We start from the raw sequence: 57,671 nt of genomic DNA, 5'->3' as shown, positions 1-57,671 counted from the left end.
GGCGACGCCGATGACCGCGTCCTGGGCGAAGCCGGCAGCAGGGCCGTCTACGCCAACGGTCTCCGTGCGGGTGGAGCAACCAGAGAGTGCCATCAAGGCCACTGCTGCGATCGCAGTTGTCGCAAGAATCTTTCGCATTGTCGATTACTTTCTGTTCGTTGTGGTTTGGTGAAGGGGAAATCTGGGCTAATTGGGGCGCGTGGCCTGCGGCCGCGCGCTCTCCGGGGTGCCCGTGTCGGGCACGACCAGGGGCGGCTCCGCCGGGAATTCGGCGGTCTTCTTCTTGCGGGTCAGGAGGCCGATGATCGAGGGACGACCCTGGCTTTTGTTCCACACGTCGACACCCACGGCCACCAGGAGCACCATGCCCTTGATGATCTGAACCCAGTCGGAGCCGACGCCCAGCAGCTGCAGGCCGTTGTTCAGCACCGCCATGACGAGCCCACCGATGATGGAGCCGACGACGGTTCCGATTCCGCCGGACACGGCCGCGCCACCGATGAACACGGCGGCGATCGCGTCGAGCTCCCAGCTGAGGCCGTCCTGCGGGCCGGAGGCCACCGAGCGGGCGACGAAAATCATGCCGGCCAGGGCCGAGAGGATCGACATGTTCATCATGACGAGGAAGTTCACCCGACGGGACTTGACCCCCGAGAGTTCGGCGGCGAGCTTGTTGCCGCCGACCGCGTAGACGTGACGGCCGAAAATCGTGTTACGAGTGACGAACGCGTAGAAGAGAACGAGCACTCCGAGGATGATTCCGGAGACCGGGAAGCTTGTGCCGACGCGGCCACCGGCGAAGAGGACGGATGCGTAGACGATGACGGCACAGAGGAGGACGACCTTCACAATGCTCACCCACAGCGGTGCGGGCGTCGAACCCATGATCTTCTGAACCCGGCGGGCACGCCATTCGGAGTAGACGACCGCGACCACGATGATGAGTCCCAGAAGCAGGGTCAGGTTGTTGTAGCCCGTGTTCGGGCCGACCTCAGGAAGGTAGCCGGAGCCGATGATCGTGAAGCCGTCAGGAACGGGGACCGTGTTGGCGTTACCGATGACCTGGTTGCCGCCGCGGAAGATGAGCATGCCGGCCAGGGTGACGATGAAGGCGGGAACCCCGACGTAGGCAACCCACGCGCCTTGCCAGGCGCCGATCAGCATTCCCACGAACAGCCCGAGCAGGATGGCCAGCGGCCACGGGAAGTTCCAGTCCCGCATCGCGGTGGCCACCACGATGCCGACGAAAGCGGCAACGGATCCGACCGACAGGTCGATGTGGCCGGCGATGATCACCATGACCATGCCGATGGCGAGGATGAGGATATAGGAGTACTGGCTGACCAGGTTGATCAGGTTGCCGGACGACAGCGTCAGTCCGTCGGTCAGGTACTGGAAGAGCAGAATGATGGCGATCAGGCTGAAGAGGATGCCGAACTGCCGCAGGTTCGAGCTGCCGCTGCCGAAGATCTTCTTCAGATCACCAAGAGCGCCTTTGCGGGTACTCGTGTCTTCACTCATATGCTCTGAACCTTCTTCCGTGCGGAGGTCATACTTTTCATCAGGGTTTCGGGATCGGCGGACTCCGCCGGGATGCAGTCGGTGATCGCACCCTCGAAGACCGTGTAGATCCGGTCGGCGAGGCCGAGGAGCTCCGGGAGCTCAGAAGAGATCAGGATGACTCCCTTGCCCTGTTCGGCGAGCTGCTGGATGATGCCGTAAATCTCGTATTTCGCGCCGACGTCGATGCCACGGGTCGGCTCGTCCAGGATCAGCAGGTCAGGGTCCGTGAACATCCACTTGGCCAGAACGACTTTCTGCTGGTTGCCGCCGGAGAGTTTGGAGACGCCCGCATTGACGCTGGGTGTCTTGATCCGCAGGCTTTTGCGGTATTCCTCGGCGATTCCGAATTCTTTGGAGTCGTTCACGACCTGCCCGGCCGAGATCTTCGAGAGCTTGGCCGAGACGACGGAACGCTTGATGTCGTCGAGCAGGTTCAGGCCGAGTGCCTTGCGGTCCTCGCTCACATAGGCGAGGCCGTGGTCGATCGCGTCGGCCACGCTTTTCAGGACGATTTCCTTTCCGTCCTTGTAGAGGTGGCCGGAAAGGAAGTTGCCGTAGGAGCGCCCGAAGATGCTCATCGCCAGTTCGGTGCGCCCGGCGCCCATCAGGCCGGCGATGCCCACGATCTCACCCTTGCGCACGTTCAGGCTGGAACCCTTCACGACCATGCGCTCGGCGACCTGCGGGTGCTGCACGGTCCAGTCACGCACCTCGAAGAAGACCTCGCCGATGTGCGGTGTGCGGTCCGGGAAACGGCTCTCCAGGCTGCGCCCGACCATGCCCCGGATGATCCGGTCTTCGTTGACTCCGTCGGCCACGACATTCAGGGTTTCGATCGTCTTGCCGTCGCGGATGATCGTGATCGAGTCTGCGACCTGTTCGATCTCGTTGAGCTTGTGGGAGATCATGATCGAGCTGATTCCCTTGCCCTTCAGCCCGCGGATCAGGTCCAGCAGATGCATGGAGTCCGATTCGTTCAGGGCCGCGGTCGGCTCATCGAGGATGAGCACCTTGACCGACTTGTTGAGGGCCTTGGCGATCTCGACCAGCTGCTGCTTGCCGACGCCGATGTTCTTGATCAGGGTGTCGGGGTCGTCCCGCAGCCCGACGCGCGCCAGCAACTCGAGCGCCGTCTTCTTGGCGGTGATCCAGTCGATTGCACCCCACTTGGTCGGCTCGTTGCCGAGGAAGATGTTCTCGGTGATGGAGAGTTCCGGAATGAGCGCAAGTTCCTGGTGGATGATGACGATGCCCGCTTCTTCGCTCGAGCGGATGTCCTTGAAGTGCACGTTCTGACCCTGGTAGATGATGTCGCCCGTGTATGTGCCGGAGGGGTAGACCCCGGAGAGCACTTTCATCAGGGTGGACTTGCCGGCACCGTTCTCGCCGCAGATCGCGTGGATCTCGCCGCGATTCACCGTGATGGAGACGTCCGACAGGGCCTTGACCCCGGGAAACTCCTTGGTGATGGACCGCATCTCAAGGATTACGTGGTCAGTGGACATCGTTGGACTCCTCACGGCCGGGGGCCGCTGCTGGTATCCCATACCGACAACGGAATGGACGCGCGAAGGATCATTCCGCTCCCGCTCAGCAGGGCGGCAGCAGACCTGCCGGGCAGGTGGAAAAGTGTGCTCACAAGCTTGACCTCAATGTCATGCGTTTGGAAAAAAGTGCTGAAAATCGAGTCCATGTGACCGATCACATTGACACTATAGACCCGGTGACAGTCCCGGTGTCAAGTTTCGTTTTGTCACGCTTGCGTAACAGGCTGTTGCTCCCCTGAGCGGGGTCGGAGGTCAGGACATTCCGGCGAGCCCAGCCGGCTCGCGGACGGTACCGGCGGGCGGCTTACCACTTCTGTAATGCTGTGCGGAAACGGGGAACTGCTCGACAATGCACTCAAGGAACTCCGGAGAGAGTCGCGGGGGAGAGCGAACCCTTCACCGGGTGATCGAGGCGAGGTCGCGCATGTGCCGAACTCAGAACGCGGGCGGTGCGGTCGAGCCGCGCACGATGAGCTCGGGAATGATCGGGTCGCTCCGCTCGATCGGTACCCCGCCGCTGAGGTTGCTGAGCAGAAGGGCGATGCACCGCCGCCCGAGTTCGGCGAAGTCCTGGCGCACTGTCGTGAGCGGTGGCCAGAAGTGTGCCGCTTCGGGAATATCGTCGTAGCCGACGATACTCATGTCGCGCGGCAGGTCGAGGCCCGCCTCCCGGCAGGCGTGCATGAACCCGAGCGCCATCAGATCATTCGACGCGAAGATGGCCGTGAAGTCCCGCCTCCGGAGCAGTTCTCGTCCGGCACGGTATCCGAAATCGGCGGTCCAGTCGCCCAGAATCGGCGCCATGGTCGGCACATCCATTTCCCACATCTCGTCGAGGAAGCCGCGCATTCGAGCCTCGGCCTCGATCCAGTCCTGGGGTCCGGCAAGGTGGTAGATGCTCCGATGGCCGAGGTCGATCAGGTGCCGCGTGGCCTGTCTGGCACCGGTCATCTGGTCGACGGACAGGGAATTGTCGAGGCGGCCGGTGGACTGCAGGGTGACGAACGGCACGTCGATGGACAGCTGTTCCAGAGCGTCGAAGACCCGCACCTGCGGCGCGATCACGACGATGCCCTCCACGGACTGGTTCATTAGGTGCTCCAGCGCCGCCTCGATCGACTCCGTGTCGACGGATGTGAGGTTCGCGGTGTTGACGTAATAGCCGGCTTCCTGGGCGGCGTCCTGGATGGCGGCGATGCTGCTCGCCGGCCCGTAGGCACTCTCCGCCGAGAGCAGGCCGATGGTGCGCGAACGCCCGCGCGACAGTGCGCGGGCCGCCCGGTTCGGCCGGTACTGCAGGTCTTCCATGACCTGCAACACCTTCGCCTTGGTGGAATCACGGATGCTGGGGTGGTCGTTGAGCACGCGCGAAACGGTCTGATGCGAGACCCCCGCGAGGCGCGCCACATCACGGATGCTCGGGGCACGCCCCTTGGGCAGATCGATAGTCACAGGAAGACCTTGTTGGCATGTGCACGGTCACAATTGTGAACGCAAATCAAGTATGCACTCCGATAAGGCTGCGCGAAGCACCTCACTGCGGACTCCTGCCGTGCCCCCTGCGAGGGGGTGACCGGGCAAACGCAGCGGATCCACGACGAATGCCGCCGCAGGCATGATGAGCCGGGCTTGATTCATCTAACAGAATATGATGCCCTGCGCGCCGACTCTCAACGCTCTACCAACCGCACGGCCACCGCCACCGTCACATTCACACCCACACCCACACCCTGCGTCGGGCCCGCCGCACCCGGTATCAAACCAATTCGACGGAGATTTTCGCGTGTAACCGCTCTCTTGGCCCATTCAGTGCCGATTTGGGCAAAATCTCCGTCGAATTCGTTCGAAGCGGAGGTGCTCTCCCTGAGCCGCGACGCCTCATCAGCCACGGCAGCCACGGCCGCCGCGGCTGTACGGACCTGTCCGCCTAGACGGCCGCGAGCGCCCGGTCGATGTCGTCGATGAGGTCGGCGACGCCTTCGATGCCCACGGACAGACGGATGATGTTGTCCGCCACTTCGAGTTCGGTGCCGCGAACCGATGCGTGGGTCATCTCGGAGGGGTAGTTGACCAGCGATTCCACGCCGCCGAGCGATTCGGCCAGCTGGAACAGCTGCGTGGCCTCGGCGAAGGAACGCGCCGCGGCCGCGCCGCCCACGAAGGAGATCGACAGCATGCCGCCGAAGCCGCTCATCTGCTTCTTCGCCAGCTCGTGGCCCGGGTGCGTCGGCAGGCCGGGGTAGTAGACCCGGTCGATCGCCGGGTGGCCCTGCAGGTGCTCGGCGATCGCCTGGGCGTTGCTGCAGTGGCGGTCCATCCGCACCGAGAGGGTCTTGATTCCGCGCACGGTGAGCCAGGCATCCATCGGGGCCGAGACGGGGCCGGCGGCGAACTGCAGGAACTGGGCCTTCTCGGCGAGCTCGTCGTCGTTGATGATCAGGGCGCCGCCGAGCACGTCGGAGTGGCCACCGAGGTACTTCGTGGTGGAATGCACGACGACGTCGGCCCCCAAGGCCAGCGGCTGCTGCAGCGCGGGCGAGGCGAACGTGTTGTCCACGATCACGGTCACGCCGAAGCGGTGGCCGATCCGGGCCAGAGCGGCGATGTCGCAGACCTTCATCAGCGGATTGCTGGGCGTCTCCACCCAGAGGATCTTCGTCTCGCCCGGGATGATGGCCTGTTCGACGGCGGCGAGGTCGCTCATCTCCACGGTGGAGTTGAGGATGCCCCAGGCACCGTGCACCCGGTTGATCAGCCGGTGCGTGCCGCCATAGACGTCGTTGCCGAGCACGATGTGGTCGCCCGGTGCGAGCAGCGCGCGCAGGATGGTGTCCTCCGCGGCGAGCCCGCTGGCGAAGGAGAGGCCGTGCTTTCCGCCCTCCAGCGCGGCCAGCAGGGTCTCAAGCACGGTGCGGGTCGGGTTGCCGCCGCGGCTGTACTCGTAGCCGCCGCGCAGGTGGCCGATGCTCTCCTGCACATACGTGGACGTCTGGTAGATGGGCGGGATCACGGCGCCGGTCGTCGGGTCGAATTCCTGCCCCGCGTGGATGGCGATGGTGTCGAAGTTTCGTGTGCGAGCCATTGATTCGTCCTTAGTCATGCTGTTCAGGCGCTCAGGTAGGTGAGCAGGTCGTGGCGGGTGATGACGCCGAGGGGTTTTCCGCCGTCTGTGACGAGGAGCGCATCGTGGCCGGCGAAGGCGGCGCGCGCGGCCGCGACGGGCTCGTTCACCCCGATCAGCGGGAGGGAGTCGCCGACGAACTCGCCGACGCGGTCGGCCAGTTTCGCTTCGCCGGAGAAGACGAGTTCCATCAGCCGGCGTTCGTCGACCGCGCCGACGACCTCGCCCATCACCACCGGGGGCTTTTCGGTGAGCACCAGCACCTGGGAGACGCTGGCCTCGGTCATGACTCCGATGGCGTCGTGCACCGTGGCGCTGGGGTGCACGTAGACGAACGGCGGCAGGGCGCCGGTCTTGGACGAGAGCAGGTCGCCGACCGTGTGCCCGGTGGGCGCGTTACTGAAACCGTAGCTGCGCATCCAGCCGTCATTGAAGATCTTGCCCAGGTAGCCGCGCCCGCCGTCGGGCAGCAGCACGACGATGGTGTTGTCGGCGCCGAGGGTTCTCGCCGCGCGCAGGGCTGCGACGACGGCCATGCCGCTCGAACCGCCGACCAGAATGCCCTCTTCGAGGGCGAGCCGGCGGGTCATCGCGAAGGAGTCGGCGTCGGAGACGGCGATCACCTCGTGCACGACCTCCGGGTCGTAGGCGCCCGGCCAGAAGTCCTCGCCCACGCCCTCGACCAGATACGGCCGGCCGGTGCCACCGGAGTACACCGAGCCCTCCGGATCGGCGCCGATGATGCGCACGCTCTCTCCCGAGACCTCGCGCAGGTACCGTCCGGTACCGGTGATGGTGCCGCCGGTGCCGACGCCCGCGACGAAGTGGGTGACCGTGCCGTCGGTGTCGCGCCAAATCTCGGGCCCGGTCGTCTCGTAGTGGCTGAGCGGGCCGTTCGGGTTGAAGTACTGGTTGGGCTTGAAAGCCCCCGGGATCTCCCGGGCCAGCCGGTCGGACACGCTGTAATAGGAGTCAGGGTGGTCGGGAGCGACGGATGTCGGGGTCACCACAATCTCCGCGCCGTAGGCCGTGAGCACGTTGCGCTTGTCTTCGCCCACCTTGTCCGGTAGCACGAACACGCACTTGTAGCCGCGTTGCTGGGCAACGAGAGCGAGGCCGACGCCCGTGTTGCCCGAGGTCGGCTCGACGATGGTGCCGCCGGGAAGCAGGAGGCCGTCCCGTTCGGCGGCATCGATGATACGCACCGCAATGCGGTCCTTCGCGGAGCCGCCCGGGTTCAGGTACTCCAGCTTGACCAGCACTGTGGCGCTGACGTCAGCCGTCACCTTGTGCAGCCTGACCAGGGGGGTGTCACCGATGAGGTCGAGAACGGTGTCGGCAATTTTCATCGAGAGTCCTTCATCGAGGGTTCTTCGTCACGGATTCGAGCCGGGTCAACTCTATCGGCGTGAGCGGAGTGGGTGCCGTGGGCGTCGGCGACGTGACCTGCTCCGAGTACAGCCGCGCGTAGACGCCATCGTCGGCGAGCAGTTCGGCGTGGGTGCCCCTCTCTACGATCCGGCCGGCGTCGACGACGAAGATGACGTCGGCGGACACGATGGTCGACAGCCGGTGCGCGATGGCGATGGTCGTACGCCCGCGGGAAGCGGTGTCCAGGGCCGCCTGAACGACGCGCTCGGAGATGGCGTCTAGGGCGCTGGTGGCCTCGTCGAGGATCAGCACCTCGGGGTCCTTGAGCAGCACCCGCGCGATGGCGATGCGCTGCTTCTCGCCGCCGGAGAGCCGGTAGCCGCGCTCCCCCACCAGGGTGTCGTAGCCGGCGGGGAAGGATGCGATCGTGTCGTGGATACTCGCCGACCGGGCCGCGGCCTCGAGCTCGGCATCCGTCGCCTCCGGTTTCGCGTAACGGAGGTTCTCGGCGATGGTCGCGTGGAAGAGGTAGGTCTCCTGGCTGACGATGCCGATGTGGGAGACGAGGGACTGCTGCTGGAGGCCCTGCACCTCGACGCCGGAGAAGAGTACCCGCCCGGCCGAGGCCTCGTAGAAGCGCGGGATCAGATAGGACACGGTGGTCTTGCCTGCCCCGGACGGGCCGACGAAGGCCGCGAACTGGCCGGGCTCGATCGTGAAGGAGACGTCGTCCAGGGTGGGACGCGATTCCGCGCCGGCATCCGGGTAGGCGAAGGTGACCCCGTCGAAGGCGACCCGGCCGACGGCCTCGCCGCGGGCCGGCACCGGAGCGGCGTCGGGGGCGTCGCGGATCGCGGGCCGAAGGTCGAGGTACTGGAAGATGCGGGCGAACAGGGCGCTCGAGGTCTGCAGGTCGAGGGCGACGCGCATCAGGCCGAGCAGCGGGAACAGCAGCCGTGACTGCACGGTCGTGAAGGCCACGATCGTGCCCGCCGTGATGTCGGTCGTTCCGCTGCCCATCAGCAGACCGGCCACGAGGTAGACGATCGCCGGGATACTGGACAGAAAGATGCTCACCGTGGCGAAGAACCATTGGCCGCTCATCTGCTGGCTGATCTGCAACTTGACCTGGTTGGCGTTCTCGTCGGCATACCGATGGATCTCGGTCTTCTGACGGGTGAAGCTTTTCGAGAGCAGGATGCCGGACACGCTCAGCGTCTCCTGCGTGATCGCCGTCATATCCGAAAGCGACTCCTGCGTCCTGGACGCGATGCGGGCCCGCACCTGGCCGACCCGGCGCTGGGCAAAGACGAGCACGGGCATCAGGATGATGGCGACGATCGCCAGCTGCCAGCTCAGCAGGAGCATCGCGACGAGCGCCGCGATCACGGTCACGGCGTTGCCGAGCAGACTGGAGATGGTGTTGGTGAGCACGCTCGCGACGCCGCCGACATCGTTCTGCAGCCTGGATTGGATGACGCCCGTCTTCGTTCGCGTGAAGAAGCTCAGTTCCATCGCCTGCAAGTGGGTGAACAGGCGCACCCGGAGGGCACCCATCACCGAGTTGCCGACCGTGGCGGTGAGCCAGGTCTGCCAGACGCCGAGCAACTGCGTCCCCAGGTAGATGGCGATCATCACCCCCACGAGCACGGCGAGACGCTGCACGTCCGGGCTGCCGCCGGGCGGGAAGAGCCCCTCGTCGAAGGCCCGCTGCACGAGCAGGGGCGGCACGACGGAGAGCGCCGCGCTGATGAATACGAGAACCACGGTGACCGTGAGCTTCGCGCGGTGCGGCGCGAACAGGCCGATGATCCGGCGAAGCAGATTCGGGATGCGCGGGGCCTCGGCGTTCTCGGCCCGCTGCGCCACGACATCCGCGCCGCTGACCCGCCCCCGTCGACCGCCGCCGCCACCGTGCATTCCACTCATGAATTCACTCTAAACTCCCGCGCGGCACACAAATGTGCCCGTTCCGGACACCGGCGGCCCGGGTGGGCGCCAGCGGCGGTACGGGCACAGTCGCTGATGCGGCTAGCCCTTCGTCGAACCGGCCAGCAGGCCGCGCACGAAGTAGCGCTGCAGGGAGAAGAACACGATCAGCGGAACCAGGATCGAGATGAACGCGCCGGCAGTGAGCAGGTGCCAGTCCTGGCCTCGGGTACCGGTGATCTCGGCCAGTAGCTTGGTCATCGGGGCCACCGCACCGTCCGCGAAGATCAGCGCCACGAGCAGGTCGTTCCAGACCCATAGGAACTGGAAGATGGCGAAGGATGCGATCGCCGGCATGGTCAGCGGCAGCACGATGCGGAAGAAGATCTGCCCGTGACCGGCGCCGTCGACCCGCGCCGCCTCGATGACGTCGGCGGGAATCTCCGACACGAAGTTGTGCAGCAGGTAGATGGCGAGCGGCAGGGCGAACATCGTGTGCGCGATCCACACCTGCGAGTAGCCGCCGGCGTCGCTGATCGAGGAGACCACCGGGAAGCCGAAGACCTCACCCAGCGAGAAGAACTGCAGGAGCGGCACGAGGGCCATCTGCAGCGGAACGATCTGCAGCGCGAATACCGCGATGAACAGCACGTTCTTGCCGCGGAAGTCGATCCAGGCGAATGCGTAGGCCGCGAGGCTGGCGATGATCAGCGGCAGCAGTGTGGCCGGCAGGGTGATCGCGATCGAGTTGATGAACGCACCGGCCAGATTCAGCTGACTGTTGCCGGCCTGGAGCACATCGCTGTAGTTATCGATGGTCAGACCCCAGTTCGAGAAGAGCGTCCACCAGCCGGTGGTGCGTACCTCCTGCGCCGGGCGGAAGGAGGAGACGAAGAGCCCGAAGGTCGGAACGGTCCAGAGCACGGCGATCACGAGCGCCGCGATCGTGGCGCCTCGGCTGGTCAACCGCTTCTTGGTGCGCTTGGCCGCCGCGAACTCCTGACGGCGCTCGCCTCGGCGAGTTTGGCTCTTGGTGTTTTTGTCGACGGGGAGCTCAACCGGAAGAATCGCGCTCATCGGATTTCCCTCTGCTTCTGAATCTGGCGGGCGTTGTAGACGACGATCGGGAGCACGAGCAGGAACAGGATCACGGCGAAGGCGGCGGACCGGCCCTGCTCGAAGTTCTTGAACTGCGTGTACATCTCGTTCGCGATGACGCTGGTGTCGTTGGCGCCTGCGGTCATGGTCCGGACGATGTCGAAGACCTTGAGGGAGGCGATAGAGATCGTCGTCAACACGACGACGAGGGCGCCGCGGATGCCAGGCACCGTGACGTTGGTGAACTTCTGCCAGGCGTTGGTGCCGTCGAGTTCGGCGGCCTCCATCTGCTCGGCAGGCACGCCCTTGATGGCGGCGGAGAGCACGACCATGGCGAATCCGGTCTGCACCCAGATCAGCACGACGATCAGGAAGACCGTGTTCCAGGGTGCGTTGGCGAGGAAGTCGACGGGCTGGCCGCCGAACCACACCACAACCTGGTTGAGCAGGCCGATCTGGTTCTGGTCGGCCGGCCGGGCCGTGTAGACGAAGCGCCAGATGATGGACGCCCCGACGAAAGAGATGGCCATGGGCATGAAGACCATGATCTTGAAGTACTTCTCGCCGCGGCTCTTGTCGATGAAGACCGCGTAGGCCAGGCCGGCGATCGTAGACACGAGCGGAGTGATGAGCACCCAGACGATCGTGTTGAGCACCGTGCGGATGGCCTCCGGCTGGGTGAACACCCAGACGAAGTTGTCGAGGCCGATGAACTCGGTTCCGCGGGAGTTCATGAACGCCTGCACCGTGGTCTGGATGGTCGGGATGATGAGTCCGACGATGAGGAGCAAGATGGCCGGAGCGAGGAAGCCGAAGAGCTGGAAGAGGTAGCCGGCGCCGGAGCGTGAGCGGTAGTCGACGATGAAGAAGACTCCGCCGAGAACGGCGGCCGCGGCGATGGCCCACCAGTACGATCCCGCGGCGAGCAGGATGAGCAGCGGGGCGGCGACGCAGACGGCGAGACGGATGACGGTGTAGCCGGTGCCCTTGCGCGGGGCTATCTCGACGAAGAACAGGATCGCGGCCACCAGGGCGACGAACGCGAGGATGATGATGGGGACTTGGACCAGGGGCGGCAAGTCAGCCAGCCAGGCAAGGAACGCCGACATATGAAACCTCTCGAGTACGACTGCGGGCTCACAGTTTGCTGGTGGGGCGGAAAACTACCGCCACGGTACACCAGCAGGGGAGTGCGGGTCGCCCCTTTTCAGGAGGACGACCCGCACGGTTGTGGTGCTGTTAGATGAGCTGGTTCCGAATTGAACTAGCTGGAGGGCCAGCCGGCTTCGATGCTGGTGAGAACCTCGTCGGTCGGGGCTCCGTTGATCCAGTTGACCATTCCCTTCCAGAAGGTGCCGGCGCCCACGGAGCCGGGCATCAGGTCGGAGGCGTCAAAGCGGAAGGTGGTCTCCGGGTCCTGAAGGATCTTGATGGCTTCCTGCAGGATGGGGCTCTTCGCGTTGGCCGGGTCAAGACCCGAGTTGGCGCTGATGACTCCACCGAGGCTCACCCGGCTATTCGCCCAGTCGTCGCTGGAGAGGTACGTCTGAACGGCCTGGGTGTCGGCGTCATCCGCGAATGCGGCGACGATCTCGCCACCACCGGTCACGGCTTGGCTGCCGGCCTCTTCGGCCGGGGTGATGAAGGCCCAGACGTCACCGTCGGGACCGACCTCTCCGCCGGCATCCGTGATGAAGCCGTCGAAGAAGGATGCCTGGTGGTGCAGCGCGCAGGTTCCTGCGGCGAGCGGCGTGGCCACGTCACCGAACGGGGTGCTGTTGATCGAGCGGACATCACCGAACGTGGCGTTGACGTTGGCAGGGTTCAGCAGGATCTCTCCGACGGAGTCGAAGGCGGCCTTGATTGCGGGGTCCGTGAACGGGATCTCGTTGGCAACCCACTTGTCGTAGGTCTCCGCTCCGGCCTGACGCAGGACGAGGTCTTCGACCCAGTCCGTGCCCGGCCAGCCGGTGGCGTCGCCCGAGCCGAATCCGGCGCACCACGGGGCGCTGCCGGTCTTCTCCTGGATAGTCTTCGTCACGGCGAGGAGTTCGTCCCAGGTCTCGGGAACTTCGACACCCCACTCGGTGAACTTAGCCGGGGAGTACCAGATGAAGCCCTTGACGCTGGCCATCAGTGGCGCGCCGTAGAACGTGTCCCCGACGGTGCCGTAGGCCTTCCAGTCCTTGGACCAGAACTCGTCGACGTTGTCTTCGACGGCCTTCGGGGCAGGCTTGAGGAAGTCGCGGCTGGCAAGGTCGGCCATCAGTCCGGGCTGCGGGAAGATCGCGATGTCGGGAGCACTGCCACCCTGGGCGCGGATGGCGATCTGAGCCTCGAACTCCTTCGACGCCTCGTACTGGATGTCGATGTTGTTCTCTTCTTCCCAGGCAGCCCAGGACTTCTCGAGGAGCTTGGCCTCGGTGTCACCGATGGTGCCGTAGACGGAGACGACGCCGTCGCCTTCAGCTCCGGAGTCGGTGTTCGTGCTGCCGGGGCCACCGGAACAGCCGGCCAAGGTCAGACCGGCGATCGCCGCAATGGCGATGGGTGCTGTGATTCGGCGGTGGAATGACCGCATTTTTCCTCCTCGTTGAGTTTGATGAAGATGCGCCGGGGATATCCCCGGACAAACACCCAGGTGCTGCAGGAACAGCTTGTGTGCCGAAAACGATCAGATAAGGAACCGGTTCCACACCACAAGTTACGGTACGCGGGGCCGAATCGCAAGACCAGATTTGTCACGGAATGGCAAAGATCGCACTCCCGCCACGACACCTTCGAAAGTTCGTTCCGCGGGACGTGTCGCATTCCGGCGGATATAGTGGAACCGGTTCCAGCGGGCCTGCCAGAGCTGTACAGTGTTGGAAACGGGTCCAAGGGCGGAGGCTGGAATGAGCGCAATTGCGGATGTCGCACGCCTCGCCGGCGTCGCGAAGGCCACAGCCTCCCGTGCCCTGAGCGGTCGTGGCTATGTGTCGGAGCAGACCCGGATCAAGGTCATCGCCGCAGCCAGGGAGATCGGTTACGTCGCTTCACCCAACGCGGCCAGCCTCGTCACCGGCCGAACCAAGAGCATCGGCGTGATCATCCCGTTCATCAGCCGCTGGTTTTTCTCCGAGGTTCTGGAAAGCATGGAACAGGCGCTGCTGGACGCGGGATATGACATGACCCTCTACAACCTGCCGGCACCCTCACCCGAACGGGAGCGGGTCTTCGAGTACTTCCTCGCGCGCAAACGCTTCGACGGAGTGATCTCAGTCGGTGTGGCGCTCAGCGATGAGGAGGTCACCCTGCTGCACCGTCTGGGCCGCCCGCTGGTCGGAATCGGCGGACCCATCCGCGGCGTGGACACGATCGCCATCGACGACGTTGCCGCGGCCCGGCTCGCCACCGAGCACCTGCTCAGCCTGGGGCACACGGACATCGTGCACATCGGCGGCAGCAAAGAAGACGAGATGGACTTCCAGGTGCACAGCAACCGGCTCACCGGTTTCTACGCCGCCATGAGCGCCGCCGGCCTGCCCACCGAACGCTCGGGCCTGTTCTACGCCTGCGAGTTCACGATGCCGGGCGGCTACGAGGTGGGCCTCGCCGTGTTCGGCGACCCGCGCACCCGCCCCACCGCGGTCTTCGCCGCGAGCGACGAGATCGCGATCGGTTTGATCGTCGCCGCCAGGGAACTGGGCATCCAGGTGCCGGCCGACCTGTCCGTGATCGGCATCGACGGACATCCGTATGCCGATATGTTCCGTCTGACCACTCTCGAGCAGCACCCGCGCACACAGGGCCGGCTCGCGGTGCAGGCCCTCCTGACGGAATTGGAGAACCCCACTCAGCACGGCGACGAGGATCACCTGACCCGGCTGCCCACGAACCTGGTCATCCGCTCGAGCACCAGCGGCCCACGGCTCACCCACGGGGGCTGACACCGTGCGTCGGGCCTGACGGAACGGGCATAACGACAGAAGGCGCCGCATCCGATGGATGCGACGCCTTCTCTGTGTGGACGGCTTGCGCCGTCACGCCTCGAAGTAGAGAACCCCTCGCGGGGCCCCGACTACTTGAGGACGGCGGTGGCGCCGGCAGCTTCGAGAGCAGCCTTGCCCTTTTCAGCGGCTTCCTTGGAAACGCCTTCGAGGACGGCCTTCGGCGCGCCATCGACGACGGCCTTGGCCTCGCCGAGGCCCAGGCTGGTGAGCTCGCGCACAACCTTGATGACCTGGATCTTCTTGTCGCCGACAGCCTCGAGGATGACGTCGAAAGCGGACTGCTCTTCGACCTCTTCAACGGGGGCGGCGGGACCGGCAGCGCCGGCAGCGGCGACCGGTGCAGCGGCGGTGACCTCGAAGGTCTCCTCGAACGCCTTGACGAACTCGGAGAGTTCGATGAGGGTGAGGCCCTTGAACTGTTCGAGCAATTCCTCGGTGGAAAGCTTTGCCATGATTTTTCTCCCTATAGTTTCTTAGTTACTCACCGCGATGCCAGGCAGATGCCTAGTTCGCGGACTCCTGCTTCTCACGCAGCGCGTCGATGGTGCGAACAGCCTTCGACAGCGGTGCGTTGAACAGATATGCGGCTCCGAACAGCGAGGCCTTGAATGCGCCGGCCAGCTTGGCCAGCAGCACTTCGCGGGACTCGAGGTCGGCGAGCTTGCCTACCTCTGCGGCGGTGAGCGGGTTACCGTCGAAGTAACCACCCTTCACTACCAGGAGAGGGTTTGCCTTGGTGAAGGCACGCAGGGTCTTCGCAACGGCGACAGGGTCTCCGTGAACGAATGCGATTGCGGACGGACCGACAAGCTCGTCGTCAAACGACGTGATGCCGGCGTTGTTCGCCGCAATCTTGGTCAGCGTGTTCTTCACCACGGCGTACGTGGCGTCCGCACTGATGGAAACGCGCAGCGACTTGAGCTGCGCAACAGTGAGACCGCGGTACTCGGTGAGCAGAACGGCGGTCGAGCTCTGGAATTTCTCCGTAAGCTCGGCGACCGTTGCTTCCTTGTTCGCCATGGCGCTCCTCTTGGTTTCATGTGCCGGTAGCCCGGGGAGCAGACATGAAAAAAGCTCCGGCGCAGGCGCCGGAGCTGGGAACGCATTCCGGAAGAATGCAATCTGACTTCGAATCCTGCGCGGGCCGTTCACGTGAATGAACCTTCGATTGCCAGTGCATTTCTACACGGCAATAACCGGCGGTCTTTGGCTTTCGCCCACGATACGGGACGGAGGAGGCCGGTGCAAATCGGCATCCATTCACTGCATTCCCGAACCCGCCTCCCGCTGCCCGCTGCCCGCCTCCGACTCCGACTCCTGAACCCGACCCTGAACCAATTCGACGGAGATTTTGCCCGAAATGGCCGGTTTCGGGTTCAAAACCTTGTTCTGGAGCAAAATCTCCGTCGAATTCGCATGGCGGACCGGGCAGACCACGCACCGGCGCGGGACGGGGTCAGGTGAGCGCGACGGGGAGGGAGACGCGGAAGCACGTGAAACCGGGGCGGCTCTCGACCTCGATCTCGCCCTGGTGCGCGGCCACGACCGCGTGGGCGATGGCCAGGCCGAGGCCCGTGCTGCCCGTTCCCCGGTAGCGCGTGCTGTCGCCGCGGGTGAAACGCTCGAACAGTGTGGCCCGGAGGTTCTCGGGAATGCCGGGGCCGTCATCCGTCACTGTCACGATGACGCGGTCGTTCTGGCGAGCGAGGGCCACGTCGACCGTGGTCTCGGGGGGCGTGTGGATACGCGCGTTGGCGAGCAGGTTGGCGAACACCTGGTGCAGCCGCGCGGCATCACCGACGATTTCCACCGGCTCGTCGGGCAGCTCCAGGCCCAGCATCCGTCCCGGGCCGGCGGCGTGGGCGTCGCTGACGACGTCCACGATCAGGCTGGTCAGGTTGACCGGGCCGCTGACCAGCTCCCGGCCTTCGTCGAGACGGGCGAGGAGCAGCAGGTCTTCGACCAGGCCGGTCATCCGTACCGATTCCGACTCGATCCGCCCCAGGGAATGCAGCGCGTCCGGCGGCAGTTCCTGGTCGGAGCGGCGGGTGAGTTCGGCGTAGCCGCGGATCGACGCCAGCGGCGTGCGCAGCTCGTGGCTGGCGTCGGCGACGAACTGGCGCACCTTGCGCTCACTGGCCTGACGTGTTTCGAGCGCCACGTCCACGTGGTCGAGCATGCGGTTCAGCGCCGATCCCACCCGGCCGACCTCGGTGCGGGGGTCGGTGTCGGCGGCCGGTACCCGGTCGACGAGCGAGACCTCCCCACGGTCCAGGGGGAGCTCGGACACCCGCGCCGCCGTCTCGGTCACGCGCACCAACGGGCGCAGGGCGAGCCGCACGATCCAGGTGGCCAGAATCGCGACGATGAGGATGCCGACCAGGGAGACCACCGCAATGATGATGCCCAGCTGGGTGACCGTGTTCTGCACCCCGGAGAGCGGCAGGCCCACCAGGTAAAGGGTGCCGTTGCGGGTCGTGTCGGCCCTGACCCGGTAGCTGCCGGCGTCTTCGCCGAGATGCACCGTCACCGCGGTCGATTCCCGCATCTGTTCGGCCAGCAACTGCACCTGCTCACCGGTCAGCTTGGCGATCTCGCCGCTCTCCTCCTCCGTGAAGCCGGCCGTGACGGTCGAGCCGTCGTAGACCAGGGCCAGCGTTCCAGGCTGCTGGGCCGGACCGGACAGGATCATCTGCGCCGTCGGTGTGAAGAATGCCCCGTTGCCGCCCTCGTCGTCCGCATCCCGGCGCACGTCGATCACGGCGCCTGACCGGTCCGACGCGCTTTGCAGCTGCTGGTCGAGGCCGTCGATCAGGGAGGCACGGAGAATGGCGACGCTGACCATCCCGATACCGATGCTGACCAGGGCGAGGAGGCCGACGACGGCGAGAACCAGCCGCCGGCGCAGGGTCCACGGCGCGCGTCGCCGGCGAGCGCCCGGCTCGCGGGGAGAATTCGGGGTCACGAAGCGGTCTTCAACATATAGCCGGCGCCGCGCACCGTGTGGATCATCGGCACGCGGCCGGCGTCGACCTTCTTGCGCAGATAGGAGATGTAGATCTCGACGACGGAGGACTTGCCGCCGAAGTCATAGCTCCACACCCGGTCGAGGATCTGGGCCTTGCTGAGCACCCGCCGGGGGTTGCGCATCAGGAAGCGCAACAGTTCGAATTCGGTGGCGGTCAGCTCGATCGCGTCTCCCCCGCGGAACACCTCGTAGCTGTCCTCGTCAAGGGTGAGGTCGCCGACCGAAATGCGGGGATCCAGGGAGTCGGCCACGGTGAGGGTGGACCGACGGATGAGCCCGCGGAGCCGGGCGACGACCTCTTCAAGGCTGAACGGTTTGGTGACGTAGTCGTCGCCGCCAGCCGTCAGCCCCTTGAGCCGGTCGTCGAGGGAGTCCTTGGCCGTGAGGAAGAGCACGGGCGTCTCGTGGCCGTCCGACCGCACGCGTTGCAACACCTGCAGGCCGTCGATGTCGGGCAGCATGATGTCGAGCACGATCGCATCCGGCCGGAATTCGCGGGCGATCGTGAGCGCCTGACGCCCCCCGCCGGCCGTGCGCACCTCCCAGCCCTCATAGCGCAGCGCCATCTGGAGCAGATCGGTCAGCGTGGGTTCGTCGTCGACCACGAGCACCCGGATGGCGCTGCCGTCCGCCCTGGTCAGGCGCGGTGCGCGGACCGCTCGCTCATTCTCGCTAGTGCTCATGATTACCAGTATCCGAGTGTTGGCTATGAATCGGCTATGCGCAGTCTTGGTCTCTGCTGTGACGCGAAACCGTCATCCGTCCGCCGTCGCCCCGCAGCCATAGCGCGACGGCTGATGCCGCCCGGCGTGGGCAGGCCCGGCGAACAGGCACAATGGAACAGTGACGAACCAGCTGCTCTCCCTGTTCGATGAGGAGGTGCATCCGTCGCCCGTCGACGCCCGGCCGGTGGCGCCCCTGGTCGCCGCGGCGCACCTCCGGCGCATCGTTGCCGATTCCACCGACCGGGTGACCTGGCTGCGGGCCCGCGCCCAGGGGATCACGGCCACGGATGTCGCCAAGCTCGCCACCCCGAAATCGCTGCACACCGCCGTCTACGAAAAGCTCAACGGCAGCAGCTTCAACGGCAACAGCTTCACGGACCACGGGCGCGCCCGGGAGCCCGAGATCGCGGCCTGGGTGCTCGGCCGCTACGGCATCGAGCCCAGCACGGCCCTGTTCCACGCGGCCCACCACCGGCGGCACCTGGCCACCCCCGACGGCGTCGGCACCGGTTCAGGCCAGGGTGCCGGCGGCCTTGAACTGGCCGAGATCAAGACGACGAGCAAGGCCTGGCGCAGCATCCCGCGCTCGTACCTGCGTCAGGTGTGGTGGCAGCAGTACGTGCTCGGCGCCGAACGCACCCTGCTCGTCTGGGAACAGCACCAGGACTTCGTCCCCGTGAATGCCGAGCCCGAGTGCCGGTGGATCGACCGTGACGAAGACCAGATCGCGATCCTGGTGGGGTACGCCAACAACCTGATCGCCTTGCTCAACCAGCAGACCACCTCGGGTCCACCGCCCGCGCAGGCCTGACCGGTCGTCCACGGGTCGTCCACCGGTGTCGCAGCGCGCGGATGCCCGCGGGAAAGCCGCTTGCCGGGTGTCGCAGGCGGCTTTCCCCTCGGCGTCACGCCACTACTGATCGAGCAAGTTCGCGCCGCTTCGGGTGCGGTACGACTTTTTCAGATGAGCCGGGCGGAGTGCTGAGTACTGGCTCGGTGGGGGGATGAACCGAACCCAAGAGAGACCGGATGCGGGAAACCAGGGACTCTTCCACACACCGGGGTCGGTCCCCCTTTATGTGGACAGACTATGCGCCTGGCCCCCCTTCCAGCCAGACCTCGCCGCCACCAGATTCGGCCTCTTGCACCCCCAATTCGAGGCACACCGGGATGTGCCGGTTTGTCCCGGTTGTGCCCCGGCGACGCGCAACCCACGAGAGAATGGGCAGATGGGAAACGCCACGAATCACTCACCGACCATGCGCGCCCTCGTGATCGACCGCCCCGGCCCGGCCGACGAGCTGCACCTGGCCGAGGTGGACGCCCCGATCGCGATTTTCGATGAACTCCTGGTGCGGGTCGTCGCCGCCGGAGTCAACCCGATCGATGCCAAAACCAGGGCCGGCAGCGGCGTCACGAAGGCCATCCCCGCCTACCCGGCCGTGCTCGGACTCGATTTCAGCGGCGTCGTGGTCAGCGCGCCCTACGAGGCGTTCCCGCTGCAGCCCGGCGACGCGGTCTTCGGCATCGCCCGCGTGCCCCGCACCCCCGGCAGCTACGCCGAGCTGGTGACCGTCTCCAGCCTGAACGTCACCCGCAAGCCCGTGCGACTCAGCCACGTCGAGGCGGCCGCCGTACCGGTGGCGGCACTCACCGCGTGGGGCATGGTCGTGGACCTGGCCGCGGCGGCTCCCGGGCAACGGATGCTCATCCACGCCGGCAGCGGCGGGGTCGGCCATTTCGCCGTTCAGTTTGCCAAGGCCTTCGGCGCCCACGTGACCGCGACCGGGTCGACCCGCAACCTTGATTTCCTACGAGAGCTCGGCGCCGACGCCGTCATCGACCACACCCAGACCCGGTTCGACGAGGTGCTCTCCGGGCTGGACGCGGTGATCGACCTGGTCGGCAATGTTCACGACAACACCGGCACTCGGTCGCTCGGCGTGCTGCGCCCCGGCGGAATCCTGGTGAACGCGCCGACCGGAAGCTGGCCGACCATGGCGGAGGAGGCCGCGGCCGCGGGCATCCGTGCCACCGGATTCAAGGTGGCGCCCTCCGGGCACACCCTCGACGTCATCACCGAACTCATCGACGACGGCGCCGTTCGGGTGCACGTGGACCGGGTGTTCCCCCTCGCAGACGGCGCGGCGGCGCACCGCCTGATCGAGGAGGGACACACACGCGGCAAGATCGTGCTGCGGGTGACGGATGACCCGACCGGCTCCTCTGCGGACTCCGCCTCTGCCTCTGCCTTTGCCTCTGCCTCTGCCTCGACCGCTGCCGACTCCGACTCTGCCGGGCCTCGCTCGTGAGCGGCGACGGCCCGTCCCTCGTCTGGTTCCGCGACGACCTGCGCCTCGCGGACAACCCGGCCCTGCAGGCCGCCCTCGAACGCGGCAAGCCGATCGTGGCCGTGTACGTGCTGGACGAGGAGTCCCCTGCGGTCCGGCCACTCGGTGGCGCGGCCCGGTGGTGGCTTCACGGGAGCGTGACAGCGCTGGCCGACTCGCTGGAACGCCTGGGCGGCCGGTTGACGCTGCGCCGGGGGCCGGCCGAGGACATGATCATGGCGCTCGCGGCATCCGTCGGTGCCGACGCCGTATTCTGGAACCGTCGCTACGGCGCCGCCGAGCGCGAGGTGGACACCCGGATCAAGTCGGGCCTCACCGCGGCCGGAACGGAGGCCCGCAGCTTTGCCGGAGCGCTCCTGTTCGAGCCGTGGACGATCCAGACCGGCCAGGGGGGCACCTACTCGGTGTTCACCCCCTTCTGGCGGGCGTGCACGGCCGGCCCGCCGCCGCGCGCACCCTACCCCGCACCCGAGTCGATCCCCGGCTTCCCCGGAGAGATCCCCTCCGACGCGCTCGACGACTGGGGCCTCCTGCCGACCCGGCCCGACTGGGCGGCCGGGCTGCGGGGCGCCTGGCAGCCCGGCGAGGACTCCGCCCACCGCCTGCTCGAGACCTTCTTGAGCGAGTCCCTCACCCGGTACGGCGACGAGCGCGACGAGCCGGCCCAGGCGGTCACCTCGCGTCTGTCGCCGCACCTGCGCTGGGGCGAGATCAGTCCATTCCAGATCTGGCATGCAACCGAGCGGGCCCGGATCGGCCTCACCGGGCCCGCCCAGGCCAGTGCGACCCGATTCCTCACCGAGATCGGCTGGCGGGAGTTCAGCTACCACGTGCTGTTCACCAACCCCACCCTCGCCACCGTCAACCTGCGGCCCGAATTCGACGCTTTCCCCTGGCCGAAACTTGACCAGCGCGTGCTCGAAGCCTGGCAGCGCGGCCGCACCGGGATCTCGCTCGTCGACGCCGGCATGCGCGAACTCTGGCGCACCGGCAGCATGCACAACCGAGTGCGCATGGTGACGGCATCGTTCCTGATCAAGAACCTGCTGATCGACTGGCGGCTCGGAGAGCAGTGGTTCTGGGATACCCTCGTCGACGCCGACGCCGCGAGCAACCCGTTCGGCTGGCAGTGGGTGGCCGGGTCCGGCGCCGACGCCGCCCCCTTCTTCCGGGTCTTCAACCCGGAGCTGCAGGCGAAGAAGTTCGATCCAAACGCGGAGTACATCCGTCAGAACGTGCCGGAATACGGCACGGATGCCTACCCGGCCCCGATCGTCGACCTCGGCGAGACGAGACGGGCGGCCCTCGCCGCCTACGAACAGATCAAGGGGATGAAGGAGCAGTCGATCGCGGCCCGCGCGGCCGGGGCGGAGGGCACCGGTTAGAGCGCCCGCTCCAGCACGAAGTCGTCCTCGTACCGTTCGCCCACCAGGAAGCGCTTCTCGCCGACCGTGACGAACCCGTTCTTCTCGTAGAAGCGAATGGCCCGCGCGTTCTCCTGGTTCACGCCCAGCCAGCTGCCGGCCGCGCCCCGCGCCCGGGCGGCGTCCAGGGTCGCGTTCATCAAGGCCGCCGCCACCCCGCGGCCGTGCGTCTCGACGCGCAGGTAGCACTTGCTCAGTTCCGCCGTGGGTCGGATCGTGGCCGCCGCCCGCGCATCGTCATCTGCCGGCTCGGCGAATACGAGCATCGTGTAGCCGAGCATGACCCCGGCCTCCCCGGCCACTTCGGCCACCTCGGCCACTTCGGCATCCACGTCCTCCTCGGCCACTTCGGCCACGAGAATCAGCCGGTCCGGGTCGGCCAGGTAGGCGTCGAAGTTGCCCTCCGCGAGCACGTCACGCAGGAACGCGGCGATGGCCTCGGCCGAGGTGTGTGGCGGGCAGGCGAGCGCGAAGGTGGCGACGGCCAGCTCGGCCAGCGCCGCGGCATCCGTCGCCGTCGCCGTGCGAATCTCGATCACTGATCCAGCTTATCGACGCCCCCACCAGCCCACCACTGCACGCGAGAGCGCGCACGATGCCCCATCAGTAGTGCTGAACGGGCTGAGTGCGCGCTTTCGCGGCCAGGGGCTACAGGTAACGGGCGTACGCTCCCACGGTCAGGAACGTCGGGAACTCGGGCTCGAGCGCGCATGCCCGGAACACCTCGAGCGCGTCGTCGAACCGGTCTCCGGGCGTGCGCTCGAGTGCCTCGTACACGTCGACGAGCTGTTCCTCGACCCAGGTTCCGTCGATCCGGATGCCCTCGGCGGTGATCGAGCCCAGGTGGATCCACTGCCAGATCTGTGAGCGGGAGATTTCCGCGGTCGCGGCGTCCTCCATCAGGTTGTCGATGGCCGCCGCGCCGACGCCGCGCAGCCAGGACTCGATGTAGCGCAACCCGATCGTGAGGTTGTCGTGAACGCCGGCCTCGGTGATCTGCCCGCCGACGGACTCCACGTCGAGCAGCTGGGCGGCCGTGACGCTCACCTCGGCGCGGGTGCGGTGCAGCTGGTTCGGCTGGTCGCCGAGCACGCGGTCGAACTCGGCCTGGGCCGTCGGGATGAGGTCCGGGTGCGCCACCCAGGTGCCGTCGAAGCCGTCGGTGGCCTCGCGCTTCTTATCGGCGGCCACCGCCTCGAGGGCACGCCGGGTCACCTCCGGGTCGCGCCGGTTCGGGATGAACGCGCTCATTCCGCCGACGGCATACGCACCGCGCCGGTGGCAGGTCGACACCAGCAGCTCGGTGTAGGCGCGCATGAAGGGCACGGTCATCGTGATCTGCTTGCGGTCGGGGAAGACGAACCGGCTCCCGCGGGTGCGGAACGTCTTGATGATGCTGAAGATGTAGTCCCAACGTCCGGCGTTCAGGCCTGCGCAATGGTCACGCAGCTCGTAGAGGATCTCCTCCATCTCGAAGGCGGCCTGGATCGTCTCGATCAGCACGGTGGCACGGATGGTGCCGTACTCGATGCCGAGGCGGTCCTCCGAGTGACTGAAGATATCGTCCCAGAGACGGGCCTCGACGTGGCTCTCGAGCTTCGGCACGTAGAAGTACGGTCCGCTGCCGCCCTCGATCAGGTGCTGCGCGTTGTGGAAGAAGTACAGCCCGAAGTCGACGAGGCTGCCGGACGCGTTCGTCCGGCGGTTCGCGCGGTCGACGAACGTCAGGTTCTTCTCCACCAGCTGCCAGCCGCGCGGGCGCATCACGATGGTGGGCGTGGCGCCGGTGGCGTCGCCGGTGACGGCGTATTGCTTGCCCTCCGGGCTGGTGAAGCTCAGCTGACCGCGCACCTGGTCGAACAGGGTCAGCTGGCCCTCGACGACGTTCGCCCAGGTGGGGCTGGTGGCGTCTTCCTGGTCGGCCAGCCAGACCTTCGCGCCCGAGTTCAGCGCGTTGATGGCCATCTTGCGGTCGGTCGGCCCGGTGATCTCCACCCGGCGGTCCACCAGCCCGGGACCCGCGCCGGCAGCCGTCCAGGTAAGGTCACGACGGATGTGCGCGGTCTCGGTGAGGAATCCCGGGTCGCGCCCGTTGGAGGCATCCACGCGCTTGCGCAGTCGAGTCGCCAGCAAGTCCTGCCGCGTACCGGCGAACCGGTCGTGCAGCTCGGCCAGGAATACCAGCGCCTCCGGCGTGAGGATCTCCTCGTAGCGCGGACCGAGATCGCCGGTGATCTCGAGGTGCGGTTCGATGGTGGCAAAACTGTCGGTATTCGTGGTCAGACTGGCGGCCTGGACCTGGTCGGATGTCGCCAGGGGCGGGGTGTTCATGGGCTGAGCTCCTTCGGAAGTTGAGCGGGGAGTGCTGCGTGACTGGCGCCGCCTGGGGAGAGCGCCATTGCTTGCCTGATTCCCACTGTGGACCAGGGGACCCGGTCACGCCGTCGCCGGCATAACAGAAGAACAGCATTTTTTCTGGCTACGAGAAGTTATCCCCGGAGTATGTGAGCATGGGGCATGGTCACCGTCGATCCCGCCTTCCGCTCCTCCCTGTCCGCGGCTCCTCCCGAGGAGGCAGGGCTCGATGCGCTCACCCTGGGGCGGCGCATCCGTGAACTGCGCACGAACCGGCGCATGACTCTTGACGCCCTTGCGGCCGCCATCGACCGGGCACCCTCTCAGGTGTCGATGATCGAGAACGGCAAGCGCGAGCCGCGCCTGTCGATGCTGCGCACCATCGCGACCGCGCTCGGCACCACGGTCGACGACCTGTTGAAAACGGATGCCCCGTCCGAGCGGGCGGCGCTGGAAATAGCCGTCGAGCGCGCTCAGCGGGGCCCCGTGTTCACCGCCCTCGGACTGCCGCATATCCGCGTTGGCCGGGGAACGAGCGACGAAACATTGCAGACACTGCTCAGCCTGCACAACGAGATCCTGCGCCTGCACCGGGAGCGGGCGGCGACCCCGGAGGAGGCCCGGCGAGCGAACGTGGAGCTGCGAGCCACCATGCGGGCCCGGGACAATTACTTCCCCGAGCTCGAGGCACAGGCGCAGCGCCTGCTCGCCGCGGTCGGCCACACCGGCGGGCCGGTTTCCCACCAGGTGGTGGCCGACATGGCGACCCATCTCGGCTACTCGCTGCACTACGTGGGCGACCTTCCGAACTCGACCCGCTCGGTGACGGACAAGCGCAACCGGCGCATCTACCTGCCCACCGAGCAGTCGGCGTCCCGCGACTCCCGCTCCCCCATTCTGCAAGCGTTCGCCACCCTGCTCTGCGAACACGAGGAGCCCGGAAACTATGCGGAATTTCTGTCTCAGCGGGTGGAGACCAACTATCTGACCGCGGCCATCCTGCTGCCCGAAAAAGACACCGTGAAACTCCTCACCGAGGCGAAGAACCTGCGACGTATCTCGATGGAGGATCTGCGGGACGCCTTCGCGGTGTCCTATGAGACGGCGGCGCACCGGTTCACGAACCTCGCCACCGCGCGGCTCGACATCCCGGTGCACTTCATGAAGGTGCACGAGTCCGGCACCATGATCAAGGCGTACGAAAACGATTCGGTGCGCTTCCCGAGCGACGCGCTCGGCGCGGTCGAGGGCTCGACGGTCTGCCGCAACTGGACCGCGCGCACCGTCTTCCACGTCGCCGACCGGTTCAGCCCCTGGTACCAGTACACCGACACCCCGAGCGGTACCTTCTGGTGCACCTCGCGCATCGAGAAGGCCAAAGAGGGCGACTACTCCGTCAGTGTGGGCGTGCCGTTCACGCACGTGAAGTGGTTCCGCGGCCGCGAAACCAACAACCGGGCCGTGTCCACCTGTCCCGACGAGTCGTGCTGCCGCCGCGCGCCCGAGGAGCTCTCGGAGCGCTGGTCCGGGCAGTCCTGGCCGGCCGCGCGCACGCCCACCAGCCTGCTCGCGGCCCTGCCCACGGGCACCTTTCCCGGCGTCGACCAGACCGAGGTGTTCCAGTTCCTGGAGTCGCACGCGCCGGTGAGATGAGAGCGGGGCGGGCGCATGGCCGACGGGGACCGCGCCTGAGATGATGAACGAGTAGCAGAGCCGCGCCGAACAAAGGACGATCCGTGGGCACGACCATTTTCGAGCGGGCCAGGCCCGCCGCATCCGTCATCGCGGGCGCCCTCGCCGACACCCGCTCCGCGCCGTTCTGGCTGGACGACGTGTCTCCGCAGACCGGCTACCCGACCCTCACGGCCGACCTCGACTGTGATCTCGCCATCGTCGGCGGCGGCTACCTCGGACTCTGGACCGCCGTGCTCGCTCAGCAGGAGAACCCGGGCGCTCGCCTGGTGCTGCTCGAGGCGCGCACGATCGGCTGGGCTGCGTCGGGCCGCAACGGCGGTTTCTGCGAGGCCAGCCTGACCCACGGCGAGGAGAACGGCCGACGCCGCTGGCCGACGGAGATCGACCGGCTCACCGAACTCGGCCTCAAGAACCTCGACGAGATCGAGCGGGCCGTCACCGAGCTCGGGCTGAACTGCGACTTCGAGCGCACCGGCGCCATCGACCTGGCCGTCGAGGAGCACCAGGTCGACTGGCTGCGCGAGGAACCGACCGGAACCGACAGCGTGTTCCTGGATGCCGCGGCCCTGCGCGCCGAGGTCGGCTCGCCCACGTACCTGGCCGGCATCTGGCACAAGCGAAGCAACGCGCTCGTGCACCCGGGTAAGCTGGCCACCGAGCTCGCCCGGGTCGCCACCGAACTCGGGGTCGAGATCTTCGAACACACCCCGGTGAAGAACCTGGACACGCAGGGACTCACGCCGGCGCAGGGCACCCGGCTCCGCACCGAGTCGGGTGTGGTGCGGGCGACGAAGACCGCGCTGGCGACCAACGTGTTCCCTTCGCTGCTGGCCCGCAACCGCCTGTCCACGGTGCCGGTCTACGATTACGTGCTGATGACCGAGCCGCTGTCGCCCGATCAGCTCACCGCCATCGGCTGGCAAAAGCGGCAGGGGCTGAGCGATCTGGCCAACCAGTTCCACTACTACCGGTTGAGCGCCGACAACCGCATTCTCTTCGGCGGCTACGACGCGATCTACCACTACGGAGCCCGGGTGCGGAGCGGCTACGAGAACCGGCCGGAAAGCTTCCAACGACTGGCCGGCCACTTCTTCACCACATTTCCGCAGCTGGCCGGGCTGCGCTTCAGCCACCAGTGGGCCGGCGCCATCGACACGTCGACCCAGTTCTGCGCGTTCTATGGCACGGCCCGCGGCGGACGGATCAGCTACGCCGCCGGGTTCACCGGCCTGGGCGTGGCCGCGACGCACTTCGCGGCGAAGGTCATGCTCGACCAACTGGCGGAGCGCAGGACCGAGCGCACGCAGCTGGAGATGGTGCGCGGGCGGCCACTCCCGTTCCCACCGGAGCCCCTCGCTTCGATGGGCATCCAGACCACGCGTTGGTCACTCGACCGCGCCGACCACAACCGAGGCCGCCGCAACATCATCCTGAAGACGCTCGACGCGCTGGGCCTCGGCTTCGACTCGTAGGGCTCGATAGCGCTCGGCGCGCTCGGGGCGCTCGGCGGCCCGAACGAATTCGACGGAGATTTTGCTCAAAACGGTTTAAACCACGCTGGGAAAGCGCTCCATCCTCAAAATCTCCGTCGAATTGGTTCGACGGGCGGGGTGGGTGAGCCGCGGCATCCGTGGGCCCGAGGCAACGGATGCCGCGGCGCGGCTCAGGCCTCCCGGGTGATCTCCATCGTGACGAAGAGGTCCGAGCCGCTGGTGCCCGCGCACACGCCGCGCAGCTCACGAACTGGTCGGCCGAACTGACCGGCAGCATCCGCGCCTCGTTGTCGGACGCACCGACCTCGCCCGGGTAGCGGTAGCCGGTGACGTGGCGGTTCCGCAGCCGGTCCACGAGGCCTCCCCGGTTCAGGTCGGAACGGCGCTGATCGGGAGGTAGCGGTCGCCGATGGCCTCAGAGTCCGTGCTGGTGGCCTCCTGCACGATGTCCATCTGATTCGACAGGTCGTTCAGGATGTCCATGATCGGCCGGTATTCCAGCTGGCCGCGGATCTGACCCAGCACCCGTTGCGATCCTCGGTCACACCGACGCGGTCGGTGCGCGGTTCCATCTCGCGCAGGCATTGTTCCGCCCGCGAGATGAACAAGGCCACCGACCGCGGAAACAGCCGGCCTCGTAGGCCCCCGACGGAGCGCCGGATGGTCGTCCCCGAAGGCCCGCTGGCCTCGGTCAACGACCGGGTTGGCCAGCAACCGTGCGGTCATGTCCCCCTGCTCCAGGCTGCGGCCCAGGTTGCAGAAGTGCCACGCCTCGTCGCGGCTGACGCCGGACTCGACCGTGGGCCGCTCCTCCTGCTCGATCACGCGGGCACCGCGGCCAGCGGGACGGGCCGTGAGCGAGGTGAGCTCGGGGAACACCTCATCCCCGGCGCGGGGCGCGCCCCGTCCAGCGCGTCCAGCTGCTCAGCCCGCAAGACTGTGGTCCGCCATAGCCCTCGACGAGGTCAACCATGCTGGGCTCGTAGCGGCCCGGTGTTGCCGGAATCTTTTCCCCACAAGACACCACGGTTGTATGCAACAGTGCCCCCCCGATTCAGGGTTCAACTCAGAGGAATATGGCATACTGAGCACCGGGATTCGAGGAGATTGCATACAGTAAAACCCACTGGATCGAGTTCGGAACGGAGGGATGAGTCGTGAAGACCTTCCTCCCCTCCTGGCAATCCCCCGGCAAACCTCATTGCTCTCCCGCCCCGTCGGCCCCGGCGTCGGCCGACGATGAGCCCGTTCCCTCCGACGGATTCCGCGCCACGGCCCTGCTCGACGCGCGCGGTCTGCAGATTACCGAGAGCACCCAGACGGGTGCCCCGGTGCTGGCCACGGGCATCTCCCTCTCGGTGGCGCGGGGTGAGGTCATCGGACTGGTCGGTGTCACCGGTTCCGGGGCACGCGAGATCGCTCTGGCCATCGCGGGCCGGCTGCCCGAACCGGCGGTGGTCGCGGCCGGCTCCATCCTGATCGACGGCATCGAGCTCGTCGGGGCATCGCGGCGCGCCCTCAACCGGCTGCGCGACACGAAAATCTCTCTCATTTCCCCTGCCGCGCCGACGGGCCTGGCCCCGGACCAGGTCATCGGCCGCCAGCTCGCCCGAACCCTGCGCCGGACAGGGGGTCTGTCCCGAACGGATGCCGCCCGGCGTGCGTTGGAACTCCTCGAGAAGGTCGGGCTGCCGGATCCGCAGGCGACGTCGCTGGTGGTTCCGACCCAGCTCGAACCGACCGCGCTGCTCCAGGTGACGATCGCGGCCGCGCTCTCACAGCACCCGGACATCCTGATCCTGGACGAGCCGACGCGCGCCGTCGAGGCTGCGGGCGAGCCCTCCGCACTGGAGCTCTGCCGCGGGTTCCTCCAGGAGTTCGGACTGTCGATCATCGTGGTCTCCCGGAACCTCGGCCTGGCGGCCGCCACCTGCGACCGAGTGACGGTCGTGGAAGCGGGACGGGTCGTCGAGCAGGCTTCGGCGGCCGAGATCCTCGCTTCACCGCGGCATCCGCACACCCACAGTCTGCTCGAGGCGGCCCGCTCCGCGCGCGGCTGACCGGTTCCGGTTAGGCCGGTTCCGTCCCCGATCCGGACCGACCCGGCGACACCGCGTTGCGCGCTGCGAGGATGTGCGAGCGCATGGCGACCTCGGCCCAGAGTGCGTCTCCCGACCATAGCGCCGTGAGGATGTCGCGGTGGTGGTGGTTGCTGCCGGCCCGGAAGGCGGCGGCGTCGCGGCGGAAGAGCGAGGCCATCATCGGGGCGCGGCCGACGGACGCGGCCAGGGCCATCAGCTGAGTGACGCCCGACGCGGCCACGATGATGCGGTGGAATTCGGCGTTGAGCACGCCCAGCCGGCCGATGCCCTCGGCGTCGGTTGCGCGCACGAACTCCTCCATGGCGTCAATCAGGATGGCCAGCCGGTCGAGGTCGGCCGGCTCGATCCGCACCGCCGCGAGGCCCGCCGCCCTGCTTTCGAGAGCCGCGCGAAGAAAATACGTCTCGCAGATCTGCTCGGTGGTCCATTCCACGACCGTGGCGCCCCGGTTCGGCACGAACTCCACCAGGCCGGCCTCGTCGAGCCGGCGCAGCGCCTCGCGCACGGGGGTGCGGCTGACGCCGAGTTCCTGGGCCAGCGCCGTCTCCCGCAGCGTGGCCCTGGCGGGCAATTCCCCCGAGAGGATGCGCGCACGCAGGTTCGCGAACACGGTCTGTCCCCCCGTCACCCCCACTGTGCCCCTCCCCCATCGATCGGCCCGACGGCCAATCTGCTTGACACTATGTCACATCGCGGCCTCAGGAGAACGCGTTCAGGCCGGTCAGGGCCCGCCCGAGCACGAGCTGGTGGATTTCGTCGGTGCCCTCATAGGTGCGCACCGATTCCAGGTTCGCCAGGTGGCGCATCACCGGGAATTCGCTGGTAATGCCGTCGCCGCCGAGGATGACGCGGGCCTCGCGGGCGATCTGGATCGCCTCGCGCACGCTGTTGAGCTTGCCGATGCTGATCTGGGTGGGGGTCAGCGTGCCGCGCTCCTTGAGCCGACCGAGGTGCAGGGCCAGCAGCACCCCCTTCTCGTATTCCACGAGCATGTCGGCGAGCTTGGCCTGGATCAACTGGGTGGCCCCGATCGGTTTGCCGAACACCTCACGGGTCTTCGCGCGCAGGATGGCGGCGTCGAGGCAGCTGCGGGCGGCGCCCATGGCCCCCCAGACGATGCCGAAGCGCGCCTCGTTGAGGCAGCCGAACGGCCCGGACAGCCCAGCGGCGCCGGGCAGGATCGCATCGAATGGCACCTGCACGGCGTCCAGGTGCACATCGCACTGGATCGACGCACGCATCGAAAGCTTCTTGCCGATGGGGGTGGCGGTGAAACCGATACTGTCGGTCGGAACCAGGAAGCCGCGCACACCGGCATCCGTTTGGGCCCAGACGATCGCGACGTCGGCGATGCTGGCCAGGCCGATCCAGCGTTTGGCACCCTCGATCACCCAGCCGTCGGCGCCCCGGGTGGCGGTGGTCGCCATCGCGGCCGGGTCGCTGCCGCCGGTCGGTTCGGTCAACGCGAAGCAGCCCACGAGCTGGCCGGCGGCCATGCCCGGCAGCCAGCGCTGCTTCTGCTCCGCAGACCCATACTTGTGGATGGCCGACATCGCCAGCGAGCCCTGCACCGAGACGAAGGTGCGCCAGCCGCTGTCAGCGGCCTCCAGCTCGAGGCAGACCAGCCCGTAGCTCACCGCCCCCGCGCCGGCGCAGCCGTACCCGGTGAGGTGCATGCCGAGGAACCCGGCCACCCCGAGTTCAGGGATCAGCTCGGCCCGGAAGTGCTTCTCCTCGAAGTCGTCCTCGATGGTCGGCAGGATGCGGTTGGTCGCGAAAGCGCGCGCCGCGCGCGCCCAGACGATCTCCTCCGGCTCGAGCAGGGCATCGAGGTCGAAGACGGTGTCGACCAGCGGGCTGGGCACAAGCGGGGTGGGGCGGCCTGCGGCGGTCACGAGAGTCCTTCGGGGGTCGGCGGAACACGAGCGAGATCTGTGGCTGGTACGGGGGCTGGTACGGGGGCTCGCCCTGGGGCAGCGGTCGGGGACGGGGCGAGCCAGTCGGCGCCCTCGTGCTCGCCCAGCCGCGGCGGGGACAGGCGGTAGGCGGCCGGACGGCCGGCGAGGTGGATGGGGTTGGCAACCTGGCGGCTGGTGCGGCCGGCCGCACCCAGTTCCACCACCGGGTCGAGCCCCAGCGCGGCGGCGAAGGCGAACGCCTCGTCGAGGGTGTTGACCTGGCCGGCCGGCACACCGGCATCCGTCAGAACGCCCACCCAGTGCGCCGCGGGCTCGGGCCGGAGCCGGTCCTCAATCAACTTTTTCAGCACCGTGCGGTGCCGCACCCGGTCGGCGTTACCGCGGAACCGGTCGTCGTCGGCCAGGGCGGGAGCCCCGAGCAATCGCACCAGGGTGCGGAACTGGCGATCGTTGCCCACCGCGATCACCAGCGGCCGGTCGGCGGCGTCGAACAGCTCGTACGGCGCGATGCTCGGGTGCGCATTGCCCATCCGGGTCGGTGACTGCCCGGTCGCGAGGGTGCCCGCGGCCTGGTTGGTCAGTGCGGAGAGCAGGGTGGTCAGCAGATCCACCTCCACCCGGTGGCCGGCGGTCCCGCTCGCGTCGGTCGCGTCACGCGCACGCAGGGCGAGTAGGATGCCGCTGACCGCGTTGAGCCCGGAGAGCACGTCCACGAGGGCCACCCCCACCTTGCTCGGCTCTTCGTCTGGGCGACCGGTGACGCTCATCAGCCCGCCGACAGCCTGTACGAGCAGGTCGTAGCCGGGCAGGCGGGCGCCGGCCCCCGCGCCGAAGCCCGTGATCGAGCAGTAGACCAGGCTCGGATTGACGGCCCGCAGCTGCTCGAAGCCCAGAGCAAACCGGTCCATCACGCCGGGCCGGAAGTTCTCCACCACGACGTCGGCGGTCTCGGCGAGTCGCCGGGCCACGGCCAGTCCCGCATCGGTGCCGAGGTCGCAGATGACGCTGCGCTTGTTGCGGTTCACCGACCCGAAGTAGGTGGAGTCCCCCTGCGCGTCGACCGGCGGCAGCCACTGCCGGGTGTCGTCGCCGGCCGGGCTCTCGATCTTGATCACGTCAGCGCCGAAGTCGGCCAGCATCATGGTGGCGTAGGGGCCGGCCAGTACCCGGGAGAAATCCGCGACCCGAAGGCCCGCCAACGGCTGCCCGGTTGCGTCCTGCGGCACGACCCACCTCTGTCCCCGTCGACTCGGACCACGGGACTCCGCCAGTGGCCGCTCTGACTCCGATCCTACCGGGCCGGTCGTGACCCGGAGGCAGGAACTGCGAACGGGAACTCTCGGTGAAAGTTGGATCCATCGGTTCCGTGCGTTTGCTCGCGCACAGCACTATGGTGAGCACATTCTCGCTCTCCGGCTCGATCGGAAAGGTTCCCATGTCATCACACGCGTCATCCCAGAGGAAAGGGCTCGGCGACGCCGAGCACCTCGAGGCCCTCGGCTACGAAGACACCTTCCATCGTTCGATGTCGCTCTGGGGCAATTTCGCCCTTGGCTTCACCTACCTCTCGCCACTCGTCGGCGTCTACTCGCTGTTCGCCCTGGCCCTGAGCACGGGCGGGCCACCCTCGATCTTCTGGCTGGTGATCGTGGGCACCGGCCAGCTGCTGGTGGCACTGGTCTTCGGCGAGGTGGTGTCCCAGTACCCGATCGCGGGCGGTATCTACCCGTGGACACGTCGTCTCTGGGGCAAGAGGTACGCATGGATGACCGCCTGGGTCTACGTCTGGGCGATGCTCGTCACAATCACCGCCGTCGCGGAATTCGGCAGCGGGTTCCTCGCCAGCCTGATCAACGCGCCCGTCACCAAAGAGGTCACGCTCGGGCTCTCGGTGCTCTTTCTCGTCGTGGCCTTCGCGTTCAACTTCTCCGGCACGAAGATGCTGGCCCGCGCGGCCCGGATCGGACTCGCTGCCGAATTGATCGGCGTGATCGGTCTCGGCCTCTACCTACTCCTTTTCCAGCGCAAGCAGGAGTTCAGCGTCTTCTTCGACACCCTGGGCGTCGAGGGTGACGGCAGTTACGCCGCCGCGTTCCTCGGGGCCGCGCTTGCCGGACTGTTCCTGTTCTACGGCTTCGAAGCCTGCGGCGACGTGGCCGAGGAGGTGCCCGACCCGGCCAGAGGTATCCCCCGGGCCATGATACTCACCATCCTGGTCGGCGGCGTCTCCGCCCTGTTCTCGTTCGGCGGGTACGTCCTGGCCGCGCCGGACCTGCAGGCCGTGGTCGACGGGACAGACATCGACCCGATCCCCGCGATCCTGGACGCGACCCTCGGCACGGTCGGTGCCACGCTGTTCCTCATAGTGGCGATCACGGCCTTCCTGTCCTGCGTGCTCAGCCTGCAGGCCGCGGCCAGCCGCCTGATCTTCTCTTTCGCACGAGACGGGATGGTCCCCGGCAAGACCTGGCTGGGCCAGGTGTCCCCGCGCACGGCAGTGCCGGTCAACGCACTGATCGTCGCGTCCACGATCCCGCTGTTGCTCTGCGTTCTGATCTACCTGGGCGGCAGCACGATCCTGACCCAGATCACGGCCTTCGCGGTGCTCGGCATCTATGTCGCGTTCCAGGCCGTGGTTCTGGCCGCGCTCCGCCAGCGGTTCAAGGGGTGGCGTCCGGCCGGGCCGTTCAGCCTGGGACCTCTCGGGTTCATCGTGAACATCTTTGCCCTGGCCTACGGGATCTCCGCCATGATCCTGCTGGCGCGGCCGGGCACGACCGGGGTGTTCCTCGACGACTGGATCGTGCTGATCGGTTTGGCTGTAGTGATGGGCAGCGGCCTGCTCTACCTCTTCATCGCGAAGCCGCACACCACCTCGCACCAGCCGGAGGGCGACGCGATCGCGGTCGCCGCGATGCTTCGCGCGCACCCGCAGAACACCGATCGGGACGACCCCGCACGCAGAGACGCACGCCCCACGATGGCCAGCGAGTGAGCATCCGTTAACGAGGGAAGGGCCCAGTCTTTCGACGGGCCCTTCCTGGTGCAGCCGGGCTGCGGTGGAACTGACTAGATGCTGTTCACATCGAGAGCGATGCCGGGGCCGAACGTGGTCGAAACGGCACCCTTCATGATGTAGCGGCCCTTGGAGGAGCTGGGCTTGAGGCGAACGATCTCCTCGAGAGCGGCGCTGATATTCTCATTCAGCTGCTCGGCGGTGAAGGACACCTTGCCGACGACGAACTGCACGTTGGCGTGCTTGTCGACGCGGAACGCGATCTTTCCGCCCTTGATGTCGGACACGGCGCGCGCGACGTCAGGCGTCACGGTTCCGGTCTTCGGATTCGGCATGAGGCCGCGCGGGCCGAGAACCTTACCGAGACGACCGACCTTGCCCATGAGCTCCGGGGTCGAGACGGCGGAGTCGAACGAGGTGTAGCCGGCGGCCACCTTCTCGATGAGCTCGTCGCCACCGACCTCGTCGGCACCGGCCGCGATCGCCGCTTCGGCCGCGGGGCCCGTTGCGAAGACGATGACGCGGGCGGTGCGACCGGTGCCGTGAGGAAGAATCACGGTACCGCGAACCATCTGGTCAGCCTTGCGAGGGTCGACGCCGAGCTTGAGGGCGACCTCGACGGTCGAGTTGAAGTTCGAGGAGCCGGTCTCCCGGGCCAGGGTGACGGCCTCGGACGGGGTGTAGAGCTTGTCTGCGTCGATCTTCTCGGCCGCGGCCCGGTAGGCCTTTGACTTCTGTGCCATGTTGAATCTCCTGTAAAACGAAATTGAGAGTGTGGTGCGAGCCTGGCTGGCTCTTCCACGTACTGCTTGTGGCGGGATGCCTGGGGGAGGTGGTTAGGCCTCGACCGTGATGCCCATGGAGCGGGCGGTGCCGGCGATGATCTTCGACGCTGCGTCGAGGTCGTTCGCGTTGAGGTCAACCATCTTGGCCTCGGCGATCTCGCGGACCTGGGCCTGGGTGAGCTTCGCAACCTTGACGGTGTGCGGGGTTCCACTGCCCTTGGCGACGCCGGCCGCCTTCTTGATGAGTTCCGCCGCCGGCGGGGTCTTCAGGATGAAAGTGAATGAACGGTCGTCGTAGACGGTGATTTCCACCGGGATGACGTTGCCGCGCTGGGATTCCGTCTGAGCGTTGTACGCCTTGCAGAATTCCATGATGTTGACGCCGTGCTGACCCAGCGCCGGCCCGATGGGCGGTGCGGGGTTGGCGGCGCCGGCCTTGATCTGAAGCTTGATCAGACCGGTTACCTTCTTCTTCGGTGCCATTATTCTTCCTTACTTTGTAATGACGAGCAGCCAGGGGCCGCTCTCCCGGTGGCCCGGACGGGCCCCGGTGAACTTGAATCCGTGGGGAGGGTGTTCAGACCCTTTAGAGCTTGGTGACCTGGTCGAAGCTGAGCTCGACCGGGGTTTCGCGCTCGAAGAGGGAAACCAGCACGATGAGCTTGCCGCTTTCCGCCTTGATCTCGCTGATCGATCCGGGCAGGCCCGCGAACGAGCCTTCCTTGATCGTGATCGTCTCGCCGATCTCGTAGTCGATCTCGGCAGGGAGGGCGCGGGTCGGGACCTTGCCGCCGTGTCCGCCGGTCTTGGCGGTGGGGACGTCCTGGATCTCGACGAGGCTCTTCAGCATGCCGAAGGCTTCCTCGAAGCGAAGCGGCGTGGGGTTGTGCGCGTTGCCGACGAATCCGGTGACGCCGGGCGTGTGACGCACCACGGACCAGCTGTCTTCGTTGAGGTCCATGCGAACGAGCACGTAGCCAGGGATGCGCACGCGGGTGACCATCTTGCGCTGGCCGTTCTTGATCTCGACGACGTCTTCCATCGGAACCTCGACCTGGTAGATGAAATCTTCCATGGCCATCGACTGCTTGCGGTTCTCGATGTTCGACTTCACGCGGCGTTCGAAGCCGGCATAGGAATGAATGACGAACCACTTGCCGGGCTGGAAGCGCAGTTCCTTACGGAATTCTTCGTAGGGGTCTTCGGGGGTCTCGTCCTCGGCGGTCTCGGCATCGACATCCGTTGCCTCTTCAGCCTCGACTGCCACTTCGTCTTCGTCTTCCACGGCCTCGACGGCGGCCTCGGCCTCGACGGCGGAATCGATGTCGAGGGCCTCGTCGACGAGATCGTCGGCGTCGGGGTCAACGGGCTCGGCCAACGCGTCGAGCGCGGCGTCGAGGTTGACTTCGACGCCCATGCTCGGGTCGAACACGTGCACGGCGACCTGCTCGGCAGCCTCTACGGAGTCTTCTTCAGCGGCGAGGGTGTTGCCGTCCTGCGCCTCGTCCTCGGTGGAGGACTGCTCGGCGGCGGTGGCCCAGTCGACATCGTCGTGATTCGTGTCAGTCACTAAATTTCAATCCTTTTCTATTGCATGGGCACGAAACCGTGACCCAAACAGCGTTTGCCCTGAATTCTGCAGTGACTCTTCTTCACTGATGCGTGGCTGCGGCCGCTGGGTGCGGATGCGGCACCGGAAACTGTCTACCCGCCCGGCGTTCCGAACACGTACGTGACGGCGAGCGCGAACACCCAGTCGAAGGCGGAAACGATGGCCATCATGATGACAACGAATACCAGCACCACACCCGTGTAGCTGAGGAGTTCTTTGCGGGTGGGGGTGACGACTTTGCGGAGCTCCGCCATGACCTGCTTGATGAACAGGGACATCCGAGCGAAAGGACCGCGCTTGGAATCGAGCGCAAGTTTCGCGTTTGCGACGATTTCCTCACTGGGTTCGTCGACAACTTTTCGGGCCACCTGATTACACCTTTCATGTGCCGACGGAATGCCACCGACTTGCAGGGCGGACAGGACTCGAACCTGCAACCTGCGGTTTTGGAGACCGCTGCTCTACCAATTGAGCCACCACCCTATGGAACGAAATTCAGACTACCTCGATACACTCGGACCCCGGAATGAACCGACAAGCGGGCGCAAAAAAGCATGGCAGAATTGAATTACCTCATCGAGTCTAGGTCACCCGGGGGCCACTGTAAAGCCGAGACAGCCCCAGCAGAACGAGGCAGCCCCGTATGCTCGAAGCGTGGCCCACGAATCCAAGCGCATCTCTACCCGAATCGGCTCCATTGCGGAGTCCGCGACCCTCAAGGTGGACGGCAAGGCGAAGGCCCTGCAGGCCGCCGGCCGGCCGGTCATCAGTTTCGCCGCGGGCGAGCCTGATTTCCCCACCCCGGAGCACATCGTCGAAGCCGCCCTACTGGCAGTCCGCGACCCGAAGAACCACCGGTACACTCCGGCGGCCGGGCTGCCCGACCTGCGCGAGGCCATTGCGGCCAAAACGCTCCGTGACAGCGGCTTGGCGATTTCGCCCAGCCAGGTGGTCGTCACCAACGGCGGCAAGCAGGCCGTCTACCAGGCTTTCGCCACGCTGCTCGACCCGGGCGATGAGGTGCTCGTGCCCACGCCGTACTGGACCACCTACCCGGAGTCGATCCGGCTGGCCGGCGGCGTGCAGGTCGACGTCTTCGCCGGCAGTGACCAGAGCTACCTCGTCACCGTCGAGCAGCTCGAGGCGGCGCGCACGCCGCGCACCAAGGTGCTGCTGTTCGTGTCGCCGTCCAACCCAACCGGAGCCGTCTACTCCCCCGAGCAGACGAAGGCCATCGGCGAGTGGGCCGAGGAACACGGCCTCTGGATCGTCAGCGACGAGATCTACCAGAACCTCACGTATGACGGCGTGCGTGCGATCTCGATCGTCGAGGCCGTCCCCGCGCTGGCCGACCGCACCATCCTGGTCAACGGCGTCGCCAAGACCTACGCGATGACCGGCTGGCGGCTCGGCTGGATGGTCGGCCCGCAGGACGCGATGAAGGCCGCCGCCAACCTGCAGTCGCACCTGTCGTCGAACGTGTCGAACATCTCCCAGCGCGCCGGCATCGCCGCACTCAACGGCCCTCAGGATGCCGCGATCGCCATGCGGGATGCCTTCGACCGCCGCCGACAGGTCATCGTCGCCGAGCTGAACACGATCCCCGGCATCGTCACGCCGACGCCGCAGGGGGCGTTCTACGTCTACCCCGACGTCACCGGCCTGCTCGGACGCACCTGGGGCGGCGTCACCCCGACCACCTCCCTGGAGTTGGCCGATCTTATCCTGGACCAGGCCGAGGTGGCCGTCGTGCCCGGCGAGGCGTTCGGCCCCAGCGGCTACCTGCGCTTCTCCTACGCGCTCGGCGACGCGGCCCTGCTCGAGGGCGTGCAGCGCCTCCAGCGGCTGTTCGCCTAGCGCAGCGCGCCAAACGGCTCGCCGGTGAACCGACAGCTTTGGGGGGGGTCAGAAGCCCTCCTGCCCCCCCACTTCCTGTCGGTTCGGCCGGGGCTGTGGACAATCTCCGGCACCCTGTCCACGCTCGAGCGCCGCACCGCCATCCTGCGACGGATGCCACCCGGCGCCTTCCTCAGTCATCACACCGCCGCCCTGATCGTCGGCATTCCGCTGCCGTTCTCGCTCTCCGAGCGGGTGGAGGTGCACATCGGCGTCGAAGGTCCGCGTCATCGTCGTCACGCATGGATTACTTCGCCCCACCAGGAGGGAGCCCTGGCAGGGCGCATAGCCGCGCACCTGGGCCGTCGTGGCTGGACGGGTCAGCTTCGCCACCGAAACGCCGACGCTTCCACCGAGAGGCCGGGCATGGGACTCTTTTCTCATGAAACTTTCTCCCTCGGCCGTGTGCGTGAGCGACCTGCACAAGTCCTACGGAGGCTTTGAGGCGATTCGTGGGATCAGCTTCAATATCGAGGCCGGTGAGACCTTCGCCCTCCTCGGCCCGAACGGGGCCGGGAAAAGCACCGCGATCGAGATCCACGAGGGCTACCGCGACCGCACCGCGGGCGAGGTGAGCGCGCTCGGCGTCGACCCGCAGCGCGGCGGCCTCGCCTGGAAGTCGCGCCTCGGCATCGTGCTGCAGTCCACCGGGGAAAGCGGCAACGTCACCGTCACCGAGCAGCTCACCCACTTCGCCGGCCTCTACCCGCAGCCGCGCCGCGTCGACGTGGCACTGGGCATCATCGGCCGGCCGGAACTCCTGTTCCTGGACGAGCCCACCACGGGCTTCGACCCCGAGGCACGGCACCAATTCTGGGACCTCGTGCGCCGGCTCAAGGCCGACGGCACGACCATCCTGCTCACCACCCACTACCTCGACGAGGCCGCGCAACTGGGCGACCGGGCCGGCGTGATCAACGACGGGCTCCTGATCGACATCGGCGCCATCAACGAGATCGGCGGGGCGGATGCGTGGGTGCCGCTCGTGCGCTGGCGGGAACCGTCCGGGGTGCTCCGGGAAAAACGCACACCGGAACCGGCGCGCCTCGTGGCCGAGCTCGTGGCGGCATCCGGTGCCGAGCCGGCCGAGCTTGAGGTGATCCGGCCCAGTTTGGAGGACATTTACCTCGGCCTGGTGCGCGGCAACCGGGCGCCGAGCGACGACGCCGACGCCGACGCCGACGCCGACGCCGACGCCGACGCGAAGTCGGTGGACCTCCTCGATGACGACACGGAGTTGCTCGCATGAGCACCGTCGACACCGGCACCGGCACAACGACGACCGCCACGGCTTCAGCGCCGCGACCGAGCATCGGGCTGGTCACGGTGCTGCGGGTGGGCTTCTCCCGGGCCGGCTCCGAGACCCGGATGTATTTCCGTACCACGGACAGCGTGTTCTTCACCTTCCTGTTCCCGTTCATCATGCTGGCCATCTTCACGGCCGCGTTCGGCTCCTCCGGCAAAATCGGCACTGCGCCGGACGGCACCGGCGGCATCAGCGTCGGCGCCTACTACCTGCCCGGAATGCTCGCCGCGGGCATGCTGCTCTCGGGGGTGCAGAACCTCGCCGTGGACATCGCCGGGGAGAAGGGCGACGGTACGCTCAAACGGCTCGGGGGCACCCCGCTCTCGCCACTCGGTTACTTCATCGGCAAGACCGGGCAGGTGTTGGTTACCGGCATCTTCCAGGCGGCGCTGCTGATCCTGGTGGCCCGCGTCCTGCTCGGCATCGACCTGCCATCCGACCCCGCGAAATTGCTGACCTTCGGCTGGGTGTTCCTGCTCGGGATCATCACGAGCGCCTTCCTCGGCATCGCGCTTTCCGCCCTGCCGCGCTCCGGCAAGAGCGCCACCGCAGTGGTCATCCCCATCGCGCTGATCCTGCAGTTCATCTCCGGCGTCTACCTGCAGTTCTACCTGCTGCCCGACTGGATGCAGAACGCGGCCAGCGTATTCCCACTGAAGTGGATGGCGCAGGGCATGCGCGGAGTGTTCCTGCCCGACAGCTTCGCGAACCTTGAGCAGAGCGGTTCCTGGGACTTTCCGCTGATCGCGCTGAGCCTGCTCATCTGGCTGGTGGTGGGGCTCGTGCTCAGCCGGGTCACGTTTCGCTGGATCCGCAAGGACACCTAGGAGCGTGAGTCCTGAACGGCTTGTTGTGTCGCTCCCGGAAGGTCAGAGCTGACCGCACCGCGTGGACACTGTTCATCACAGGATGAGCACCGGGCCCGGCGTCGAACCAATTCGACGGAGATTTTGGGCCAAACACCCGTTTTTGAGCCCAAACGCGCTGTTCAGAGTGAAATCTCCGTCGAATTCGTTCGGGACGAGTTGCGGCAGGACCCAGACTCGACCGACATGGCGTTTGCAGCGCACGTCCGTCCCGCGTCGCGGTCCACTGCGCGCCTGCGTCGGCCTCCAGAACAACCGCCTCGGAACCCCGAGCCGCGAACCCCCATCGCCCGCAGCCATCAGGGCTCACTCACCGAACGACACCCGGCATTGTCGGCTCGGGCCACCGCGAGCACACTGGCAGCATGACCGACGCACCCGAGAGCCAGACGACGCCGTCGGCCGCGGGGCCCGGCACTCCCCCCTCCGACGGGAGCAACGACTTCTTCGCCGCAATCCGTTCCACGGGGATCGTGCGCGGGAGCGACCGCTGGCTGGCCGGCGTCTGCGGCGGAGTCGCACTGCGAGCTGGGCTGAACCCCACGCTGGTGCGAGTTGTGACCATCGCGCTGGGCGTCCTCGGCGGTCCGGTTCTCTTCACGTACGCGGTCGGCTGGGCTCTCCTGCCCGACCCGATCGGTCGCATCCATGCCGAACAGGCCGTTCGCGGCGTCTTCCCGCCCGTCATGATCGGGATCATCGCGCTGGTGGGCATCAGCTTCGCCTCCTACACGCGCAGCCTGTGGTGGCAGAGCCCGGCGGCCGTGCTGCCCGACTGGCTGGCGACCACACTCGCGGTGGGCTGGAGCGTCGGGGTGACGATCGGGCTCATCTGGCTGGTGTTCTTCCTGGCCCGACGCACCACGGCGTCGGTCGGCGGGTACCCGCACAGCACCGCCGCGGAAGGCATCGGGGCCGGTGTCGCTTTCGGGGCGATGCAGCCCGCCGAAGCAGCGGGCAGCTCCGGGACAGCCGGCACAGCCGGCGGCGCCGTCACCGTCGGCGGCCCTGCCGCGCCACCACCCGGACGCGGCTCCTGGCGCGACCTTCGCCCCGGGGCCGGCTTCAGCGCGATCGTGCTCGGGTCGGCATTGCTCTGCGGCGCGGTCGCCGCCGGTGTGTGGTCGGGCGGCAACTGGTCGGATGCCGCGCTGGTGCTGGGCCTGGCCGTCACGCTGGGGGTGCTGGCCGTTGGCATCATCGTGTCGGGCATTCGCGGAAAGCAGAGCGGCGCCCTGGGTGGGTTCGCCTTCCTCGCGGCGGTGGCCCTGGTGCTGCTGGGCCTATTCCCGAGCGGCACCGCGTTCTTCCTGGTCGGCATCCCGGTCTGGACGGTCAGCGCCGATGCCGACGCTGCTCCCCCGGGGTATGCCGTGCTCTCCGGCCGGGCCACCATCGATCTCACCGCCCTCAACGCGGCGAGCGTGGAGGACCGCACGATCGATATCTGGATGGGCGTGGGCGTCACCGAGCTGATCCTGCCCCGCGGACGGGCCGTGCTGGTGGAGACGAATGCGCTGGCCGGCGGGATCGACTACGTCGGCGGCTCGGTCGCCGTGCAGCAGGGCGGCGCCTTCTACTCTGACTCGCGTACCTTCAACGACGACGGCACCGGCACCGTGGCCCGCGTCCGCGTCTGGACGGTGCTCGGCCAGGTCACCGTCGTCGGCCCCTCGCGTCTGGAACCCTGATGACCACGACCCCCGACCCGAACCAGCCGCCGAACGAGCCGCCGAACCCGCCGTTCGCCCGGCCGCTCGACGATCAGCCCACGGATGCCGTCACGTCCGTGACGGCATCACCTGACCCCGCGCCCGCCGAGCCCGAGGGCCATGGGGAGAGCGGTCACGAGGTGGAGGTTGAGACCACCCGTGCAGCCCCGGCTCACACGGTCGCCTATCCGAGCCCCATCCCCGACTACGCGATGGAGCCCTCCGTCGAGCCGCCAGCGACGGCACCGGCGTTTCTCGCCTCGGACCCGCCGTTTCCGGTCGCGCCGGTGCCGACGGCCCGCGCCGCGGCCCCGACCGCCGCCGCCGCCGAACCGGCGTACCCCGAGGCATCCGTGCGACCCCTCCGCCGCCCCCTGTTCAGCACGATCGTCTGGGGAGTGATCCTGCTCGCCCTGGCCGGCTACGTGCTGCTCGGGGTGCTGGTGCCTGCTCCCGCCGATCCCACGCTCTGGCTGCTCGGCGGCGTGATCGTGATCGGACTCCTGCTCATCGTGGTCGGCATCATCGCCGCGCTCCGCCGCGCCGGCTGATGCCCCCGCCCACGCTCACACCCCGGTCTGACGGCTTCAGGCCCGCGAGAGCGGCGCGGGCCGCGCTAGGCGTCGAGGCCGACGAGCACGGGCTCGGGCTGCAGGATCACGCCGAACTCGGACTGCACGCGAGCCTCCACCAGCCGGGCGAGCTGCGCGATCTCGTCGGCGGTGGCCCCGCCAGTGTTGGTCAGCGCAAGGGTGTGCTTGCTGGAGATCGCGGCGCGGGAGCCCGGCAGCCGGAAGCCGCGCGAGATCCCGGAGTGCTCGATCAGCCAGGCGGCGCTCAGCTTCACGAGCGGCACGGACCGCTCCCCGGGGATCGGTCCGACGCCGGCATACTCGTCGAGCGGGATCACCCGGTCGGGCAGTTCCTGCTCGCCGAACGGCCAGCGGGGCACGGCGTCCGGCAACGTGCGCGAAAACGCCAGCGACACGATCGGATTGGTGAAGAAGGAGCCGGCGCTGCGGGTGTCGGCGTCATTCGGGTCGAGCACCATGCCCTTCCCGGCGCGCAGGGCCAGGACGGCGCCCCGCAGCTGCGCGAGCGGCACCCGGTCGCCCAGCTGCACGCCGAGTGCGGTCGCGAGCTGCGGGTAGGACACCGGCCGGCTGAGCGCGCCGCCGAGAACGGATGCCTCGCTCTGCGTGTCGTGCAGGTTCAATTCGACCGCGATCACCAGACCGCGGAGCCCCTGTTTCAGAGCCGAGGTGCGGTAGCCCAGTTCGAGCTCGCCAGCCTCCATCCGTCGCCGTTCGCCACTGTCGTAGTCGAGGAAGTCGATGGCAGCCAGGCTGTTGCCGAGTTCCTGGCCGTAGGCGCCGATGTTCTGAACCGGGGAGGCCCCGGTCGAACCGGGGATGCCGGAGAGTGCCTCGATACCGGACCAGCCCTGCGCCACGGTGTAGGCCACCAGCTCGTCCCAGGGCTCGCCGGACTGCACTCGCAGCACCAGCCGGTCCGGGTGATCAGACGGCGAAGGGGACGCGGGAGAGGAAGCCGAGACAACGTCCACCCCGCGGGTCAGCACCCGGATCACCGTACCGTCGAAGCCCTCGTCGGCCACGATCGTGTTCGATCCGCCGCCGAGCAGCAGCCACTCATCGCCCGAGGCCCACACGATCAGGGTCTGGTCGACAAGGTCCTGCTCGGTGGCGGGCGACACCATCCGGGCGGCAGGGCCGCCGACGCCCATGGTGGTCAGGTCGGCAAAGGTCGGCGCGGAGGCAGCGGGGCTCGTCATCGGGAACGACCACTCAGACCAGGCGCACGCGTGCCTGCGCCTTGCCCAGCACAGTCACCTCGCCCGACGACACGATGAGGTCGATGCGGGCGACGCCGGCATCCGTGTCGATGGCGCCGACCTTGGCGACCACGGTCACGACCGCCGCGCCGTCGGCCGGCACGAGCACGGGGCGGGTGAACCGCACCTGATAGTCCACGATGCGGCCGGGGTCGCCGACCCAGGCGACGACCGGCTGAACGGCGAAGCCCATGGTGAGCATGCCGTGCGCGAGCACGCCGGGCAGTCCCACGGACACGGCCACGTCGTCGCGGTAGTGGATGGGGTTGAAGTCTCCGGATGCCCCGGCGTAGTGCACGAGGGAGTCGCGCGTGAGCGGGAACGTGCCTTCGGCGACGACGTCTCCGACGGTCAGGTCGGCGAGGCGGGGCGTAGCGATGATGGTCATTCGTCTCCCCTGACGACAAGGGTGGAGGTCGCGGTCACGACGTGCGCGCCGGCGGCGTCGACGATGGTTGACACGGCCGTCACCATGGAGTGGCCGCCGAGGCTCTTTACGCCGGCCACGTGGAGCGTGGCGGTGAGTTCGTCACCGGCCACGATCGGGCGGCTGAACGTGAACCGCTGGTCTCCGTGCACGACGCGGGTGAAGTCGATGCCGGCATCCGGGACGGCCAGAAGCTGCGCCAGGGTGGCCTCCTGAACGACCACGGCGAACGTGGGCGGGGCGACGACGTCGGCGTAGCCCGCAGCGCGCGCGGCCTCCGGGTCGAGGTTGATCGGACTCGTGGCAAAGACCGCGCGGGAGAACTCGCGCACCTTCTCCCGGCCGACGAGATAGGGGGCGACGGGCGGGAAGACCCGGCCCTGCAGTTCGGGGTTGACAGACACAGGCCGAGTTTACCGGCCTCGGCCGGGGACGGCGCCATCGGGCAGACTGGCTGGTGTGAAGATCAAGCGCGTGCGTCTGGGTGACCCTGAGGTGGTCCCGCTCCTGGCCGACCTGGCGCGGGAGTATGACGAGCGGTACGGCGACGGCGACTCGGTGCACGACGTGCCGGCGGATGCCTTCGCCCCGCCGAGCGGCACCTTCCTCGTGCTGCTCGATGGGGGCGTGACGGTAGCGGGTGGCGGCATCCGTCGCCTGAGCGAGACGACCGGCGAGGTGAAACGGATGTGGACCAACCCGGCCTACCGCCGGCAGGGCCACGCCGTGGCCCTGCTCGCCGCCCTCGAGGAGGTGGCGCAGCAATTCGGCTACCGGCACCTGCGCCTGGAGACGGGCCACGCGCAGCCGGAGGCGCTCGCGCTGTACCGGCGCCTCGGCTACCGGGAGATCGGCAATTACGGGATCTACGAGAACGCGACCGGGTTCGAGCGCACGTTTGCCTCCCCGGAACGCCCCGCCTGACAGTCCGGCATTGGCCTGCGACACGCCCGCTTGCTAGCGTAGACACGTCATGCCTAACAAATTAGAGCCACACCCCGACCTTCCCATCGACCTGCCCACGGCCGAACGCATCCATGCGGCCGTCGCGCATTATGGCGAACAGGCCGTCATCGACAATTCCGTCGCGCTACTCCGCGCCAAGAACGCCGGCAAGGACTTCCTGCTCTACGCCGGCGGACGCCACGCCCTGGGCATCCTCGAAGGTGCCCCCGCCCTCTACTGGCCCGAGCTGTGGGGTGCCCGTGCGCTGCTCTACGTCTGGGGCGAAACGGCGGCACCGTACATCGTCGTCGGCATGAACAACCAGGCTTGGCGGGTGCGCGAGATGTGCGCCAAGGTCGTCCTGCTGCGCGGCCTCGAGGTGGCGCCCAAGCTGGTGCGCCTGACCACCGACGAGGTTCCGCGCGTGCGCGCCGCGGCCCTGCACGCGCTGGCCGCCCAGGGCACCGCCGACCACCTCGCCACCATCGTGCAGCGTCTGCGCGACCCCGACAAAGAGGTGCGCCGCGCGGCCCAGCAGGCCCGCGACGTGCTCAACGCACGGTGGAACCTTACGGTCGAGCAGGGCCAGGGCACCGAGCAGACCCACGGAACCCGGCACACCCACCCGAGCGAGTAGCCGAGCCCGGAACCGGGACACACACACAGTACCGAGACGGGGGGTCCGGATGTTCCATCGCTTTGTGGCCATGGGCGACAGTTTCACCGAAGGCGTCGGCGACGACCTGCCGGGCGGCCAGGTGCGCGGCTGGGCCGACCTGGTCGCGCTCGGGCTCGCCGCGGCATCCGCCCACCCCGTCTCCTACGCCAACCTCGCCGTGCGCGGTCGGCTGCTCGGCCCGATCGTGGCGGAGCAGCTGGAGTCCGCGCTCGCGCTCGGCCCCGACCTGCTCAGCATCTGCGGCGGCGGCAACGACGTGATGCGGCCGCGGGTCGAGATCCCCTATGTGGTCGACCTGATGCGGCAGGTCGTCGACCGGGCCGAGGCGCAGGGCGTGCACGTGCTGGTGCTCAGTGGCGGCAATCCCTCGCGCCACCTGCCGCTCGGCTACCTGATGCGCCGGCGCGGCGATCAGCTGGCGGATGCCGCGCGCGCCGCCTTCGACCGGCCGGGCGTCACGCTCGTCGACAATTGGGCCGACTCCGAGCTGGAGCACAAGCGGTTCTGGTCGGTCGACAAGCTGCACCTCAACGCGCTCGGGCACACCCGGGTGGCCACAAACGTGCTGGCCGAGCTGGGGGTGTCGGTTCCGGTGGAGTGGCTGGATGCGCCCGCCGCGGCCGACGAGCAGGTGCAGAGCACGACCGCGTATTACCGCGAGTTCGTGCTGCCGTGGATCGGACGCCGGCTCACCGGACGCTCCTCCGGAGACGGCCGCCCGCCCAAGCGGCCCACCCTGGAGCCGGTCGATGTCGGCTGATCATTCCGGAAGGGGCGCCTGCGCCGCGACCAGGCTGCCGCGTCGGGCCCGCATCCGGCCCGGGAGCGTCGATTTGCGTCCCCTCACGCGCGTGGATTGACGGCGATCGATTTTCGGCGGTAGATTGCATCGATAGTCATCAATGTATGTAGGTCTCAGTCGAGGGAGAACGCCATGAGCGAGAACAGTAACCCGGTGCGCGAAGAGGTGCGGTCCCGCTACGCGAGCGTGGCCGTCTCGGTTACGAATGAGGGGCGTCGGTCGCTGCTCACCGAGACGCCTGCCGGCGGCTGCTGCGAACCGGCCGCCATCGACGAGAGCCTGGTCTTCGGCTCCGCGCTCTACGACGACGCGTCGACCGCTGACCTCCCGGGCGCGGCCCTGCTGGCGAGCCTCGGCTGCGGCAACCCCACGGCGGTCGCAGACCTGCAGGCCGGCGAAACCGTGCTCGATCTCGGCTCGGGCGGAGGCATCGACGTGCTCCTCTCCGCCCGCCGGGTCGGCCCCACCGGGTTCGCCTACGGCCTCGACATGACCGACGAGATGCTCGACCTGGCCCGGCACAATGCGGCCGCAGCCTAGGCGCAGAACGTCCAGTTCCTGAAAGGCACGATCGAGGAGATCCCACTGGGCTCCGGCAGCGTCGACGTCGTCATCTCCAACTGCGTGATCAACCTGTCGACGGACAAACCCGCCGTGATCGGCGAGATGTTTCGCGTGCTGCGGCCCGGCGGCCGCGTCGGAGTGTCCGACGTTGTGGCCGAGAACCACCTCGCGCCCGCCCATCGGGCCGAGCGCGGCTCCCACGTGGGCTGCATCGCCGGCGCGCTCTCGATCACGGAGTACGAGTCCCTGCTCGCCGCCGCGGGCTTCGAGCAGGTGAGCGTCACCCTGACCCACGAGGTGACCGACGGGATGCACGGCGCCATTGTGCGGGCGGTCAAGCCGGCCGGCGCCGCCTAGACCGCGGTGGGTACGCGCAGTAGGGCACCCTCCCGGCGGCAGGTGGCGGCCGCGATCAGCATGGCGTCGGCCAGCAGGGCCTGCCAGCCCGCGGCATCCGTGGGCACGCCCCTCGTCAGCATGGTCTGCACGGCCCCGGCGAGGGTGGCGTCGCCCGCGCCCATGGTGTCGACGACGGCGCCGGGAAGCACGGCGATCGGCTCACTGACCCGCAGATCGGCACCGCAGGCAACGGATGCCCCCGCGCGCCCGGCCGTGGCCAGCACCGTCTGCGTGCCGGCAGCCAGCAGCCGCTCCCGCAACTCTTCGAGGGTGCTGCGGTAGAGCAGCTCGGCGTCCTCGTCCCCCACCTTCGTGAGGAGGCTCCGGGCAGCGATTCGTTCGAAGTTCGCCACGAACAGGTCGCCGTCGGCGAGCATGCCCGAACGCGGGTTCGGGTCGATCACGAGGCGGCGTTCCGGCTCCGCGACCGCGGCGATGAAGGCATCCGTCTGGGCCGTGTCGTCGAAAGGGAAGCAGCTCACGACCACGAGGCGGGCGTTGTCCAGGGCCGCGCGCTCGGCCGGGCCGAACTCGATGCGGCGCTTCCGCGCGGCCTCGTTGAAGGCGTAGGTGGGCTCGCCGTCGGTGCGGTCGGAGGTGGCGCGGGAGCTGCCAAACGGCCCGGGTGTGGCGACCAAAGTCACGTCGTGCGCGGCGAGGAACTCGCGCAGCCGGGCACCGTCGGCGTCGTCGCCGACCATGGCGATCAGGGTGGTCGGCACACCGAGCACGGCCAGGCCGACGGCCACGTTGAGGGCGGCGCCGCCGGGGAACTCCAGGCGGGACCCCGGGCTCAGCATTTCGTCGATGAGTGCGTCGCCGACCACGACCACCCGGTTCTGCTCAGTCCGGTTCTGCTCAGTCAGGTTCTGCTCAGTCAGGTTCTGCTCAGTCAGGTTCTGCTCAGTCATTCGGTCTCTCCCTTGCCCCTGCCAACAACCCTGTCGCACCAAGCCTAGGTGAGTGAGTCCTCATCGATATTGAACCAATTCGACGGAGATTCTCGTGCAGAACTGCTTTTTAGGCGCGTTGAGGGGCAATTCTGCCAAAATCTCGGCTCCCCTGCTCTATCCGTGGGTGTTTCGGAGCGCCTTAACGGCCGCACGCCGCTTCCTGTCTAGGTTTCTGACTGTCAAAGGAAAGAAACTTTATAGGCGGGAAAACGGCGTGCGGTCTCTAACAATATGGCGGACTTTGCTCGGTGTCGACAAGACAGTGGTCGAGGACGTTGATCTCGACCTGGTAGCGGGCGTTTTTGTTGCGTCGGTGCGACTGACCAGGTCGATGCGGAACCGGTGTGGGAGCTGCCAGAAGCGCTGCCCGCGCTACGACGACGGAGCAGGCCGCCGCCGGTGGCGGGGCTTGGATTTCGGCTCGACCCGGGTCTTTCTGGAGGCGGATGCCCCGCGGGTGTCGTGCCGGGAGCACGGTGTGATCGTGGCTGCGGTGCCGTGGGCCAGGCATCAGGCCGGCCACACCCGCCACTTCGATTCATATGTCGCGTGGCTGGCCACGCAAACCTCGAAAACCGCGGCAACTCAGTTGATGCGGATCGCGTGGCGGACGGTCGGGGCGATCATGACCCGGGTTTGGGCTGACACGGAAAAGCTCCATGATCCCTTCGCCGGGCTCACCCGGATCGGGATCGATGAGGTCTCCTTCAAGCGCGGCCGGAAGTTCTTGACTGTGGTCGTGGACCACGATTCAGGGCGCCTGGTCTGGGCTGCTCCGGGCCAGGACAAGGCCACCCTGGGCACGTTCTTCGATGCGCTCGGCGCGGAACGTTCCGCTCTGATCACGCATGTTTCCGCGGATGGGGCCGCGTGGATCGCGTCGGTCGTCGCAGCACGCTGCCCGAACGCGGTCCGCTGCGCGGACCCGTTCCACGTCGTGAAGTGGGCCACGGAAGCCCTCGACGAAGTTCGCAAGGCCGCCTGGACCGAGGCCCGCAAACAGGCCCGCCTAAACGAGTCCCGCACGGTTGGCCGGCCCGTGCACGACGCCCCGGCCCGGCCTCACAGCGAGCACGCGAAGTTGATGATGAACTCCCGCTACGCGCTCTGGAAAAACCCCGAAAACCTCACCGAGAAACAACAGATCAAGCTGGCCTGGGTCGTTCACACCAACCCGGCCCTGGGCCGGGCCTACTACCTCAAGGAAGGCCTCCGGCTGGTCTTCAAACTGCCCCACGACGAAGCCGCCGAGGCCCTGGACAAGTGGGTCGGATGGGCCCGCCGCTGCCGGATCCCGTCGTTCGTGAAACTCCAACGCTCCATCGTCAAGCACCGGGCCGCGATCCTTGCATCGATCGAGCACGGCCTCTCCAACGGCCGCATCGAATCCGTCAATACCAAGATCCGACTGCTCACCCGAATCGCCTTCGGCTTCAAATCACCCGACGCCCTCATCGCCCTCGCCATGCTCAGCCTCGGCGGCCACAAACCCGCACTCCCCGGCCGGGATTAACCCACGGTTACGACAGGAGAGCCAAAATCTCCGTCGAATTCGTTCGGGGCGCTAGCCCGAGCCGGCCTGTGTCAGCCCGAGTCGGCCCGCGTCACCCCGCGTCACCCCGCGTCAGCCCGCGAAACCAAATGCTGCCGCGTTTGTCCAGACCCTTCCGCAGGGCGCGGCATCGTCGTACGCTCGTACACAGGCAGGGTGGCTCCCCGAACACCGGTCCTTAGTCCCTGATTGCAGGGTCCGTATGAGACCGGAGCGAAGCACCCCTCGTCGGGGGCAGGACATCATCGGGGTGACCTGCCCCCACACTCCGACACGTACAGTCGGAGCATGGCTCCCGATGCACCCACCCCGTGGATCTCCGCCGACGAGATCTTCGCCCGCGTCGGCGTCGGCGCCGCGGCGCGCGCCCTGCAGGTCGCCGTGCGGGCTGGGCTCGACCCGGCGCTTGATTTCAGCCGCAGCATCCTGCCCCTCGACCGGGGCCAGCTGCTGCTCATGCCGTCGCAGTCCGCCGAGTTCGTGGGCGTCAAGATCGCCACCGTCGCGCCGGGCAACCCGCAGCTCGGCCGGTCACGCATCCAGGGCGTCTACCTGCTGATGGATGCTGCCACGCTCAGCCCGGTCGCCCTGCTCGACGGCATCGCACTGACGACTCTGCGCACCCCGGCGGTGTCGGCGGCCGTCGCCGACCTGCTCGCGCCCGCCGAGGTGGAGCACCTCGTGGTGTTCGGCTCGGGACCCCAGGCGCGCGGGCATGTCGAGGCGATGCGCGCCATCCGCCGGGTCGGTCGGGTCACCGTGGTCGGCCGGCACCCGGGCCGCGCCGAGGCACTGGCCGAGCAGGTGCGGGCGGGCGGGCTGCCCGCGCAGACCGGCACCCCCGGCGCCGTGGCCGACGCTCAGCTCATCGTCTGCGCCACCACCGCCCGCACCCCGCTGTTCGACGGGTCCCTGGTGCCGCGGAACTCCTGCACGGTGGCGGTCGGGTCGCACGAGCCCGACGCCCGCGAGGTTTCCAGCGAGCTGATCGGACGCGCGCAGGTCGTCGTCGAAGACAGCCAGGTCGCGCTGCGGGAGGGCGGCGACGTGCTGATCCCGCTCCGGGAGGGCATGATCCAGGCCGATTCCCTGGTGCCGATGCGGGACATCCTGACCGGCACGGTCGCCGTCGACCAGTCGCGCCCCCGCGTCTTCACGAGCTCCGGCATGTCCTGGCAGGACCTGGTGGTCGCCCAGGCCGTCTTCCGCCCGTAATCCCACCGCGCGTGTACGCCGTTCATCACGGAGCGCCGTGTGTAGCGTCGAACCAATTCGACGGAGATTTTCTCATCAAGGCGCTGTTTCAGAGGGTTTGAGACCGTTTCAGGCAAAATCTCCGTCGAATTCGTTCGGGCTGGATTTAGTGCAGGCGAGCGCGAGCGCGCGCGCTCGCTGAGCTGCAGCCGAACCCGGCTTCAGCCGATGGCCGCGGGCGACGGATGTGACGGGGCCGGCACCGCGAGCACGTCGGCCGCCGCCCGTAGTCGGTGCCCCTGCTCCACCCGCTGTCCCCACGAGGTGCCCGCGATGATCAGGCCTGCCCCGAGCACCGCCACCAGGCCGAGGTTCTCACTGCCGAGGCTCACCCCCACGACCACCGCCCAGACCGGTTCGGTGCCCATCAGCAGGCTGGCCCGAGCGGCCGAGGTGTGCCGGATCGCCCAGGTCTGGGCCAGGAACGCGAACACGCTGCAGGCCAGACCGAGGTAGAGCACCCCGAGCCAGGCGGCCGGACCGAAGGCGCCGATCGCCCGAAGTGTTCCCGGCGCATCCGCTGCGGTGAACACCAGGGCACCCACGGCGGCCTGCACCAGCGTGATCGTGAGCGTCCCGGGCCGGCGGCCGGCGCCGTCGGCGCGGGTCACCCGGCCGACCATGGTGACGTGCAGGGCGCGCACGAGCGCTGCGGCGAGCATGAGCAGGTCGCCAGGGTTCGGGGCGCGAAAACCGTTGCCGGAAACGAGCAGCGCTACCCCGACGACCGCGAGCACCGCAGCCACGAAGAACGAACGCGGTAGCCAGTTGTGCGCCGCGACCGACTCGAGGATCGGGGTGAGAATGATCGTCAGGCTGATGATCAGGCCCGCGTTGGTGGCCGAGGTCACGGCCACGCCGGCCGTCTCCAACCAGAGAATCGCCGCCTGAGTGAGCCCGAGCAGCGCGCCCCCGGCCAGCTCGGCGCGGGTCGGCCGCCGAGGCCGGCTCAACGCCCAGATCAGCAGCAGCGCCAGCGCAGCCACCAGAAAGCGCAGCGCGAGCACGGCGCCCACGCTCGCCTGCTCGGTCAGCACCTTGGCGGCGAGGTAGCTGCCACCCCAGACCAGCGCGACAAGCAGCAGGACGGCGTCGATGCGGTAACGTCCGAGCCGCGGGAGGAAGGTCATGGGCCAATGCTGCCGGGAGGCATCTGTTAAGTCCAGATCACCAATTCTGAACTAACACTTTAGTGTTTGCTTATGGATCTGCATCAGCTCTTCATCCTGCGGGAACTCGGCGAGCGCGGCAGCGTCGCCGCGGTGGCCCGCGCGCTGTTCGTCTCGTCGTCGGCGGTGTCGCAGCAGCTGTCCGCGCTGCAGCGCAGCACGGGCGTGGCGCTGACCGAACGACGCGGGCGCAGGCTTGTGCTGACACCCGCCGGCACGGCTCTCGCTACCGCCGCCGCCAGCGTGTCCACGGCGATGGCCGCCGCCGAGCAGTCGGTGGCACGTTTCCACGAAGAGCCGGCCGCGCCGGTGAGCCTGTCGGCGTTCCACAGCGCTGGGCTGGCCTGGTTCGGGCCTCTGATCTCGCGACTGGCCAGTCCGGCCGGACCCACCGGGACGCCAATCCGGTGCGGCGACGAGGATGTCGCACGGCAGGATTTCCCGGCACTGGTCGCCGACTACGACCTCGTCATCGCCCACCGGCTGCCGCACGATCCCCTCTGGCCGCAACGGGTCACGGTCACCCCGCTGCTCTACGAACCGCTGGATGTGGCGCTGCATGTCGGACATCCTCTGGCCGGTCGGTCGTCGGTGTCGGTCGCCGACATCGCCGACGAGCCCTGGATCGCCGGGCACCCGGGCTTCCCGCTCGCGGAGGCGGTGAATGTCGTCGCGGCGAGCGCCGGGCACCCCCTACGGATCGAGCACCGCATCAACGAGTTCTTCGTGGCGGCCTCCGTGGTCGCTTCGGGGTCCGCGATCGCACTGCTGCCCCGGTACACGATGGCCCCGGCGCCAGGGTCCGGCCTGGTGCTGCTGCCGATCGACGACCTGCGGGTCGGCCGCCAGATCGACGTTCTCAGCCGCCCCGAGACGCTGCTACGGGCGTCGGTGCGCCGGGTGCTGGGCGAGCTGCGAGCGGTGGCCGGCTCTCGCACGGAATGACCGCTGCGTTGAGAGGATGTCCGACTCACCGGCATGGTCAATGTCGCCGAGGTCTTCCAGCGGACACCCGACCCCGCGAGAGCGGGGACGGGCGACGGTTGCGCCGCCTCACCAGTCGACGGCATACCGAAGACGGCGACGAACCCTGCGGGCGGAACTGTGATCACGGTATCGGCCCCCCTCAGAACCTTTGGGCGGGAGGAAATGACTACCGTCCATTGATGCTCCGGGCGCGGATACGCAACGGCGCCGACCGTGGGAACAGCAGAGAAAAAACTTGCCCGCGATCCCGGGCCACGATCCGTTCGAGCTCGTCGCCGATGCCGATGTCGGCCACGACGATCCGTCCGGCCAGGCTCGCCGCGGGTTCCCGCAGCAGACCTGGTTTGCAGCCTCCGAATGTCACCGTCAGGTGCGCGGGCAGCACGGTGGGGTCCGGCACGGCGCCGTCGTCGACGCCGATCCCGCTGGGCAGGTCCACCGCCACCACGAGGGGCGCACCGGGGTCGTGCAGCGCGGGAAGGATGGCCGCCACCACCTCACGAGCCCGCCCGCGGAGCGCCGGGCTGGTGCTCGTGCCGGTGCCGAGGATGCCGTCGAGGATCACGGCGGATGCCCGCGCCACCCGGGCGAGAGCGGCATGCGTTTCAGCCAGGGGCAGCAGCGCCGCCCCGGCCGCCACGGCGGAGCTGAGGCCGCCGTCGTGGAGCTGTGCCGACGTGGGCACGATGGTCACCAGGGCACCCTGCGCGGCCAGCAGCGCGGCCGCGTGCAGGGCGTCGCCGCCGTTGTTCCCCGCACCCGCCAGCACCAGCACCCGCGCGTCCGGCACTCCCCCGCTTTCCGTGAGCAGCTCCTCGAGCAGGGCCGCCGTCTCCGCGGCGAGCGCGGCCGATGCCCGCTCCATCAGCGGCACGCCCTCGGCCAGGAAGGGAGTCTCGGCCTCGCGCATCTGGGCGGCGGTGTAGGTTTTCACGTCGCCAGAGTACTCCCGCGGCGGTGCGGCTCACGGCACCGAGGGCGACCGGCCGAGCCCTGCCGAGATCTGTCCGTGCCCCCCGTGCCACCCGGTTCGCACCCGTCTCCCATCCTGACCGGGCATGCTGAAGTCCTGATCGCCCGCCACTCCGGCCGGCGCGCGACAAGAGAGCTGAAACAGTGGCCGGCGCACGCGGCATCACCCTTCCGAAACTGACTCTGGCCACCGAGCGGAGCCGCCCGGCTCCCCCGCGGCCCTTCCTGCAGCGCGGCCGCCGCTTCGCCGAACTCGTGCGCATCGCCCGGAAGAATGGACTGCTGCCGGTGCGGCGGCTCGACTTCACGACCAACCCGAGCGGGGCAGCCGTTCGCGCCGTGCAGGCCGAGGGTCTGCGGGCCGCGCTGGAGGAGGCCGGTGGAGCCTTCGTCAAGATGGGCCAGCTGCTCTCCACCCGATCCGACTTCCTGCCCCCGGAATTCGCCCGGGCCCTCGCGACGCTGCAGCAGAGCGTGAAGCCTGCCCCCTGGGACGAGGTCGAACGGATGCTGGAGGAGGAGTTCGGCGGACCCCTCGCCGGCGTCTTCGCCAGCTTCGATCCCGACCCCATCGCCGCGGCCTCCATCGGCCAGGTGCACCGGGCGACCCTGATGAACGGCACTGTGGTGGCCGTCAAGGTGCAGCGGCCCGGGATCGTGCCGGAGCTGCGGCGCGACGTCGCCATCGCCGTGCGGGTGACGAACCTGATGAGCCTGACGTCTCCGCAGGCCAGAACTCTGGGCATCAAGGCGGTCGCCGAGGACTATGCGGCCGACCTCGTGCGCCAACTGGACTTCCGGCTGGAGGCGCGGAACCTCTCGGCCATGCGCGCCCTCCAGCTGCGCGGCCCGCGGGCCGGCGACCTGCGTTTCCCCGAGCTGTTCGAGTCTCTGTCCAGCGATCGCGTGCTGGTGATGGAGTACCTGTTCGGCGACACGTTCAGCGACCTGAACGAGACGTCCGACGCGCCACGGGCCGAGCTCGGCGCCGCCATGCGCACCGTGCTCAGCGCCTTCGTGCGCCAGATCGTCTTCGACGGCGTCTTCCACGCCGACCTGCACCCCGGCAACATCATGCTGCTGGCCGACGGCACCCCCGCGCTAGTCGACTTCGGATCGGTGGGCCGGCTCGACCTGCAGCTGCGGGAGACGATCCAGGAGCTGCTGATCGCTTTTCTCCAGTCCGACACCCAGCTCATCGCCGACGGGCTCCTCAAACTCGCCCCGCTGCGGGACGGTGCGGACGAGAAGTCGTTCCGCCGCGAGCTGAGCGCGTTCATCACGTTCGAGTTGGGGCCCGGCGCGCGGGTCAGTGTGCTGACCGTGGATGTCCTGGTGGCTATCCTCACCCGGTACGGCGTGGGAATCCCCGCCGAATTCGTGGCGGCTGCGCGGGCGTTCGCGGTGCTCGAGGGCACCCTGCGCTCCAGCATGCCGGAGTTCGACCTGCTCGAGGAGTCCCGCAGGCTGGCGAGCGTGCAGATCCGCGACCAGATGGCGCCGGCCAACGTGCGCGAACTCCTGACCACCGAGCTTCTGGCCCTGCTGCCCAGCGTGCGCCGGCTCCCCCGGCGTTTCGACCAGATCGGGCGGGCCCTCGAGATGGGCAACCTCAACGTCAATGTGCGGCTGCTCGCGGACCAGAGCGACCGGCGGCTGCTCACCGGGCTGGTGCGGCAGAGCCTCCTGGCCCTGGTCGGCGGGGCCGCCGGGGTGATGTCCCTGGTCTACCTCACGACACCCACACCGGCGGACCCGGGGGTCATCAGCACGGTGACGGCCGGGTTCAGCCTGGGTGCCGGCTCCGTGGTGCTGCTGATTTCGGCGTTCGTGGATTCGCTCGTGACCCGCAGCCGCGCTTGACCCGTGCGACTGAATCGAGCGACTGCCACGTGCATCGGGAAACGACGAAGGCCCCGCCTGAGGCAGGGCCTTCGTCATACGTTCTGGTAGCGGGAGCGGGAATTGAACCCGCGCCACCACGTTTATAATCGTTCCGATTCAATCAATCGACCCCACGCTACGAATCCTCGCCAAAGTTAAATCTGACTAGGTGTTCCCTGTAAGAAGTGCGCTCAGACTATCTCACCACCTCGATCCGCCTAGGAGCCTGCTGATTTATCCGACGTGTTAACGCCGACCGAAAACAGGACCATTAACGCCGATTGAAAACAGGACCACCGACCAGTATGGAAGGTGATCAATAT

General features: G+C 67.7%; 50 protein-coding genes, 1 tRNA gene and 2 pseudogenes (1 of these 53 running past the window's edge). 21 read left to right on the top strand and 32 right to left on the bottom strand.

The genetic code is table 11. From position 1 onward, the window contains the following. The 10 genes from CXY82_RS07750 to CXY82_RS07705 form a co-directional block, all read right to left on the bottom strand. Positions 1–138: the 5' end (the start) of a sugar-binding protein gene (locus tag CXY82_RS07750; RefSeq protein ID WP_104170407.1), read on the bottom strand. 954 nt of this gene lie to the left of the window's left edge; 138 of the gene's 1,092 nt are visible here — the first part of the coding sequence; it begins with the start codon at positions 136–138; the stop codon falls past the left edge of the window. 48 nt (positions 139–186) lie between these two features. Next, a complete protein-coding gene (gene mmsB / locus CXY82_RS07745) occupies positions 187–1,521 on the bottom strand; it encodes a multiple monosaccharide ABC transporter permease (RefSeq protein WP_104170406.1) in 1,335 nt (444 codons plus the stop codon). After that, positions 1,518–3,068, bottom strand: coding sequence for a multiple monosaccharide ABC transporter ATP-binding protein (gene mmsA / locus CXY82_RS07740; RefSeq protein ID WP_104170405.1), 1,551 nt, complete (start codon positions 3,066–3,068; stop codon positions 1,518–1,520). The genes mmsB and mmsA overlap by 4 nt, the downstream gene beginning before the upstream one ends. 477 nt (positions 3,069–3,545) lie before the next feature. Continuing rightward, on the bottom strand, positions 3,546–4,562 hold the full coding sequence (locus tag CXY82_RS07735; protein WP_104170404.1) for a LacI family DNA-binding transcriptional regulator: 1,017 nt from the start codon (positions 4,560–4,562) through the stop codon (positions 3,546–3,548). A gap of 475 nt (positions 4,563–5,037) precedes the next feature. After that, complete coding sequence (locus tag CXY82_RS07730) at positions 5,038–6,192, bottom strand: cystathionine gamma-synthase (RefSeq protein ID WP_104170403.1); 1,155 nt, start codon at positions 6,190–6,192, stop codon at positions 5,038–5,040. Between the two features lie 23 nt (positions 6,193–6,215). Beyond that, on the bottom strand, positions 6,216–7,580 hold the full coding sequence (locus CXY82_RS07725; protein ID WP_104170402.1) for a cystathionine beta-synthase: 1,365 nt from the start codon (positions 7,578–7,580) through the stop codon (positions 6,216–6,218). A gap of 10 nt (positions 7,581–7,590) precedes the next feature. Next, the gene (locus tag CXY82_RS07720) at positions 7,591–9,531 is read right to left on the bottom strand and encodes an ABC transporter ATP-binding protein (RefSeq protein ID WP_104170401.1); all 1,941 of its coding nucleotides are present in this window, start codon (positions 9,529–9,531) and stop codon (positions 7,591–7,593) included. Between the two features lie 102 nt (positions 9,532–9,633). After that, a complete protein-coding gene (locus CXY82_RS07715) occupies positions 9,634–10,608 on the bottom strand; it encodes a carbohydrate ABC transporter permease (protein ID WP_104170400.1) in 975 nt (324 codons plus the stop codon). Beyond that, complete coding sequence (locus CXY82_RS07710; RefSeq protein ID WP_104170399.1) at positions 10,605–11,738, bottom strand: carbohydrate ABC transporter permease; 1,134 nt, start codon at positions 11,736–11,738, stop codon at positions 10,605–10,607. The genes CXY82_RS07715 and CXY82_RS07710 overlap by 4 nt, the downstream gene beginning before the upstream one ends. Positions 11,739–11,893: 155 nt before the next feature. Next, the gene (locus tag CXY82_RS07705) at positions 11,894–13,210 is read right to left on the bottom strand and encodes an ABC transporter substrate-binding protein (RefSeq protein ID WP_104100774.1); all 1,317 of its coding nucleotides are present in this window, start codon (positions 13,208–13,210) and stop codon (positions 11,894–11,896) included. Between the two features lie 313 nt (positions 13,211–13,523). Between CXY82_RS07705 and CXY82_RS07700 the strand changes: the two genes are divergently transcribed. Continuing rightward, complete coding sequence (locus CXY82_RS07700) at positions 13,524–14,558, top strand: LacI family DNA-binding transcriptional regulator (RefSeq protein WP_104170398.1); 1,035 nt, start codon at positions 13,524–13,526, stop codon at positions 14,556–14,558. Between the two features lie 131 nt (positions 14,559–14,689). Here the strand turns inward: CXY82_RS07700 and rplL are convergent, their stop codons facing one another. The 4 genes from rplL to CXY82_RS07680 all read right to left on the bottom strand — a co-directional run bounded on the left by rplL (position 14,690) and on the right by CXY82_RS07680 (position 18,332). Further along, a complete protein-coding gene (rplL, locus tag CXY82_RS07695; protein WP_104100772.1) occupies positions 14,690–15,073 on the bottom strand; it encodes a 50S ribosomal protein L7/L12 in 384 nt (127 codons plus the stop codon). Between the two features lie 52 nt (positions 15,074–15,125). After that, the gene (rplJ, locus tag CXY82_RS07690; protein WP_104100771.1) at positions 15,126–15,641 is read right to left on the bottom strand and encodes a 50S ribosomal protein L10; all 516 of its coding nucleotides are present in this window, start codon (positions 15,639–15,641) and stop codon (positions 15,126–15,128) included. A gap of 436 nt (positions 15,642–16,077) precedes the next feature. Beyond that, positions 16,078–17,586 carry a cell wall metabolism sensor histidine kinase WalK gene (locus CXY82_RS07685; RefSeq protein ID WP_233199249.1) on the bottom strand — a complete coding sequence of 503 codons (1,509 nt, stop codon included), beginning with the start codon at positions 17,584–17,586 and terminating at the stop codon, positions 16,078–16,080. Further along, positions 17,583–18,332: a response regulator transcription factor gene (locus CXY82_RS07680; protein WP_104170397.1), complete on the bottom strand. Its 750-nt coding sequence runs from the start codon at positions 18,330–18,332 to the stop codon at positions 17,583–17,585. Before CXY82_RS07680 ends, CXY82_RS07685 begins: the two co-directional genes overlap by 4 nt. Before the next feature lie 196 nt (positions 18,333–18,528). Here CXY82_RS07680 and CXY82_RS07675 point away from each other — a divergent pair, with 196 nt between their 5' ends. The 3 genes from CXY82_RS07675 (at position 18,529) to CXY82_RS07665 (ending at position 22,110) form a co-directional block, all read left to right on the top strand. Continuing rightward, entirely contained in the window at positions 18,529–19,185 is a 657-nt protein-coding gene (locus tag CXY82_RS07675; RefSeq protein ID WP_370443687.1) for a YqaJ viral recombinase family protein, read from the top strand. A gap of 418 nt (positions 19,186–19,603) precedes the next feature. Continuing rightward, positions 19,604–20,686, top strand: a complete 1,083-nt coding sequence (locus CXY82_RS07670; protein WP_233199248.1) for an NADP-dependent oxidoreductase — start codon at positions 19,604–19,606, stop codon at positions 20,684–20,686. Continuing rightward, positions 20,683–22,110, top strand: coding sequence for a deoxyribodipyrimidine photo-lyase (locus CXY82_RS07665; RefSeq protein WP_104170394.1), 1,428 nt, complete (start codon positions 20,683–20,685; stop codon positions 22,108–22,110). Before CXY82_RS07670 ends, CXY82_RS07665 begins: the two co-directional genes overlap by 4 nt. Here CXY82_RS07665 and CXY82_RS07660 read toward each other — a convergent pair. Continuing rightward, positions 22,107–22,688, bottom strand: a complete 582-nt coding sequence (locus CXY82_RS07660; protein ID WP_104170393.1) for an N-acetyltransferase — start codon at positions 22,686–22,688, stop codon at positions 22,107–22,109. The genes CXY82_RS07665 and CXY82_RS07660 overlap by 4 nt on opposite strands. Positions 22,689–22,797: 109 nt before the next feature. After that, a complete protein-coding gene (gene aceB, locus CXY82_RS07655) occupies positions 22,798–24,480 on the bottom strand; it encodes a malate synthase A (protein ID WP_104170392.1) in 1,683 nt (560 codons plus the stop codon). A gap of 186 nt (positions 24,481–24,666) precedes the next feature. On the opposite strand from aceB, the gene CXY82_RS07650 reads away from it, so the two are divergent. Together CXY82_RS07650 and CXY82_RS07645 are read left to right on the top strand one after the other, a co-directional pair. Beyond that, the gene (locus CXY82_RS07650; RefSeq protein WP_104170391.1) at positions 24,667–26,157 is read left to right on the top strand and encodes a helix-turn-helix transcriptional regulator; all 1,491 of its coding nucleotides are present in this window, start codon (positions 24,667–24,669) and stop codon (positions 26,155–26,157) included. Between the two features lie 83 nt (positions 26,158–26,240). Further along, entirely contained in the window at positions 26,241–27,671 is a 1,431-nt protein-coding gene (locus tag CXY82_RS07645) for an FAD-binding oxidoreductase (RefSeq protein ID WP_104170390.1), read from the top strand. A gap of 390 nt (positions 27,672–28,061) precedes the next feature. On the opposite strand, the gene CXY82_RS17925 is transcribed toward CXY82_RS07645, so the two are convergent. Both CXY82_RS17925 and CXY82_RS17920 read right to left on the bottom strand, forming a co-directional pair. Then, a complete protein-coding gene (locus CXY82_RS17925; RefSeq protein ID WP_233199256.1) occupies positions 28,062–28,217 on the bottom strand; it encodes a hypothetical protein in 156 nt (51 codons plus the stop codon). Between the two features lie 180 nt (positions 28,218–28,397). Beyond that, positions 28,398–28,517 (bottom strand): annotated as a pseudogene (locus CXY82_RS17920) (alpha-E domain-containing protein); the annotation flags it as partial. A gap of 332 nt (positions 28,518–28,849) precedes the next feature. Here CXY82_RS17920 and CXY82_RS07630 point away from each other — a divergent pair. Further along, a complete protein-coding gene (locus tag CXY82_RS07630; RefSeq protein WP_104170389.1) occupies positions 28,850–29,752 on the top strand; it encodes an ATP-binding cassette domain-containing protein in 903 nt (300 codons plus the stop codon). A 10-nt stretch (positions 29,753–29,762) separates the two neighbouring features. Here the strand turns inward: CXY82_RS07630 and CXY82_RS07625 are convergent, their stop codons facing one another. The 3 genes from CXY82_RS07625 to CXY82_RS07615 all read right to left on the bottom strand — a co-directional run bounded on the left by CXY82_RS07625 (position 29,763) and on the right by CXY82_RS07615 (position 32,939). After that, complete coding sequence (locus tag CXY82_RS07625) at positions 29,763–30,422, bottom strand: GntR family transcriptional regulator (RefSeq protein WP_146069069.1); 660 nt, start codon at positions 30,420–30,422, stop codon at positions 29,763–29,765. Between the two features lie 70 nt (positions 30,423–30,492). Next, complete coding sequence (locus CXY82_RS07620) at positions 30,493–31,647, bottom strand: acyl-CoA dehydrogenase family protein (protein ID WP_104170426.1); 1,155 nt, start codon at positions 31,645–31,647, stop codon at positions 30,493–30,495. 38 nt (positions 31,648–31,685) lie between these two features. Continuing rightward, positions 31,686–32,939, bottom strand: a complete 1,254-nt coding sequence (locus CXY82_RS07615; RefSeq protein WP_199180905.1) for a CaiB/BaiF CoA-transferase family protein — start codon at positions 32,937–32,939, stop codon at positions 31,686–31,688. A 209-nt stretch (positions 32,940–33,148) separates the two neighbouring features. Between CXY82_RS07615 and CXY82_RS07610 the strand changes: the two genes are divergently transcribed. Then, positions 33,149–34,708: an APC family permease gene (locus tag CXY82_RS07610; protein ID WP_104170424.1), complete on the top strand. Its 1,560-nt coding sequence runs from the start codon at positions 33,149–33,151 to the stop codon at positions 34,706–34,708. A 74-nt stretch (positions 34,709–34,782) separates the two neighbouring features. Here CXY82_RS07610 and rplA read toward each other — a convergent pair whose 3' ends face one another. The 5 genes from rplA to CXY82_RS07585 form a co-directional block, all read right to left on the bottom strand. After that, positions 34,783–35,472: a 50S ribosomal protein L1 gene (rplA, locus tag CXY82_RS07605; RefSeq protein ID WP_104170387.1), complete on the bottom strand. Its 690-nt coding sequence runs from the start codon at positions 35,470–35,472 to the stop codon at positions 34,783–34,785. Between the two features lie 93 nt (positions 35,473–35,565). Further along, entirely contained in the window at positions 35,566–35,997 is a 432-nt protein-coding gene (gene rplK / locus CXY82_RS07600; protein ID WP_104100758.1) for a 50S ribosomal protein L11, read from the bottom strand. Positions 35,998–36,100: 103 nt separating this feature from the next. Further along, complete coding sequence (gene nusG, locus CXY82_RS07595; RefSeq protein WP_104170386.1) at positions 36,101–37,084, bottom strand: transcription termination/antitermination protein NusG; 984 nt, start codon at positions 37,082–37,084, stop codon at positions 36,101–36,103. 134 nt (positions 37,085–37,218) lie between these two features. Next, complete coding sequence (secE, locus tag CXY82_RS07590; protein WP_104170385.1) at positions 37,219–37,494, bottom strand: preprotein translocase subunit SecE; 276 nt, start codon at positions 37,492–37,494, stop codon at positions 37,219–37,221. Positions 37,495–37,536: 42 nt separating this feature from the next. Further along, positions 37,537–37,609 (bottom strand) — tRNA-Trp (locus CXY82_RS07585). Positions 37,610–37,780: 171 nt separating this feature from the next. Here CXY82_RS07585 and CXY82_RS07580 point away from each other — a divergent pair. From CXY82_RS07580 to CXY82_RS07560, 5 genes are all read left to right on the top strand, one after another. After that, positions 37,781–38,983 (top strand): pyridoxal phosphate-dependent aminotransferase, encoded by a 1,203-nt coding sequence (locus tag CXY82_RS07580; RefSeq protein ID WP_104170384.1) that lies wholly within the window; start codon positions 37,781–37,783, stop codon positions 38,981–38,983. A 421-nt stretch (positions 38,984–39,404) separates the two neighbouring features. Beyond that, the gene (locus CXY82_RS07575) at positions 39,405–40,271 is read left to right on the top strand and encodes an ABC transporter ATP-binding protein (protein WP_104170383.1); all 867 of its coding nucleotides are present in this window, start codon (positions 39,405–39,407) and stop codon (positions 40,269–40,271) included. Continuing rightward, the gene (locus CXY82_RS07570; RefSeq protein ID WP_104170382.1) at positions 40,268–41,155 is read left to right on the top strand and encodes an ABC transporter permease; all 888 of its coding nucleotides are present in this window, start codon (positions 40,268–40,270) and stop codon (positions 41,153–41,155) included. Before CXY82_RS07575 ends, CXY82_RS07570 begins: the two co-directional genes overlap by 4 nt. 404 nt (positions 41,156–41,559) lie before the next feature. Continuing rightward, entirely contained in the window at positions 41,560–42,885 is a 1,326-nt protein-coding gene (locus tag CXY82_RS07565; protein WP_104170381.1) for a PspC domain-containing protein, read from the top strand. After that, positions 42,885–43,457 carry a tetraspanin family protein gene (locus tag CXY82_RS07560; RefSeq protein ID WP_104170380.1) on the top strand — a complete coding sequence of 191 codons (573 nt, stop codon included), beginning with the start codon at positions 42,885–42,887 and terminating at the stop codon, positions 43,455–43,457. The genes CXY82_RS07565 and CXY82_RS07560 overlap by 1 nt, the downstream gene beginning before the upstream one ends. Before the next feature lie 65 nt (positions 43,458–43,522). Here CXY82_RS07560 and CXY82_RS07555 read toward each other — a convergent pair whose 3' ends face one another. From CXY82_RS07555 to CXY82_RS07545, 3 genes are read right to left on the bottom strand one after another with little or no spacing between them, the layout of a single operon-like run. After that, entirely contained in the window at positions 43,523–44,701 is a 1,179-nt protein-coding gene (locus CXY82_RS07555; RefSeq protein ID WP_104170379.1) for a UDP-N-acetylmuramate dehydrogenase, read from the bottom strand. A 13-nt stretch (positions 44,702–44,714) separates the two neighbouring features. Next, on the bottom strand, positions 44,715–45,149 hold the full coding sequence (locus CXY82_RS07550; RefSeq protein ID WP_104100750.1) for a MaoC/PaaZ C-terminal domain-containing protein: 435 nt from the start codon (positions 45,147–45,149) through the stop codon (positions 44,715–44,717). Then, entirely contained in the window at positions 45,146–45,592 is a 447-nt protein-coding gene (locus CXY82_RS07545; RefSeq protein WP_104100749.1) for a MaoC family dehydratase N-terminal domain-containing protein, read from the bottom strand. Before CXY82_RS07545 ends, CXY82_RS07550 begins: the two co-directional genes overlap by 4 nt. A gap of 55 nt (positions 45,593–45,647) precedes the next feature. Here CXY82_RS07545 and CXY82_RS07540 point away from each other — a divergent pair, with 55 nt between their 5' ends. From CXY82_RS07540 to arsM, 4 genes and pseudogenes are all read left to right on the top strand, one after another. Beyond that, positions 45,648–46,112: a GNAT family N-acetyltransferase gene (locus tag CXY82_RS07540; protein WP_158250258.1), complete on the top strand. Its 465-nt coding sequence runs from the start codon at positions 45,648–45,650 to the stop codon at positions 46,110–46,112. 49 nt (positions 46,113–46,161) lie between these two features. Beyond that, complete coding sequence (locus CXY82_RS07535) at positions 46,162–46,770, top strand: HEAT repeat domain-containing protein (RefSeq protein ID WP_104170378.1); 609 nt, start codon at positions 46,162–46,164, stop codon at positions 46,768–46,770. Between the two features lie 49 nt (positions 46,771–46,819). Beyond that, positions 46,820–47,572 (top strand): SGNH/GDSL hydrolase family protein, encoded by a 753-nt coding sequence (locus CXY82_RS07530; RefSeq protein WP_104170377.1) that lies wholly within the window; start codon positions 46,820–46,822, stop codon positions 47,570–47,572. A gap of 174 nt (positions 47,573–47,746) precedes the next feature. Next, positions 47,747–48,535: pseudogene (gene arsM / locus CXY82_RS07525) on the top strand (arsenite methyltransferase). Here the strand turns inward: arsM and CXY82_RS07520 are convergent. Next, positions 48,532–49,488: a carbohydrate kinase family protein gene (locus CXY82_RS07520; protein WP_104170376.1), complete on the bottom strand. Its 957-nt coding sequence runs from the start codon at positions 49,486–49,488 to the stop codon at positions 48,532–48,534. The pseudogene arsM and the gene CXY82_RS07520 sit on opposite strands and share 4 nt — an antisense overlap. Before the next feature lie 256 nt (positions 49,489–49,744). Between CXY82_RS07520 and CXY82_RS07515 the strand changes: the two genes are divergently transcribed. Both CXY82_RS07515 and CXY82_RS07510 read left to right on the top strand, forming a co-directional pair. Continuing rightward, the gene (locus CXY82_RS07515; RefSeq protein WP_104170375.1) at positions 49,745–51,043 is read left to right on the top strand and encodes an ISL3 family transposase; all 1,299 of its coding nucleotides are present in this window, start codon (positions 49,745–49,747) and stop codon (positions 51,041–51,043) included. 327 nt (positions 51,044–51,370) lie between these two features. After that, the gene (locus tag CXY82_RS07510) at positions 51,371–52,297 is read left to right on the top strand and encodes an ornithine cyclodeaminase family protein (protein WP_104170374.1); all 927 of its coding nucleotides are present in this window, start codon (positions 51,371–51,373) and stop codon (positions 52,295–52,297) included. A gap of 200 nt (positions 52,298–52,497) precedes the next feature. Here the strand turns inward: CXY82_RS07510 and CXY82_RS07505 are convergent, their stop codons facing one another. After that, complete coding sequence (locus CXY82_RS07505) at positions 52,498–53,466, bottom strand: DMT family transporter (RefSeq protein ID WP_104170373.1); 969 nt, start codon at positions 53,464–53,466, stop codon at positions 52,498–52,500. Between the two features lie 72 nt (positions 53,467–53,538). On the opposite strand from CXY82_RS07505, the gene CXY82_RS07500 reads away from it, so the two are divergent. Continuing rightward, entirely contained in the window at positions 53,539–54,450 is a 912-nt protein-coding gene (locus tag CXY82_RS07500) for a LysR family transcriptional regulator (RefSeq protein WP_104170372.1), read from the top strand. A gap of 208 nt (positions 54,451–54,658) precedes the next feature. Here the strand turns inward: CXY82_RS07500 and CXY82_RS07495 are convergent, their stop codons facing one another. After that, positions 54,659–55,426, bottom strand: coding sequence for an NAD(P)H-hydrate epimerase (locus CXY82_RS07495; protein WP_233199246.1), 768 nt, complete (start codon positions 55,424–55,426; stop codon positions 54,659–54,661). Positions 55,427–55,608: 182 nt separating this feature from the next. Between CXY82_RS07495 and CXY82_RS07490 the strand changes: the two genes are divergently transcribed. After that, positions 55,609–57,327, top strand: coding sequence for an AarF/ABC1/UbiB kinase family protein (locus CXY82_RS07490; protein WP_104170371.1), 1,719 nt, complete (start codon positions 55,609–55,611; stop codon positions 57,325–57,327). Positions 57,328–57,671 lie beyond the last annotated feature (344 nt).

The organism is Cryobacterium sp. M23, from assembly GCF_002929655.1.
In the GTDB taxonomy this organism is placed as follows: Bacteria; Actinomycetota; Actinomycetes; order Actinomycetales; family Microbacteriaceae; genus Cryobacterium; species Cryobacterium sandaracinum.
Note: the sequence above shows the minus strand (reverse complement) of the source record. Positions and strands in the feature narration are given on the sequence as shown.

Bases quoted from the DNA above. Each gene is read 5' to 3' on its own strand.
- CXY82_RS07650 (WP_104170391.1), top strand. From the start codon at position 24,667: ATGGTCACCGTCGATCCCGCCTTCCGCTCCTCCCTGTCCGCGGCTCCT.
- mmsB (WP_104170406.1), bottom strand. From the start codon at position 1,521: ATGAGTGAAGACACGAGTACCCGCAAAGGCGCTCTTGGTGATCTGAAG.
- CXY82_RS07700 (WP_104170398.1), top strand. From the start codon at position 13,524: ATGAGCGCAATTGCGGATGTCGCACGCCTCGCCGGCGTCGCGAAGGCC.
- CXY82_RS07570 (WP_104170382.1), top strand. From the start codon at position 40,268: ATGAGCACCGTCGACACCGGCACCGGCACAACGACGACCGCCACGGCT.
- CXY82_RS07575 (WP_104170383.1), top strand. From the start codon at position 39,405: ATGAAACTTTCTCCCTCGGCCGTGTGCGTGAGCGACCTGCACAAGTCC.
- CXY82_RS07670 (WP_233199248.1), top strand. From the start codon at position 19,604: ATGGGAAACGCCACGAATCACTCACCGACCATGCGCGCCCTCGTGATC.
- CXY82_RS07610 (WP_104170424.1), top strand. From the start codon at position 33,149: ATGTCATCACACGCGTCATCCCAGAGGAAAGGGCTCGGCGACGCCGAG.
- rplA (WP_104170387.1), bottom strand. From the start codon at position 35,472: ATGGCACAGAAGTCAAAGGCCTACCGGGCCGCGGCCGAGAAGATCGAC.
- CXY82_RS07530 (WP_104170377.1), top strand. From the start codon at position 46,820: ATGTTCCATCGCTTTGTGGCCATGGGCGACAGTTTCACCGAAGGCGTC.
- CXY82_RS07510 (WP_104170374.1), top strand. From the start codon at position 51,371: ATGGCTCCCGATGCACCCACCCCGTGGATCTCCGCCGACGAGATCTTC.
- CXY82_RS07500 (WP_104170372.1), top strand. From the start codon at position 53,539: ATGGATCTGCATCAGCTCTTCATCCTGCGGGAACTCGGCGAGCGCGGC.
- CXY82_RS07680 (WP_104170397.1), bottom strand. From the start codon at position 18,332: ATGAGCACTAGCGAGAATGAGCGAGCGGTCCGCGCACCGCGCCTGACC.
- CXY82_RS07705 (WP_104100774.1), bottom strand. From the start codon at position 13,210: ATGCGGTCATTCCACCGCCGAATCACAGCACCCATCGCCATTGCGGCG.
- aceB (WP_104170392.1), bottom strand. From the start codon at position 24,480: ATGAACACCCCGCCCCTGGCGACATCCGACCAGGTCCAGGCCGCCAGT.
- CXY82_RS07550 (WP_104100750.1), bottom strand. From the start codon at position 45,149: ATGACCATCATCGCTACGCCCCGCCTCGCCGACCTGACCGTCGGAGAC.
- CXY82_RS07725 (WP_104170402.1), bottom strand. From the start codon at position 7,580: ATGAAAATTGCCGACACCGTTCTCGACCTCATCGGTGACACCCCCCTG.
- CXY82_RS07560 (WP_104170380.1), top strand. From the start codon at position 42,885: ATGACCACGACCCCCGACCCGAACCAGCCGCCGAACGAGCCGCCGAAC.
- mmsA (WP_104170405.1), bottom strand. From the start codon at position 3,068: ATGTCCACTGACCACGTAATCCTTGAGATGCGGTCCATCACCAAGGAG.
- CXY82_RS07720 (WP_104170401.1), bottom strand. From the start codon at position 9,531: ATGAGTGGAATGCACGGTGGCGGCGGCGGTCGACGGGGGCGGGTCAGC.
- CXY82_RS07535 (WP_104170378.1), top strand. From the start codon at position 46,162: ATGCCTAACAAATTAGAGCCACACCCCGACCTTCCCATCGACCTGCCC.
- CXY82_RS07730 (WP_104170403.1), bottom strand. From the start codon at position 6,192: ATGGCTCGCACACGAAACTTCGACACCATCGCCATCCACGCGGGGCAG.
- rplJ (WP_104100771.1), bottom strand. From the start codon at position 15,641: ATGGCGAACAAGGAAGCAACGGTCGCCGAGCTTACGGAGAAATTCCAG.
- CXY82_RS07505 (WP_104170373.1), bottom strand. From the start codon at position 53,466: ATGACCTTCCTCCCGCGGCTCGGACGTTACCGCATCGACGCCGTCCTG.
- rplK (WP_104100758.1), bottom strand. From the start codon at position 35,997: ATGGCACCGAAGAAGAAGGTAACCGGTCTGATCAAGCTTCAGATCAAG.
- CXY82_RS07715 (WP_104170400.1), bottom strand. From the start codon at position 10,608: ATGAGCGCGATTCTTCCGGTTGAGCTCCCCGTCGACAAAAACACCAAG.
- CXY82_RS07565 (WP_104170381.1), top strand. From the start codon at position 41,560: ATGACCGACGCACCCGAGAGCCAGACGACGCCGTCGGCCGCGGGGCCC.
- CXY82_RS07555 (WP_104170379.1), bottom strand. From the start codon at position 44,701: ATGACGAGCCCCGCTGCCTCCGCGCCGACCTTTGCCGACCTGACCACC.
- rplL (WP_104100772.1), bottom strand. From the start codon at position 15,073: ATGGCAAAGCTTTCCACCGAGGAATTGCTCGAACAGTTCAAGGGCCTC.
- CXY82_RS07710 (WP_104170399.1), bottom strand. From the start codon at position 11,738: ATGTCGGCGTTCCTTGCCTGGCTGGCTGACTTGCCGCCCCTGGTCCAA.
- CXY82_RS07520 (WP_104170376.1), bottom strand. From the start codon at position 49,488: ATGACTGAGCAGAACCTGACTGAGCAGAACCTGACTGAGCAGAACCTG.